Origin of the sequence: Tistrella mobilis (genome assembly GCF_041468085.1) — a bacterium.
In the GTDB taxonomy this organism is placed as follows: Bacteria; Pseudomonadota; Alphaproteobacteria; order Tistrellales; family Tistrellaceae; genus Tistrella; species Tistrella mobilis_A.
Map to the genome: position 1 here is coordinate 847501 of NZ_CP121017.1, position 56079 is coordinate 903579.

The following is a 56079-nucleotide window of genomic DNA, read 5'->3' on the forward strand; positions in this document are numbered from 1 at the left end:
GATCGAGCTCAAGCGTACCGAGAACGGCGGTCATATGGAGCTGCAGGCCATACGCTACGCAGCGATGGTCTCCACCATGACTTTCGAGCGGGCCACCGATGTGTTCGCTCGCTATCTCACCCAAATCGGCAGGGCCGGCACGGATGCACGCGCCCAGCTCCTCGACTTCCTCGGGTGGGATGAGCCTGACGAGGATCGTTTTGCGCAGGATGTCCGCATCGTTCTGGCCTCTGCCGAGTTCAGCCGTGAGTTAACGACGTCGGTTCTCTGGCTGATCGAGCGGGACATCGACATCCGATGTGTGCGCCTCCAACCTTACGACCTCAATGGCCAAGTCCTCGTGGATGTCCAGCAGATCATCCCGCTTCCGGAGGTCGCGGAATACCAGGTCCGTGTCATCGAGAAGAAGCGCAAGGAGCGCGAGGCTCACACGAGCACTCGAGACCGGACCACTTATGATCTTGTCCTCGGTGGACGCCGGCTAACGAGATTGCCAAAACGGCACGCGATATATCAAGTGTTCCGTCACCTTGTGGAAAACGGCATCGCACCGAAGGATGTCGCCCGACACTGCGGCGCATTGGCCAATCGTGCCCTCGTCTGGGTCGAGGGCGAGGTCGCGGGTGACGAATTCCGTCGCTTGGCGACGGATGCCCGAGCGCAGGAAAGGCGGACCTTCGATTCGGGGCGGTACTTCTGTGGTGATGATGAACTCATTCGATTTAATGGATGCACTTATGCCTTTCTGAATCAATGGGGCGGCGGGGATTTTGAGGACGTTATGGCGAGATTGCGTGATACGTTTCCTGACAAAGAGATTGCCTTCACGCCCTCTGAATAGCTGCCATTCGTACTTCCTATCAAGGCCGACAAGAGCCTGAAGGATCAGAAGGCTTTGTGGCAGTCCATCATGCCCGAGACCAATGATGCCATTGTCCCCGTGTTCATCGCTCGCAAGGCTGAGATCGATACGGGGTTCAGCGCTGCCACCGCGGATGCCGTCGCGTGGGGTGGAGCAGCCCGGTAGTTCATCAGGTTCATAACCTCAGGGCCGCAGATTCAAATCCTGCCAGCGCAACGAAGCTTTGAGCAAACGCCGCCCCTCCTAAAAAAAACGGGGGCCAGCGGGGGCCGGATCTCATCGGGCAGGGGCCCCCGCGATCTTCCTTCCTTCTGTTTTCCCTCTCCAACGCCCCCTATTGTCGTTCTCCGTACCAGGCGCGCAGCCCTCACGCAAAGGTCGGACAATGACACGTCAGCTTCTCGCAATCCTTACAGCGATGACCTGTCTCTTCGCAGCGCATGCCATGGATGCGCGGGCCGGGGAGACTGTGCTGACATGCCGGATCGAGGGCCGCGATCGGGAGGCCTCGGTGGCCATTGCCGGCGACAGCGCCGTCTATCGCTATGGCCCGCCCGGCGGACAACCCGAACTGACCCTGACGACGCCGCTGGCCGATCTCGACTACCGCCGCAAGAGCGGTGCCGGCGATACGATCGACGAAGTGGTGACCTTCAACAACGGTGATACCGCTTACCGTGTCGCTGCCGGGTTCCGGGACGGGCTGGCGCCGGATCCGTCTGCCCTTGTCCCTTTCGGCAGGCTGACCGTCCTCCGCAACGGCAAGAGCCTTGCCCGGCTGACATGTCGCCCCGACAGCATCAGGCGGATGAACGACCTGCTGCTCGCCCGCATGCGCGCCATCGGGCGGGAGCGGACCTCGGATGGCGAGCCCTTTCCGAACTATCCGATCGATTATCCGGCGCCTGCCGACCAGTCGCCCCCCTGCGAGGCTCAGTCCAATGTCGACAGCTGCTGGAGCAGGGGAGTGGCGGCCGCGCGCGGCGGGGATCTGCGCGCGGCGCTCAGCCATTATGAGATGTCGTGCGATGCCGGTTTCAACGATCTCGGCTGCTACGAGGCCGGCAAGATCTATCTTCACAGCCGGGCGCTGCGCGATTACGACCGGGCCACGGCGCGACTGACGCGGGTCTGCGAGGGGGATGATCCGGGACAGGGGCCCTATGCCTGCAAATATCTGGGCTGGATGTCCCTGACGGGCACCGGCACGGCGCGCGATCTGGATCGCGCCTGGGACAGGCTGGCGAAAGCGTGCTTCCTGCACAACGGCGTGATCACCATCGACCCCGAAGGCTGCCATTTCCTGGCCGAGACCATCCGTGCCGTGCAGAAGACCCCCGTGCCGGGATTGCCCGACAGCGATTTCCTGGCCTATGTCGCCCTTGCGCAAGGCTGCACCGACGATGCCGAGACCGTCTGCGACGAGGCCCGGACGCTCTATGCCACCGCAGCCGCGCGTGGTGCGACATGGATTACCGGCTGCGACGAAATCGTGCGCGCCCGCAATCTCTTCGACTCCTGCGCGCAGCTGGCGGCGGCACCGGCGGATTACGAGGAGATGATGGCTTTGCGCCGCAAGCTTGTGTCGGTCTTCCGCGAGGAACTCGACGTGGAGTGATGGGGGCACCTCCGGCCCCCGCGATCTTCCGTCTTGTCCCGTCCCGTCCTCGTCCCGAAACGGGAAAGGCGAAACGGGAAAGGCGGCACCACCGCGGTTGCGAATGCGTCTCAGCTGTGGAAGACTGTGCCCCAGCCGTCGAAGGCCTGGTTCGGGCCTCCGGCAGATCTGATGATCGAAGAAGGCCGTCCGCATGTTCGAGCCGCTGTGCTCCATGATGACCGGATCTCCGGCCATTACCGTCATGACCGCTGCACCGCTTGTGCCGACCCTTGATGGGCGCTCGGTGCCGAACGGCATGGCCGAAGCACCGTAAGATTACCGACGGCTCCGCCGGGCCGCTCGCGGCCCTGGCCGGTGCGCCGGCGCCGATTTTCCATCCGATCCCATCCGTTTCCTGTCCGGATCCGGTGTCGGCTGCTCTCTTTGCTGAGCGGCCGGCCGGTCGTCCTGTGCCTTCGCCCTGCCCGACCGGGCAAGGGCACGGGGCCGGGCAGGGGACGCAGAGAAGGCAATTCCATGCTCGCCCCCTTTCTGATCATGCTGCGCGAGGGGCTGGAGGCGGCCCTGATCGTGGGCATCATCGCCGGCTATCTGCGCCAGACCGGTCGGCGCGACCAGCTGCCTGCGGTCTGGGTGGGGATCTTCCTTGCCGCCGCCGTGGCGCTGTTCACGGGCGCCGCCCTGCAGATGGTCAGCGCCGGCTTTCCGCAAAAGGCGCAGGAGCTGTTCGAGGCCGTGGTCGGCATCGCCGCCGTGGCCGTGCTGGTGGCGATGGTGTTCTGGATGCGCCGGGCGGCGAAATCGATCCGCCGCGAGCTGCATGCCGGCATCGATCAGGCGCTGGCGGCAGAAGGCGGCCGCGCGGCCGGTTGGGCGCTGATCGGCATGGTGTTCTTCGCGGTGGCGCGGGAGGGGCTGGAATCGGTGTTCTTCCTGCTGGCGATCTTTCAGCAGAGCCGGGATGCCGCGGCACCTCTGGGCGCGCTTGCCGGGATTGCGGTGTCGGCGGGGATCGGCTGGGCGATCTATCGCGGCGGGCTGCGGCTGAACCTGGCGCGTTTCTTCCGCTGGACCGGGGTCGTCATCCTGTTCGTGGCGGCGGGGCTGCTGGCCGGCGCGCTGAAGGCCCTGCACGAGGCGGGGCTTTGGAACGGGCTGCAGGGCGTGGTTTACGATCTGGGCCGGGTGCTGCCGGAATCGGGGGCCGTGGGCACGGTGCTGTCGGGGCTGCTCGGCTATCGCGAGGCACCGACTTTGGGGGAGGTGCTGGTCTATGCGGCCTTCCTGGCGGTGACGCTGATCCTGTTCCTCAGGCCGGCCGCCCCCGTGGCTGCGGCACGCCCGGTCGCGCGGGAGGGGTGAGATGAGCGGATCCGAGACCTCTCGTGCCATGCAGCTGGCGGTGGCGGGTGCCGCCGTGCTCGCCCTCGCCGGTGGTGCTGCCTTCTGGTATGCGACCGAGCAGAGCCGGCAGGCGGGCCCTGATCGGGCCGCCGATCAGGTGGTCACCGTCACCGGCGGGCGCTGCGATCCGCAGACCATCACCCTGCCCGGTGGCCGGCGCAGTTTCGAGATCGTGAATGCCTCGGACCGCCCGATCGAATGGGAGATCCTGGACGGGGTGATGGTGGTGGCGGAGCGCGAGAACATCGTGCCGGGCTTCCACCAGATGCTGACCGTGCAGCTGTCCCCCGGCGATTACGAGATCACCTGCGGGCTGCTGTCCAGCCCGCGCGGGGTGCTGCATGTGACGGCCTCGGACGAGGCGGCGGCCGCGGCGTCGGAGGTGACGCTGCGGCAGTTCCTGGGGCCGCTCGCCGAATACCGGGTCTATCTGGTGATGCAGGGCCGGGCGGCGGTGAAGGCGGCGACGGTGCTGCGCGATGCCATCGCGGCCGGCGACCTGGAGGCGGCGCGCCGGGCCTGGACGGCCGCGCGGCTGCCCTGGCGCCGGATCGAGCCGCTCGCCTGGCGCATTGCCGATCTGCAGGCGGTGATCGACCCGCAGGCGGCCTATCTGGCCGGGCGCGAGGCCGACCCCGGCTTCATCGGCTATCACCGTATCGAATACGGGCTCTTCACCCGGGGCAGTACCGCGGGGCTGCTGCCGGTCGCCGATCGACTGGTCGCGGATCTTGAAACCCTGAACCAGCGGCTGAAGACCACCGAGGTGACGCCGGCCCTGCTGCTGAGCCTGCCGGCCGATATGACCGATCGGATCGCCGAGACCCTGCCAGGCGCGGCTGGGGCGTCCTTTGCCGACCAGGATCTGGACGAGCGTCATCTGGACGAGCTTGAGGCCAGCCTCGACGGCATCGCCAAGCTGACCGGCCTGCTGGGGCAGATCGTCTCGGGCGCCGATCCGGCGCTGGAGGCGGAGCTGACCGCAGCACTGGAGCGGGTGGTCGGTGACCTCGCGATCCTGCGTCAGGTCGATGCCGCGCCTGCCGCAGCAGAGGAGGGGCGCGCCACCCTGACGCGGGATCTGGCCGGGCTGAAGACGGCACTGGGCAAGCTGCCCCCCGTGATCGGGATGAGTTGAGATGACTGCAGATGCGAAAACCTGTCCCGGCCGACGCCATCCTCTGACCACCAGCCGGCGCAGCCTGTTGATGGGGCTTGGGGCGGGCGCTGCCGCGGGCGCGCTGATCCGCCAGGCACGGCCTGCCGCCGCGGCGGTCTCCGCGCCCCGGGTGGATGACGCCCCCCGCGCCCATCCGGGCAGCATGCAGGGGCGGGTGCCGTTCTACGGCGCCCATCAGGCGGGGGTCACAACCCCTCGTCCGGCGAACGGCATCATCGCCGCCTTCGACGTGGTCGCCATGTCGCTGGACGATCTGGAGCGGATGCTGAAAGCATTGAGCGCGCGCGCCGCTTTCCTTACCACGGGCGGCCCGGTGGCGGCGCGCGATCCGAAATTGCCGCCGGCGGATTCCGGCATTCTGGGGCCGGTGGTCACGCCGGATGATCTGACCATCACCATCGGGCTTGGCGCCTCGCTGTTCGCGCGGCCCTGGCTGGCGGGCCTGGCGCCCGCGAAGCTGACGCGGATGGTGGAATTCCCCAATGACGCGCTGGACCCGGACCTCTGCCACGGCGATCTGTCGATCCAGTTCTGCGCCAACACCCAGGACACCAATATCCACGCGCTGCGCGACATCGTGAAAAACCTGTCCGCCTTCCTGGTGCTGCGCTGGATGGTCGAAGGCTCGGTGCCGCCGGTCGCCGCCGATGACGACGGATCGACGCCCAGCGCCCGCAACTTCCTGGGCTTCCGGGACGGCTCGGCCAATCCGGCCTCGGGCGATGCCGCGCTGATGGACCGGGTGGTCTGGACCAGTGCCGCCAGCGAGCCCGGCTGGGCGCAGGGCGGCAGCTATCAGGCGGTGCGGATCATCCGCAACATGGTCGAGCGCTGGGACCGCACGCCGCTTGCCGAACAGGAACGGATCTTCGGCCGCAACAAGGTGACGGGCGCGCCGCTGGATGGCGGGCCGGGGGCGACGGAGCATGACGTGCCAGATTATGCCGCCGATCCGGACGGGGCGAAGACCCGGCTCGATTCGCATATCCGCCTTGCCAATCCGCGCACGCCCGCAAGCGCCGCCAATCTGATCCTGCGGCGGCCGTTCAACTATTCGCGTGGCGTGATGAAGAACGGCCAGCTCGATCAGGGGCTGATCTTCATCTGCTATCAGGCGGATCTGGAACAGGGCTTCATCACCGTCCAGACGCGGCTGAACGGCGAGCCGCTGGAGGAATACATCAAGCCGATCGGCGGCGGGTATTTCTTCGTGCCGCCCGGCGCCACGGATGCGGACGACTATGTCGGATCATCGCTGATCCAGGCCGCCCGGCGGGCCTGATCGCCTCGCCGCTTCAGACCCTTTACGAAAGATGCAGGAGGCAGCATGGCTGCAAAGCTCTTCACCACCGGTGCCCTGATCGTTGGTCTTGCCGCGGCGGGGGCGCCGGCCGCGCTGGCGGCGGATCCGTCGCTCGATCTGGTCGGGCCGCTGTCGGCCTATAAGATCTATGTCGCCGAGAACACCGATCAGCTGGTGAGCGATACCGAGGCACTGACGGCGGCGATCAAGGCCGGCGATCTCGACAGGGCCAAGGCGCTGTTCGCGCCCACCCGCACCAGCTATGAGAAGATCGAGCCGATCGCCGAGCTGTTCGCCGATCTCGACGGGTCGATCGACGCCCGTGCCGACGATTACGAGAAGGGCGAGAAGGACGAGACCTTCACCGGCTTCCACCGGATCGAATATGGGCTTTGGGAAACCGGCAGCACCCGGGGGCTGGAGGGTTATGCCGACCGGCTGCTGGCCGATGTGAAAGACCTGAACAGCCGGATCAACGCGCTGACCTTCCCGCCGGAAGCGGTGGTCGGCGGGGCCGCGGCGCTGATGGAAGAGGTGGCCGCGACCAAGATTTCGGGCGAGGAAGACCGCTACAGCCATACCGATCTCTGGGATTTCGACGCCAATTTCGCCGGCTCGAAAGAGATCTACGACCTGCTGCGGCCGCTGATCACCGACAGGGATTTCGTGGCGCGTGTCGACGGAAATTTCGCCGAGGCGGGCGAGGTTCTGGAGAAGTACCGCAGTGCCGGCGGCGGCTTCGTCTCGTATGAGAAGCTGACCGATGCCGACCGGCGGATCCTGGCCGCGAAGGTGAACACGCTGGCCGAGGACCTGTCGACGCTGCGTGGCAAGCTGGGCCTCGCCTGACCGGCAGTCAGGTATCTCTGGCAGACAGGTATCTCTGGGGGACGGCATCTCTGGCAGCCCGGCGCGCCCTGGTCTACACTCCGCGCCGGGCCTGCGGGCCCCCATAAAGAACCAGCCGCCGCGCCTGTGGCCGATCCGTTCCGCCCCCAGCCCGTCGCCCGGGGATTCTGGTCCGGACCTTTGTCACTGCCGGCTTATCCTGTGTGCGGGGGCGTGTCGCCTCCATTGACGTTGCATCGACCCGGCCGCCTGAGGCGGAGCAGGCGTGGATGCGCGTCCGCGACACGAAGGCATCGGAGCCCATGGATCTACCGGCCCTGTTCCGCCGGCATGCGACGGATATCGGATCATCCCTCCGCGCGCGCGGCGTCTCGGCGGATGTCGCCGCCGACATCACCCAGGACGTGTTCGTGAAGCTGCTTGCGGGCGGCGGCAGCACGGCGGTGCTGCACAATCCGCGCGCCTATCTGAAACGTATCGCGCTCAACCTGCTGGTCGACCGGCACCGGCGCGAGCCGGGGGCGGCCCTGGTCGAGCTGTCGCCCGATCTGCTGGACGAGATCGCCGACGAGGCGCCGGATGCCGAACGTGCCGCCGCAGCCCGCCAGCGGCTGGCGGTGGTCGAGGCGGCCCTTGCCGAACTGCCGCCGCGCACCCGGCAGGCCTTCGAACAGCACCGGCTGGGCGAGCGCAGCCTGGCCGAAATCGCGGCCGAGCTTGAGGTGTCGACGGCGCGGGTCTGGGCGATGGTGCGTGATGCCTATGCCCATGTGAAACGTCGGCTGGACGAGCGTGCGGCATGACGGCAGCCCCGCCGGATCGCGATGCCCTGTGGCAGGAGGCTTTCGACCTTCTGATCCGCCACCAGAACGACCCGGAGAACCCGGTGACCCGGCGGCTGATCGCAGAATGGCGGGGGCGCAGCCCGGTCCATGACGGCATCTGGCACGAGGCGCTGGAACTGCACGCACTGACCGGCCGCGCAGTCGGTGCCACCCGCCGCGCCCCGCGGCGGTCCGCCCGCCGGGTGGGGCGACGCGCCGTTCTGGCGGGCGGTGTGGCGCTTGCCGCCGGGGTTGCGGGGCTTGCCCTGCTGCCGCGGCCGGCACCCGATGCGCAAAGCGGCGTCGCCGAAATCGCTGGGGTAGACCTGCCCGATGGCGGCCGCGCCACGATCGGGCCGCTGACCATGATCCGGCTGACGGGGGCAGGGGCCGGGCTGTCCGAGGGGCTGGCCTGTTTCGATCTGGCCGGTACCGCCCCGTTCGATGTGACCACGGGCAGTCTGACCCTGCGGAGCACGGCCGGGCCGGCGCTCTTTGATCTTGCCGTCGAGGGCGGGCTGCGGGTGGTGAGTGTCGCGCGCGGTCAGGTGCAGATCGGGGGCGTCGGCGCGCCGACCCTCTGTGCCGCCGGAGAACGGCTGACGATCGATGGCAGCCGCGGCATCGTGACCCGGGGGCGGCTTGCCCCCGGCCAGTTCGCAGCCTGGCGCCAGGGACGGCTGGTGGTGGACGGGGAGCCGGTGGCGGCGGTGCTTGCCCGCATTGCACGCTGGTATGACGGCCGGATCGTGCTGCTTGACGACGACCTGGGGGCCATGCCGATCAGCGGCGTTTATACCGCGACCGATCCCGAAGCCGCGGCCCGGGCGGTGATCCGCCCCTATGGCGGCCGGCTGCGCCGGATCGGCCCCTGGGCGATGGTGATCGACCGGGCGTGAGCGGATGCCCGGGCGTGAGCGGATGCCTGGGCGTGAGCGGGTGCCCGGGCGTGATGGCGCGCTCTAATTGCGATTGAAAATAATTCGCAAATACGGGGTTCAAATCCAGCCCCGGACTCCGTCTGGGCAGACAGGAGGGTGCGGTGCAATGGCATGCAGGCCAGGCTCCGCACCCGATTTGCTGCACGAATGATCGGACGGATGTAGACGATGGCTGATCTTGGAGGACAGGGGCGGCGGCTGCGCCGGATCCTGATGATGTCGGTCGCCGTGGCGGCGGTGATGGGCGGCGTGCTCCCCGGGCAGGCGGGGGTTGCGGTCGCCCGCGCGGCGGAACGCGGCTATGCCGTGCCCGCGGGACCGCTTGCCCAGGCGCTGCAGGTCTTCGGCCAGCAATCGGGGCTTCAGCTGTCGTACATCCCGTCGCTGGCGACCGGCAAGACCAGTCCGGGCGTGACGGGAGAGATGGATGCGATCCAGGCGCTGGTGGCGCTGCTGGACGGCACCGGTCTCGATTTCCGCCTGGGGGAGGGCGGCCTGGTGACCCTGGTGCCGGCGGCGGGTATCCGGGGCCAGGCAGCCGGGGGTGAGGCACAGAAGCTTGACCCGGTGGTGGTGATCAGCACGTTGACCGATATCCGCACCATCGCGACCTCGACCGTGGATCGCGAGACCATCGAACGGCTGCAGGCCAGTTCGGTGCCGGAACTGCTCAATGATCTGCCGGGTGTGGATCTGGTGGGCTCGGCCCGGCCCGACGGGCATTCTCTCAACATCTGGGGCTTCGGCGATCAGGAGGATGTGGCGATCACCCTGGATGGCGCCGACAAGACCTTCGAGAAATACCGCCAGGGCACGGTGTTCATCGAACCGGAACTGGTGAAGGAGATCACCGTCGACAAGGGCTCGTTCTCGCCCCGCGGCTATGGCGCCTTCGGCGGCACGGTGGCGCTGACCACCAGATCCGCCTCGGACATGCTGCTGCCGGGGGAGAGTGTCGGCGGCTTCCTGAAGCTCGGCTATGGCGTCAACGGCAAGGAATGGAGCAAGACCACCGCGCTCTTCGGCCGTGACGAGGACAGCGGCGCCGAACTGCTGGTCTCGGCCACCCGGCGCGACAACGACAAGTACCGGACGGCCGACGGGCAGAAGCTCAACCTGTCGGACGGCGAATTGCTGAGCGGCCATTTCAAGGGCAGCGTCGAGCGGGAGGATCACTTCCTGGAACTGAGCGGCGCCATGTCGACCAGCGACGTGCTCGGCCCCTTCGCCGCCAAGACCGGCCAGATCATGCCGTCGGACTATCAGATCGATCGCTACGGCTTCGAACAGGCGCTGGCCCGGCTGACCGTCCGGCGCGAGACGGATGACCGCTCGCTTGCGGGTAAGTATGTCTACGATCCCGAGGATCCGCTGATCCGCACCACCGTGCAGCTGTCATGGTCCGAAACGAAGCAGCACGACAAGCGGATCGTCGATGACATCTCGGTCAGCCTGGGCCTTGGCGGCAACGAAAGCTGGCTGTCTTACGAGAATTACAGCGCCGAGATTTTCAATGAGAGCCGCTTCACGGTCGGCGGCCTTGAAACGACGCTCAATATCGGCGTGCAGGCGAAACATCAGGACCGTGGCAGCTGGGCCTATTCCTGGAGCGACCGGAACGATCCCGACCGGAACTTCGGCTATCTTCAGCCCTACAACATCCCCGGCGGCACCCAGACCATCTATGCCGGCTGGATGGAGTATGATGTCGATTTCGGCAACGGCCTGACGGTGACCCCGGGCGTGCGCTACGATCATGTTCGTACCGACGGTGTGCCCAATGCGGCGGCGGATTACAGCGACCCGGCCAAGGGGCATGACTACACGGCCGTGGTGCATCAGGGATTTTCCCCGACGCTCAATGCGCTTTATCAGGTGAACAACAACCTGGCGCTGTTCGGCGGGCTCGCCTACAAGCTGCGCGCACCGCTGGTCGACGAGATCTACGAGGTCGGCACCAACCGGTCGTCCGCGCGTCAGCTGGATGCCGAGCGGGCGTTCGAGAAGCGCATCGGTGCCGTGCTGACCTTCGCCGATGTTCTGGAGCCGAAGGACAAGGTGCTGACCCGGGTCCAGATCTATCGCAATGACGTCTCGGACAACATCATGCGGGTGTTCGGCTCGCCCAATGTCGACCGCTATCCCGACCGGGTGCCGAGCCATCACAATCTGCGTGGTTTTTACACCCAGGGCGTGGAGCTGGAGGCCTTCTACGACAGCCCGCTCTACATCGCGGGCCTCAGCCTTGCTTATACGGAAGGTGAGCATGAGGGATCGGTGCGCGACATCTATGGCGCCGATCAGCCGGTCTATGACATCGCGCCGTTCAAGCTGGTCGCCCAGTTCGGCCGCAAGATTCCGGAATACGACCTGCTGTTCGGCTGGAAGGGGCTGTTCGTGGCCGGCCAGGACGACATCCCGAATGACGCGCTGATCCCCTACAGCCCCTATCCGGCCAGCGCCGGCTATGGTGTCCACGACGTCTATGTCAGCTGGACGCCGGGCGACGGCCTGTTCGGCGGGGCGACCGCGCGGCTGACGGTGCAGAACCTGTTCGACAAGGACTACAAGGCCTATTTCAACGGCTTCTCGGCCAAGGGGCGCAGCGTGAAGGCGGCGGTGGCCTACACCTTCTGATCTGCCAGCCGGGCCGAGACCCGGCGGACGGTCAGCACCAGCACCGGGCAGATCAGGCCGCAATAGCACCCCATGCCGGCGATCAGCCAGGGCAGGGGAATGCCGGCATCGACCAGCAGGCCGGCGAGGCCCGGGCCGGCGGCGGCGGCCAGCACCATGGCCGCCACCACCACGCCGCGCACGGCGCCCAGATGGCGGGTGCCGTAGACCTCGGGCCAGAGGCTGCCGAAAAGGGTGAGAGAGATGCCGTCGGTGATGCCGTAGAGCAGCATGAAGGCGAAGGCCGACCAGGGCGTATCGACGGCGGCGAGGACAAGGCAGGCGGCGCCGAACGGCAGAAGATAGACCGGCAGCAGGCGCCGCGCGCTCGCCCGGTCGATCAGATGGCCGGACAGCAGGACATTGCCGATGGCGATCACCGCATAGACGGTGAAGGCCGAGGCGAAGACCTCCGGCGCCCAGCCGCGTGCGGCGGCAAGGCTGGTCTGGTGGAAGAAGATGGTGTTGCTGATGAAGGCGGGCGGCAGCATGCCGGCCAGCAGCAGGTAGAAACAGGGATCGCGCAGCACCTCTGCCCGCGACCAGTGGCGGACGGGCGGCCCCGCTGCGGCCGGATCTGCCGCCACCGGTTGCCGGTCGCGGGCGGCAAGCCGGGCCAGCACGGGCCAGAGCAGCAGGATGAGGCCGGCTGCGACGATCCAGCCGAGGCGCCAGCCGATGGCGCCCGCCAGCACCACCTGGCCCAGCGGCAGCAGCGCCTGGCCGGTGTTGAGGCCGAGGGCTGCGATCGATACCGCCCGACCACGCCCGGCCGAGAACCAGCGGCCGATGGTGGTGTAGGCCAGATGCACCATCATCCCCTGTCCGCAGAAGCGGAGCAGCAGCAGGCCCGCGATCACCTGGAGGGGATGGCCGGCGGTGCCGGTCAGGACGGCGCCGGCGGCAAAGGCGGGCAGGGTGATGGCCAGCACCCGCCCGACCGGCAGCCGGTCGACCAGCCCGCCGGTCAGTGCCAGCAGCAGGGCGCCGCCCAGGGTGACGGCGGTGTAGATCAGCCCGAAATCACCCGCGGACAGGCCGAAATCCGCGCGGATGTCGTTTCCCGACAGCGCCACGAAGAAGGTCTGCCCGAAGGACGAGGCGAACATCGCCAGATAGCCGGCCGCATACCAGCGGGCATCGGTGCGGAGCGGGGCGAGGATCGGCGGAAGGGGCACGCGGCTGGGTCCGGGGTGGCGGCAGGGACGGGAACCGGCAGCCTGCACCATTCATGCCGCAAAGGCGATGGGTGATCCGTCAGCTGTCAGCCGCAGGTTGGGTGCGGTTCTCCTGCGCCCAGCCGCGCGGCGACCGGCCGTGGACACGCTTGAAGGCGTTGCCGAAGGCGCTTTCAGACGCATAGCCCAGCCGCTCGGCCAGGGCGCCGATCGTGGTGCCGCCCTGGCGCAGCGCGGCTCGGGCAAGGCGCATCCGCCAGTGGAGAAGATGGTCGATCGGTGTGGCGCCGGTCGTCTCGGTGAAGCGGCGGGCAAAGCCCGAGCGCGACATGGCGGCGATCTCCGCCAGCTCTGCCACCGTCCAGCCGCGGCCGGGATCGGCATGCATGGCGGCAAGGGCCGCACCGATCTTGGGATCGGCAAGCGCCGCAAGCAGCCAGCCGGCCCCCTGGGGCGTGGCCGCGGCGTGGGCGCGCAGCATGTCGATCAGCAGCACCTCGGCCAGCCGCCGGGCCACCAGACCCGCCCCAAGATCCCCCGTCAGAAGCTCGGCTTCCAGCCTGGCCAGCGTGGCCCTGACCCCCGCCGCCCGGGGATCGGCCGTATCGACCCTCAGAAAGGCCGGCAGGATGCCGTGCAGCAGCTCGCCATCCGGGCGGTCGATGGTGAAGCTGCCGCCGATCAGCACCACCTCGTCCCCGCCGCAGGTGACCGTGCCGCGTGCGGCGGCGGCGAACAGCGCCGATCCGTCCGCAGGCGGCAGCTCCGGGTCGCTCGCGACCCTGTAACCGGGGGGAAGGGCGAGCAGGAAGGCATCACCCGCCTGCAGCGGCACCGGCTCGCCGCCATCGAGGGTCAGCCAGCAGCGGCCGCGCAGCACGGCGTTGAACTTGACCAGCGGGCGGGGCCGGAAGGCCAGCGACCAGTCGCCGCCGGCTTCCAGTCGCACGAAAGCGGCCCCCCGCACGTCGAGCAGGCCGAGGATGCCGGAGAGCGGGTCGGTGGACATTGGACGATCTCGCCGAAACTCTGGATCCCGTCTCATAGCAACACCGAAGACCGTCCGCTAGCCTCTGGCAACCTGATCGATGATGGAGGCGATGCGATGACGGGCAGGATCGACGGCAAGGTGGTTGTGGTGACCGGTGCCGGCAGCGGTATCGGCGCGGCGACGGCACGGCGGCTTGCGGCAGAGGGCGCCAGGCTGGTGCTGGCTGGGCGAGGGGCTGCGCGGCTGGAACAGGTGGCCGCGGCGATCGCCGCCGATGGCGGCACGGTTGCCTGGCAGGCGGCGGATGTCGCCACACGCGACGGGCCGGCGGCCCTGGTCGATCTGGCGCTCAAGCGGTTCGGGCGGCTGGATGTGCTGGTCTCCAATGCCGGTGTCGCGCCGATCGGCCCCTTCGACGATCTGGCGCTCGACGACTGGGACCGGATGATCGACATCAATCTGCGCGGGGTGCTGCATGGCATCGCGGCGGCGCTGCCGGTGTTCCGTCGGCAGAAATCCGGCCATTTCGTCACCGTGATCTCCACCGCCGGGCTGCGCATCGTTCCGGGCATGGGCGTCTATGCCGCGACCAAGAACGCGGTCCGCACCGTGATGGAGGGGCTGCGCCAGGAATCGCGGGGCGATTTTCGCGTCACCGGCATCTCGCCCGGCTTCGTGCGCACCGATCTTGCGGCATCGATGTCCGATCCCGGCGTCATGGCGGGCATGCAGGCCCGGATGGCGGAAATCGGGCTGGATGCCGATGCCGTCGCCCGCAGCATCGCCTTCGTGATCGGCGAGCCCGACGGGGTCGATATCGGCGATGTGGTGATCCGGCCGGCCGTCCAGGATTGAGCCCGTGACCGGACCCCGGGGACCGGGTCCTATGACCCATCCGGGTCATGGTGGCGGGATCGATGGTTTTCCACACTTGCCCTGATTGCAGGATGTCGGGAAAGGGTGGAGCCATGCGGGTGATCATCGTGGGCGGCGGCATTGCCGGGCTTGGGGCGGCATACCGGCTCAGGGCCGAGGGGCACGAGGTCGTGCTGCTTGAAAAGGATGCCGAGCCCGGCGGGCGCTGCCGGTCGGTGTACTGGCAAGGCGTGTGGGTACCGACCGGGGCCTTCGCCTTTCTGGGGGCGGAAACCAATCTGGCCGATCTGTCGCGTGAGCTGGGGTTGCATGATCCCGAAGCCCTGGCCGACCTGACGGCGGCCCATCGCTGGAACGTGCTGATCCGCCGCCGCGAGGTGGCGGATTTCGGCGCCTTCGACATGATGAGCGCCGCCCGGCATCCGGCGATCCCCTTTGCCGAGAAGGCACGGCTGCTGACGGCCCTGCCGCAGCTGGCCCGGCGGATGCTGGCGGCCGATCCGCGCGATCTGACCAGCGTGGTGGCCTTCGACGACGTGAATGCCTGCGAGCATTTCCGGCGCCTGTCACCCACCTTCGTGGACTATTTCCTGGAGCCCTGCATGGGCATGTTCTGCGGCTATGGCGCGGATGATTTCTCCCTGGCCTGGACGGCCTGGAGTTCGGCCGGCCGGCTGTCCTGGGCCGGCAACCATATGTGGAGCTATCGCGAGCGGGGCGTCGGGCGGCTGACCTGGGCGCTGGGCCGGTTCTTCGCTGCCGATCCGGGCACCGACTATCGTACCGGCTGCACCGTGCACGAGGTGCGCCATGATGCGGACGGGGTGCAGGTTGCGTGCAGCCGGGCGGATGAGGCGCCGGAGGTCATCCGCGCCGATGCCGTGATCATGGCCGTACCCGGCCATCTGGTCGCCGGGCTGATGCCGGATCTGGATGCCGGGCGGCGCGGCTTCTTCGAGGCGATCGACTATGCCGGCCACCACATCGTCTATTACCTGCTCGACCGGCCCAAGGGCGATCTGCTCGACACCTATGTCCTGCCGGCGGCCGACGGCTTTCATCGCACCGGCAATCTGCGCTTCACCGACCGCGGCGACGGTACCACCTTTGCGCATTCGCAGTGGAAGGATGCCGGTTGCCGGCAGCATGCCGACGCCACCGATGACGAATTGCTCGCCATCGCCTGGAGCGATGTGGTGGAGGCGGTGCCCCGGCTGGCCGGCACGCGGCTGATCGATGCCTTCGTCTCGCGCCAGCCGGCCGCGATCTGCAAGCGGCCCAAGGGGTTCGTGACCCGGCTCAAGGCGTTCCGCGATCTGGGGCCGCTGCCGCGGGTCGCCTTCTGCGGCGACTATCTGACCAACAGCACCGTCGGCCAGGCCCATTGGTCGGGATTGCAGGCCGCGGCCGAAATCATGGCGCGCGGCTGAGCATCCAGGCGCAGAGGGCGGTGCGGTTGGCGACCCCGGCTTTCGCGAACACCGCCCGCAGATGGTTCTTCACCGTCTCGGGGCTGAGCCCCAGCCGGCGGGCGATCGCCTTGTTGGTAGCGCCGTCGGCGACCAGCCGGGCGATTTCGGCCTCGCGCGCGGTCAAAGCCTGCTCCGGACCCGGTGCAGCCGGACGCCGATGGGCCAGCGCATAGCTCATCTCCAGCGCCGGTACCAGGGCGGCGGCAAGGCTGCGATCATCGGCCGAGAAATCGGGGGCATCCTGATTGCGCACCAGGCTGAGGGCGCCGGCAATGCGCCCGCTCTGGCGGATCGCGAGGGTCAGCACATGGCGCGCGCCCGAGGGACGGAGCATGGTCTCGAAATAGGGCGCGCGCTCCAGCTCGCGCGCCGGCACCAGATCGGACAGGCGGGTGACCGGTGCTGCACCGGGCCGGCAGCCATCCAGCCAGTCGCGGATCGGATCCTGGGCATGGATCTGGCGACGATAGGTTTCGGCGCACCAGCCGGGCCAGGCGATGAAGCGGCTCTGCCCGCCAACGCCGCCGGTCCCGCGCAGCGACAGCACGGCGCGGGGGGCGTCGAACAGGGCCGCGAGCGATCTTGTGCCGGCGGCCGCAAAGCCTTCGGGATCGCCGGCACCGCCCAGCGCGCTGAGCGCCCGGCCCAGCCGGTCGGCATCGATCTGCATCGGCGGCCTCCCCCTTGTTCCGATCCTCTGTCCCGGGCGTCGGCTGCAACATCATCCTGCATCCGCCGCACCTTCCGTCTGCGGCCCCTCGTCATTAGATTGGCGCAGATCCCGAGACTTGCGGAAGGTGGTGTGTGGCATGACCCCGGAATTCTGGCACGGCAAATGGCAGCGCAACGAGATCGGCTTCCATGAGGGCCGGCCCAACCACTTCCTGGTGAAGCATGCCGGGCGGCTGGATGCCGGGGCCGGCAGCCGCGTGTTTCTGCCGCTCTGCGGCAAGACCCGCGACATCGCCTGGCTGATGGAGCGGGGGGCGCGGGTCGCCGGTGCCGAGCTGAACCGCGGCGCGATCGAGCAGCTTTTCGCCGAGCTGGAGCTTGCCCCCGAGGTGACGGCGGCGGGCCCGCTTGAGAGGTTCTCCGCCCCCGGCATCGACGTCTTCGTGGGCGATGTCTTTGCGCTCACGCCGGCGCAGCTGGGGCCGGTGGACGCCATCTATGACCGCGCCGCCCTGGTCGCCCTGCCGGCAGAGGTCCGGCGGCGCTATGCCGGCCATCTGCGTGGCCTGACCGGCACCGCGCGGCAGCTGCTGATCAGCTATGAATATGACCAGTCGCTCGCCAAGGGGCCGCCATTCTCGGTACCGGCCGACGAGGTTCATGCGCTTTATGGCGACGGCTATCGGGTTCAGGAAGTCGAGACCGCGCCGGTGGAGCGCGGTTTCAAAGGGCTGAGCGAGGTGGTCGAACGGATCTGGCAGCTGACGCCGCGCCAGGGATGAGGTCGGGTCAGGGATGAGATCGGGTCAGGGCTTCGGCCGGAACACCCCGTTTTCGTCGCGCACCAGCGGGGCGGCCTGGCGCGGCAGCGGCGCGCCCGGCGCCTCGGCGATCGTCACGCCTTCCGGCCAGTCGGCCGGGGCGATGGCGATGTAGCGGGCAAAGCCGCCGGAGCCGCCCTGGGGCTTCGCGAAGCCGATGGTCACCAGCGCGCCCGCCTCGGGCACCTTGTCGAGATTGGCGACGCCTTCGGCCTGCACGAAATCATTGTGCAGCAGCCAGTGTTCGCCTTCGAGCGTCGGCGTGGTGTCGGTGTCGAGCGGCTCGTGGCCGTGGAACAGGATCTTCCGGTCCAGATGCAGGAATTTGAGCGCGTCGAGCCCCACCCCGGGGAAGGGCTTCTGGTTGAAGCGCGCGGTGTCGCGCCATTTCTTGTACCAGTCGGAGCGCACGAACACGACCGAGCCTTCGGGAATGCGGCCGTGCTTCGCCTCCCAGGCCTCGATATCCGCGACGCCCAGGTGATAGCCCTCGTCGGCAGCCACCTTGCCGCTGATGTCGATCACCACCAGTGGCCGCACGGCATAGGTCGGCGGCAGGTCGCTGATCGTGGCGCCGAGCGGGTTCCAGTGCGAGGGCGGGTCGAGCTGGGTGCCGTACTGATCGGTGGTCAGATCATAGGCCGAGGCGACGAAGCCGTGCTTCTCGTAGGTGAATTCCTCGCCCTTTGCGACATAGCCGGGAATATCCTGGCCGGCCACCGCCGGCTTGAAGCTTGCGGTCGAGAAGCCCGGCCAGACCGGTTGTACCGGCTCGAAAGCATGGGTCAGGTCGATGTATTTCGCCGATTTCAGGCTCTCGTCATAGACCTTCCACAGCGAACCATCCCCGGCGAGCGCGCTGCCGCCCGCGGCGAGGATGGTTGCGGCGGCCAGCGCCAGCCGTGTCACGAACCGCGTCGTCATCCTGCTCTCCTGTGCGCAAGAGGTACCGGGGGATGCGGTTATCCTCGGGCATGTCACGCTCTGGTGTCGAGAGGAAGCCGCGATCAGGCGGCGTCGACGGCCCGGCCCGTCGCGAACAGCCGGCGGCCCAGGGCATCGGCGGTATCGAGATGGGCTGCGGCAGTGCTGCCGGCATCGGTATCGACCATCAGTTCGGTGGTCGATACCGGGGCCCCGCAATAGTCGAAGATGCCGTGGTCGATCTGGGTGCGCATGGCGCCGAAATAGCCGTGGCGGGCATAGGTGCGCAGATCGGCGCCGCCCAGTGCCACCAGATGCACGGGCAACCGGCCCAGCAGCTTCCGGATCCCGCCGCCTGACCGGTCGTCATAAGCCCAGCCGTTGCTGAACACCCGGTCGATCCAGCCCTTGAGCAGGCCGGGCATCGACCACCAGTAGACGGGATAGACCAGAACCAGGGCATCGGCCCGGTCGATCCGCTGCTGTTCGGCACGAATATCGGCGGGGGTCGGCGCCTTGCCGCGATGGGCGGCGATATCGGCGGCCGAGAAGCGCGGGTCGAAGCCTTCGGCCGCGAGGTCGGCGAGGCTGGCGGTATGCCCCGCCGCAGCCACGCCTGCGGCCAGGCGGGCGGCGACGGCATGGGTCAGGGAGCCGGGATCAGGGTGCGACAGGACGATGAGCGCATGCATGGGCGTGCTCTCCGCAGCAGATGGACGGGGGAGGGGCAGAGGAATTGCAGATCAGGGGCGAGTGCTATATACTTTTAGTAAGTTACTTTTGGTATATAGAGATGTCAAGCGCTCCGACCGATCCATCCGCCACACCCCGTCGCCGTCTCAGCCGCGAGGACCGGCTGCGCCAGCTGCTCGATATCTCGTGGGCGGTCGTCCGCGACGAGGGCACGGATGCGCTCACCCTCGGCCGGCTGGCCGAGCGGGCGGGTGTCACCAAGCCGGTGGTCTATGATCATTTCGGGACCCGCGAAGGCCTGCTGACCGCGCTCTATCGCGATTTCGATGCCCGGCAGACCGCAATGATGGTCGCGGCACTGGATGCCGGCGCGCCGACCGCCGCGGACCGGGCGCGGATCATCGCTGCCTGCTATGTCGATTGCGTGGCGGCGCAGGGCCGGGAGATCCCGGGCGTGCTCGCGGCCCTTGCCGGATCCCCCGAACTGGCGGCGCTGAAGCGGGACTATCAGCGCGCCTTCCTGGAAACCTGCCGGCAGCTGCTCGGCCCCTTCGCACCGGGGGGCGACCTGCCGGCGGCCGGGCTGTGGGCGATGCTGGGCGCGGCCGACGCCCTTGCCGATGCGGCCGTGGCGGGGGATCTGACGGCAGATCAGGCGCGGGCGGAACTCCGCCGGATCCTGCTGGATCTGATCACCCGCGGGATGGGGGGCGAGGGCGGCTGATCAGTCCTCGTAACGGCTGCGTGCGGCACGGATGGCGGCGTGGTTCTCGTCGGCCCACACCACCAGCGCCCGCATCGGCACCATGAACGACCGGCCGAGATCGGTCAGCTCGTATTCCACCCGGGGCGGCACTTCGGCATAGACGGTGCGGCGCACGAAGCCGTCCTGTTCCAGGCGCCGGAGCGTGCGCGACAGCATCTGCTTCGAGATGTCGCCGATCAGGCGGCCCAGCTCGTTGAAGCGCTTCGTACCCTCCCAGAGGCCTGAGAGCACCAGCATGCTCCACTGATCGCCGATCCGGTCGAGCACGTCGCGGATCGGGCAAGGCTCGTCCGCAGGGCGGTCCCAGGGGCCCGGCGGGTCGTTGCGCGGCGTCTTTTCGGTGGTCTGCATGGCCATGTCGCATCTCCCGGAACGGCGCAAAGGTCACGCGGTGCTGACCTGATGACGCGAAGATGACTTCTTGCGCCGGATCAGGGTTTAGCATACCTCGGATCCACGGTCCATTTTCCGGACCGGGTCATCAATGAAGACCATCTCCATATCCGAGCGGAAGGACCCCTCATCATGGCGAACATCGCCCTCATCGGCGCTTCGGGCAATGCCGGTGCGCGCATCCTGAAAGAGCTGTCGGATCGCGGCCATACGGTGACCGGCATCGCGCGGAGCCCTGAGAAGATCGCCGCCCTGCCGGGCGTGACCGCGGTTGCGGGCGATGTGTTCGATGCCGAGGGGCTGGCGGCGATCCTGAAGGGCCATGACGCCGTCATCAGCTCGGTCCATTTCATGGCGAGCGACCCCGACAGGCTGATCGCGGCGGTGCGCGCCTCGGGCGTGACGCGGTATCTGGTGGTCGGCGGGGCCGGGAGCCTGGAGGTGGCGCCGGGCAAGCGCCTGATCGATCAGCCGGACTTCCCCGCCGCCTATCATGCCGAGGCGAGCAAGGGGGCGGCCTTCCTGGATCTGCTGCGCGGTATCGACGACCTCGACTGGACCTTCCTGTCGCCGGCCGCGATGTTCGTACCCGGCGAACGCACCGGTACGTTCCGCCTCGGCACCGATCAGCTGCTGGTGGGCGAGGGCGGCAGCAGCATCTCGTTCGAGGATTACGCCGTGGCGCTGGTCGACGAGATCGAGACGCCGAAGCATATCCGTCAGCGCTTCACCGTGGGGTACTGACATGACAGGCGCGGTGCCCGTCACCTGGCTGTTCGACCCGCTCTGCGGCTGGTGCTATGGCGCCGCGCCCGCCATCCGCCACCTTGCCGGCCAGGCGGGTGTGGCACTCGACCCGCTGCCCGTCGGGCTGTTCGCGGATGGTGGCGCCTTTTCGATGAATGAGGGCTTTGCGAGCCATGCCTGGGCGGCGGACCAGCGGATCGCCCGGCTTTCGGGTCAGCCCTTCACCGAAGCCTATCGCCGCAAGGTGCTGGGGGCCCTGACCGGCCGCGTCGATTCGGGGCCTGCAACCCGGGCACTGACGGCCGTGCGTCTCGCCGCAGTGCCGGAAGAGGCCGTGGCGCAGGAACTGGCGGCGCTGGAGGCGATTCAGCGTGCCCGCTATGTCGATGGTCGGGACAATGCCGATGCCGTCGTGATCGCGGGCGTGCTGGACGGGCTTGGACTGGCTGCGGCGGCTGCGCGCTTCCGGGCGCCGGATGCCTCGCTGCTGGCGGCAGACCGGGCGCGGGTCGGGGCCGGCCGCGAGGCCATGCGCCGGATGGGCGTGCGCGGCGTGCCGGCGCTGATCCTGGGCAAGGGGGCCGGCATGCGGCTGGTCGAAGCCGGTCAGCTCTTCGGCCCCGTCGATGCACTCGTGGCGGCGATCGCCGCTACCTGACCCGCCGCCAGCCCGCGCAGGGCCTCCACCGCCGCGCGCAGGCCCCGGGTCAGGCGCTTGTCGCGGCGGATCACCACCGCCAGCCGGCGGTGCAGCCGGGGGGACAGCGGCCTGACGGTGATGCCGGGCAGGCTGCCGCCCGGCACCGCCATGCCCGGCAGCACCGAACAGCCCAGCCCGGCCCCCACCATGGCCTTGATCGCCTCCACACTGCCGAGCGACATCACCGGCCGGAGCGGCACGGCGGCGCCGGCGAACCAGTCATCGACGATCCGCCGGGTGTTGCCGCCGGGTTCGAACAGCAGCAGCGGCAGACCGGCCAGGCTCGATGCGGTGACCCGCGCCGGCAGCGCCATGTCGGCCGGGGCGATGGCGACGAAGTCGTCCTCCAGCACCGGGGTGATGTCGAGCATCCGCCCGGAGGCCGGCAGGGTGACCAGGCCCAGATCGATCAGATTGTCTTCGATCGCCTTCACGATGTCGGCGGTGTTGCCGGTGGTGACCGTGATCTCGGTGCCGGGGAAACGCCGGCGCAGCTCCCCCAGCAGCGGCGGCAGCAGAAAGATGCAGGCGGTGGCGCCCGTGCCCAGCCGCACGCGCCCGGCATCGCCCGCGGCATGGTGCGACACCGCCTCGATCGCGGCGCCGATGGCGGCGTCGATCCCCGGTGCATGGGCGAGCAGTTCGGCGCCCGCCGCCGTCGGCCTGGCCTTGCGGCCGACCCGCTCGATCAGCGTGGTGCCGAGCCGGCGCTCCAGCTGCCGGATCTGCAGGCTGACCGCCGGCTGGCTCAGGCCCAGCCGTTCCGCGGCAGCGGTGAAGCTGCCGCAGTCGATCACGGTCAGGAAGGTGGTCAGATGGTCGAGGTCGAACCGGGTCATATGATAAGAATTTCTCATGCTCTGCATGATTTCCAGAAGCTTCTTTGATGTTCCGGCGCGCGCCATGATGGCGGAACGCAGCGGGCGCACCGACGGCGCCCGACCCGGAACCGGAAAGACCTCCCCTATGGATATCGGCAGAATGTCGACCACGGATACCGCAGCGGCGGCCCCCGCAAGGCTGGTCGTGCGCGACGCGGCTTCCGAGGACATGGCAGCCATTGCGGCCATCTACGCCCATCACGTCCGCCACGGCCGGGCGAGTTTCGAAGAGGAACCGCCGTCGGTGGCCGAAATCACCGACCGCTGGCGGGGCGTGTGCGCCCGCGATCTGCCCTATCTGGTCGCGATGCTGGGCGACCGGGTGGCGGGCTATGCCTATGCCACCGTGTATCGGCCGCGATCGGCCTATCGCTTCACGGTCGAGGATTCGGTCTATGTGGCGCCCGATCTGGGCGGGCGGGGGATCGGCACGGCCCTGCTGGCGGCGCTGATCGGCCGTTGCGAGGCCGGGCCCTGGCGGCAGATGCTGGCGGTGATCGGCGATTCTGCCAATGCCGGCTCGATCGCGCTTCACCGCCGCATGGGCTTCCGCCTGGTCGGCACCTTCGAATCGGTCGGGTTCAAATTCGGCGGCTGGCTGAATTCGGTGCTGATGCAGCGCCCGCTGGGCGAGGGGGATGCAACCCTGCCCGGTGAGTGCAGCCGGTAAGCGAGCGGGTGGCGTCCTGCGTCCGGTCCGTCTGATTGTTAGCTCTGCCCGAATGATGATGTCGGATCATGGCGGATTATTCCCGAGCTTGCCCGGGTGCATCTTGTGCGGCGCCCAAGGTCATTCACCGGGAGACGACAGATGAGCAGACAGGATCAGACAGGGCGGGTCGCGATCGTGACCGGCGCCTCGCGCGGTATCGGTGCGGCGATCGCCCGGCGGCTTGCCGGCGACGGGTTGGCGGTGGTGGTGAACTATGCCGGCAATGCCGCCGCGGCTGAAGCCGTCGTGGCGGAGATCATCGACACAGGCGGCCGGGCGCTGGCCTGCCGCGCCGACATCGCCCGCACCGGGGAGGTGACCGGCCTGTTCGATGCCGCCATCGCCGCCTTCGGCCGGGTCGACGTCGTGGTCAACAACGCCGGTGTCCTGGCGCTCGGCCCGATCGCCGATATGACCGACGAGGTCTTCGACCGGCTGGTCGCGATCAATCTGCGCGGCAGCTTCAACGTGATGCGTGAAGCCGCGCGACGTCTGGAAGAGGGCGGGCGGATCGTGAACCTTTCTTCCAGCGTCGTCGGCCTCCTGCAGCCGACCTACGGGCCCTATGCCGCGACCAAGGCCGCCGTGGAGGCGATGACCATGGTTCTGGCACGCGAACTGCGCGGCCGGGGCATCACGGTTAATGCGGTCGCCCCCGGACCCACCGCCACCGACCTGTTCCTGGACGGCAAGTCGCCGGAGCTGGTCGACCGGCTGGCCAGGCTGTCGCCGCTGGAGCGGCTGGGCACGCCTGCCGACATCGCCGCTGCCGTCGCCTTCCTGGCCGGCCCCGACGGCGCGTGGGTCGACGGTCAGACCCTCAGGGCCAATGGCGGGGTGATCTGAGGCCGGGAGGTCAAGTCAGATCGATTTGAGATCGGTGACCGTACGCCCGCCACCGGCCGTGCCGGTGTTGACCGTGGTCGCCGGTTCCAGCAGCACCACCTCGCAGGGCTCGTCCAGTGCAACCGGACAATGCTCCACGCCGTGGGGCACGATGATGAACTGGCCGGCCGCCACCTCTTCGTCGCGGTCGCGGAATTTCATCAGCAGCCGGCCGCGGGTTACCAGGAACAGCTCGTCCTCGACCTCGTGGCGGTGCCAGACGAAGGCGCCGGACAGCTTGACCAGCTTCAGGTGCATGTCGTTGATCCGCCCGCCGATGCGCGGGCTCCAGCAGTCGTCGAAGCCGGCGAAGGCGCGGGCGAGATCGACGGTGCCGGCGGGCGAGATCCGTCCTTCGGCTTCGGCCAGCGCTTTCAGCGCGGCGGCAAGCTGTGCCGGAAGCCGGGGCGCCGCCCCTTCGAACCTGCCCTCGATTGCGGCGGTGCCGATGGTGAAGCCGGCGGCACCGGCCGCGACCACGGCCGCAACCGCCGCCGGGCTGTCGATCGATCCGGCCACGATCACCGGCTTCGGGGCCACGGCGGCCACGACCTTCGCGATCAGGGCCGCGGCATCGCCCGGCCGGCGCCAGGCCAGCAGGTCGATCCCGGAAACGCCCGCCATGGCTGCAAGCCGGGCGGCATCGGCGACGATCTCGTCGTCGCTGCCGGCAAGCATGCTGGGGTGCCCGGAAACCGCGCCGGCGAAGGGCATATAGCGCAGGCCGCGGCCTGCGATCACCGGCAGCACCGCGTGCGGGTGCCGGCCGCCGAGCAGCAGGTCGACACCCATATCCACCGCCAGCCGCGCCGCCTCCGCCTCGGCCTCGGCATCAAGCGAGACCATCTCCAGCACGCTTTCGGCCCCGGCAGCCTTGATGCGGGCATGGAGTGCCGCCAGACCGTCCCGGTCCAGCCCGACATCCTTGAAGCCGATCCGGCGGATGCCGAGCCCGGCTGCGGTCTCGACCAGGGCTTCGGCCCCGGCCACGGTGGCATCGTTGCGGGTTGCCATGAAGATCAGGCGGTCGGACATGGGATCAGGCTCCGGTTCGGCTGCCGGCCGGATGGTGGATGGCGGATGGCGGGCACAGGCGGCGGGCGCAGGCGATGGCGGCCAGCAGCGGCGCCGGATCGGCGATGCCGCGGCCGGCGATGTCGAAGGCCGTGCCATGATCGGGGCTGGTGCGGATCAGGTCCAGCCCCAGCGTGACGTTCACCGCGGCATCCAGCCCGTCGAGCTTGGCCGGGATCATCGCCTGATCGTGATACTGGGCGACGACCACGTCGAACCGGCCGCGGCGGGCCTGGAGGAAGACGGTATCCGCCGGCCAGGGGCCCGAGGCATCGATGCCTTCGGCCCGGGCGGCCGCGATGGCCGGTGTCAGGATCCGGGCTTCGGCATCGCCGAACCGTCCGCCATCGCCCGCATGGGGGTTGAGGGCGGCGACCGCCACCCGCGGGGCCGGAATGCCGAAGGCGCGTGCCCCCTGATCGGCGGCCCGGATGGCCGCGAGTTCGGTGTCGTGATCCAGCACCGCCAACGCCTCGGCCAGGGCCATGTGCAGGGTTGCCGGCACCACCCGCAGATCCGGGCCGGCCAGCATCATCGCCGCAGGCCCCCGGCCGGCATGGGCCGCCAGCAATTCGGTATGGCCCGGCCAGGACAGCCCGGCCAGGGCCAGCGCCGCCTTGTTGATCGGTGCGGTGACGATCGCGGAACCGCGTCCCGCCTGTACCAGCCGCACCGCTGTCAGCACCGCATCCACCGCCGCCCGCGCCGCTGCGGCATCGATCCGGCCAAAGCCCGGAAGCGGATCGAGCCGGCCGCTTTCCACCAGCCTGATCACCCCTGCACCCGCCGTCTCCGCCAGAGGATCGGTGACGATATCGATCCGCATATCGGGCGCCACGAGCCCCATCGCCCGCGCCATCACCCCGGCATCGCCCACCACCACGACCGGCAGCGGCCGGGCGGCACCCGCCAGTGCCTTCACGATGATCTCGGGGCCGATGCCCGCCGGATCGCCCATGGTGACCAGGATCGGTGCCGTCTCTGCCATCTCTCTCGCCCCTTCGCGCTGCTGCGGTGTCGGCCTCAGTCTAGCGGCGGGGCGGGCGGGGAAAAGCGATGGGTTCCGACCATAACTGGTGACAAAAGCTGACGGGTTTTGCTGTGGAAATGCGCTCGTCGGGCCTAAGCTTGCATCGCAAGCAACGGTGAGAAGCCCAGGCAAAAATGAAACGATCCGAAATCCCCTCGCTCGACGATCTGCGCGCTTTCGAGGCGGTGGTGCGGCTGGGGGGTGTGCGCGCGGCGGCGGAAGAGCTGGTTCTCACCCATGGCGCGGTCAGCCGGCGGATCGGCAAGCTTGCCCGGGATCTGGGCGTGCGGCTGGTGGAGCCCCAGGGGCGCGGCATCCGGCCCACGCCCGAAGGGGCGCTGCTGGCCGCGGCGGCGCGTGCGGCGCTTGATCAGGTTGCGGAGGCGCTGGGGCGGATCCGGGGCGCGGCGGAGGGGCCGGTGGTGCTGTCCTGCGAGCGTTCGATCGCCATGCGCTGGCTGATCCCGCGACTCGGCCGGTTCGAGGCGGATCACCCCGGGCTGCGTGTGCATCTGTCGGTCGGCGGCGGCCGGCCCGATCTTGCAACCGGCGGCGCAGGGCTGGCCTTGCGGCGTCTGGATTTCCCGGTCGAGCCGGGCTGGATCGTCGAGCCGGTGGTCGAAGAGGCGATGGGGCCGGTGGCGACGGTGGCACAGGCGGCCGCCTTCAGGGGCGGCGACTATGTGGCGCTGGGCTCCACCACCCGGCCGCGGGGCTGGGCCGACTGGCTGGGCCTGCATCCGGCGGTGCCGCAGCCGCGCGAGATCCGGCTGTTCGATCATCACGTGCTGGCGGCCGAAAGCGCGCTTGCAGGCCTGGGGGTCGCGCTCTGCCCGCTGCTGGTGGTGGCGGACGATCTGGCGGCGGGACGGCTGGTGGCACCTGAAGGCTTCGCCGCCGACGGCTCCCGCTACGGATTGATCCGGCGCGGGGCGGGGGTGCCGTCGGCGGCTGTGGCCCGGCTCGGCCGCTGGCTCGTGGCCGAGCTGGACCGGACCGTCCGCGAGGCTCAGGCGGCGAGCAGCCCCGCCTCGGCGAACTCGTAATTCGCAAGATTGTCCAGGAAGTTGGTCACGTAGTCCGGGCGACGGTTACGGAAGTCCAGATAGTAGCTGTGCTCCCAGACGTCGAGGCCGAGCAGGGTGCGGCCTTCTTCGGCCGAGAGCGGATTGGCGGCATTGGGGCTCTTCGAGACGCCGAGCTTTCCGTCGGGCTTCAGCACCAGCCAGGCCCAGCCCGAGCCGAACTGGCTGATGGCTGCGGCGCGGAAGGCTTCCTTGAAGGCGTCGAGGCTGCCGAAATCCTCGGCGATCTTCGCCCCCAGCCTGTCGGGCATGCGGCCACCGGCCGGGGCCAGGCTCTGCCAGAAGATGATGTGGTTCCAGTGCTGGCCGGCATTGTTGAACACGGGCGCCATGTCTGCGCGACCTGCCGAGAGGTGGATGATCTCTTCCAGCGACTTGCCCTGCAGACCTTCATCCTTGGCGACGAAGCCGTTGAGCGCGGTGATATAGGCCTGATGATGCTTGCCGTGATGGAGTTCCAGCGTCTCCTGGCTCATGCCACGGGCGGCGAGTGCCGTGGTGCTGTAGGGCAGGGAGGGAAGCTCGAAGGCCATGGGATCCGGTCCTTTTCCGTGTCGCAATTAAGATTGCGACTCATTATCAATATCAGGACGGATTGTCCGCGGCTCTCGGGAATATGTCAAGCGAGTGCTTGTGATATCAGCGGGTCAGTCGGCCGTGCCCGGCGTGCCCTGGGGGCGGGTGTCGATCCGGCTGCGCAGCAGCTCCAGCATCTCGGTCTGGTGGCGGGCGATGTTTTCCAGATGTTCGATGCGCAGCTGATCGATCTTCTCGTGCAGCCGCATGATCTCAAGCTCGGCCTTGAGGTTGACTTCATAGTCATGGGTGGCGGCGATGCGGTCCTTCGTCGCCTGGCGGTTCTGGCTCATCATGATGATCGGCGCCTGGATCGCGGCAAGCATCGAGAGCATCAGGTTCAGGAAGATGAACGGGTAGGGATCGAACGCCAGATGCCAGAGCTGAAGCAGGCCGGCATTGAGCACCATCCACGCAATCAGCACGCCGGTGAAGCCCAGGATGAAGCCCCAGGAGCCGCCGATCGCGGCCACCCGGTCGGCCAGCCGCTCCCAGCGGCCGGATTGTTCATCGGCAAGATCAGAGACGTCGCGCGAAAGATGGGTGTGGCGCGCGATCCCGGCCAGCACCCGGCGCTCTTCGGGCTCCAGCGCATCCGGCGTGCTGCCGAAATGACGGTCGGCCAGTTCCGCGATATCGATCGACTTCAGGGGGTGAGGGGTCGTCATGGGGCAGCGTCTCCGGGGTCATGCACCGGCCGGCCTGTCTGTCGGGTCGGGGGCCGGTGCATGACGAGACTGCCGGGCGCCGCGGGCGCCGCCAAGCGGCAAAACCATGCCGCCGGCGGCAAGGCCGTGGGTCAGGCGCTGCGGCGCAGCGGCTGCGCGTCGTCCGGGGTCAGCCGGGCGGTGAAGTGACGCAGCACCCTGGGCTCGTGCACGAAGCTGAGCCCGGTCAGGTCCGACGCCCGGTCCTTGACCCGGATCAGCGCCTCGGCGACATAGTCCATATGGTCGTTGGTATAGACCCGGCGCGGGATGGTGAGCCGCAGCAGTTCAAGCTTCGACGGCTTCTGCTGACCGGTTTCCGGATCACGACCGAGCAGCAGCGAGCCGATCTCCACCCCGCGCACACCGCCCTCGACATAAAGCGCATTGGCCAGCGCCTGTGCGGGGAAGCGCGCGGCCGGAATATGCGGCAGCATGCGGGCGGCATCCACGAAGACCGCATGGCCGCCGGTCGGCGCCTGGATCGGCACGCCGCCTTCGATCAGCCGCTGGCCCAGATGGGCAACCTGGGCGATGCGATAGTCCAGGAAGGCCTCGTCCACCGCCTCGTCCAGCCCCACCGCAAGGGCGTCCATATCGCGTCCGGACATGCCGCCATAGGTGATGAAGCCTTCCATGGGCACGCACAATGCCTGGACGCCGGCGAAGAGTTCCGCATCTTCGCGAACCGCACACAGCCCGCCCATATTGACCATCGGATCCTTCTTGGCCGACATGGTCAGCACATCGCCTTCGGCATAGATCGCCGCCACGATGTCGGTCAGGGCCGCATCGCGCCAGGCCGGGTCGCGACGCTTGATGAACCAGGCGTTTTCGGCGAAGCGGGCGCTGTCGATCACCACCGGGATGCCATGGGCGCGGGCAAGGGCCGCCGCAGCGCGGATATTGTCCATCGCCACCGGCTGGCCGCCGGCGCTGTTGCAGGTGATGGTGACGATCACGCCGGCGACGTTCTCAGGGCCGGCCGCGTCGATCTCCGCCGCCAGACGGTCGAGATCGAAATTGCCCTTCCAGTCGAAAGGCCGGCCGGTGTCATAGGCGGCCGGCGTCAGCACATCGACCGCACGTCCGCCCGACAGTTCGACATGGGCGGCGGTGGTGTCGAAATGATGGTTGGACAGGAAGACCGGCCGCGCGGCGGGGTTGCCCGACCGGGCGCGGGCCCGGGCGATCAGCACCGGGAACAGGATCTGTTCGGCGCCGCGGCCCTGATGGGTCGGCACCACATGGCGATAGCCGAACAGCCGCTGCACCGCGGCTTCCAGGCGATAGAAACTGCGGCTGCCGGCATAGGCCTCGTCGCCGGTCATCATCGCGGCCCATTGGGCATCGCTCATCGCGCCGGTGCCGCTGTCGGTCAGCAGGTCGATATAGACGTCTTCGGCACGCAGCAGGAAGAGGTTGTGGCCGGCTTCTTCCAGCGCGGCGATACGGTCTTCGCGGGTGGTCTGGCGGATGCGCTCGACCATCTTGATGCGGAAGGGTTCGGGAATGCGGGTCATCTGATCGCGATGTCCTGACATGCCGCCCGCCGCGGCATCACGCCGGATGCGGCGGGCGGTGGAGCACCCGCACGGCCGTGATACCCGGTTGCGGCTGCATCCGGTTCGGCCAGTGGGGCGTAAAGCTGTCGGAGAAGGGTGCGGCCCGGCCCGAAAACGGCCGGCCGCGGGCGCGATCAGGCCCGCGGGAAATCATAGGCGAGGACGATGTCCTGATTGTACCAGGCCTTGGCGCGGTCCGCCCGGCGGGCCGCGCATGACGGCGCAGCCGCCCGCGAACCGTCACCGGTTCGACGGGAGCACCGTCTCCACGAAACCACCACCATCGGCATGGCGACCTTCCCATCTGGGGGCACTGCTGTTGTAAAGGTGGCGACAGGACGCGATCGCTGTCAAGGGGCGGGACAGCGTGTCGGACCTTTGCAGCGCGGCCGCGATCTACAGCGGCCGCGCCCTCACGACGGCGGTGCTGCTTGCGCTGGTGGTGGCGGACATGGCCGGCGGGTGGCCGTCACCCGCGCCGATGCCGCGCCGGATCGGGCGGCCGCAACCGCGTGGCGCGGGGCTGACCCGGTGCCGTGTCATCGGTGCATTGCGCTGGTCGGGGCGGCAGTCCACCATACGGGGCAACGACCGGACGGCCGGCGCATGGGGTGCCGGCGCGTGCCGGCACCGGAGGGACCGCAAGCCATGACCGCCGACGACACCGCCTTCACCTTGACCGCGCCCGACGGCCACGAGATCCGCGTCCGGGCCTGGCTGCCCGAGGGCACGCCCCGGGGCGTGGTGCAGCTTGCCCATGGCATGGGGGAGCATATCGGCCGCTATGACCGGCTTGCCCGCCGGCTGACCGCCGCCGGCCATGCGGTCTATGCCGCCAACCACCGCGGCCATGGTCCTGCGGCCGCCGAGGCCGGCACGCTCGGCGATTTCGGAGCCGGCGGCTTTGCGGCGCTGGTCGACGATCTGGCGGTGATCGCAGCCGAACTCGGCCGGCGCCATCCGGGGCTGAAGCGGGTTCTGGTCGGCCACAGCATGGGCTCGTTTGCCGCCCAGGCCTTCATGACCCGGCATCCGGGGGCCGTGGACGGTGTGGCCCTGTCGGGCACCACGGCGGTCGACATGCTGGGCCAGGCCGCCGCCTCGGGCAGCTTCCGGCTGGAAGACCTGAACCAGACCATCCCCGACGCCCGCACCCCCTTCGACTGGCTGAGCCGCGATCCGGCCGAAGTCGATGCCTATATCGCCGATCCGCTTTGCGGCTTCACCGTGGCCGAGGCGTCGTTCGGCTCGATCTTCGAGGTCTGCGGCCCGATCTGGCAGCCCGAGGCGACCGCGCGGCTGGTGCGCGACATGCCGCTGCTGCTCTTCATCGGCGATCGCGACCCCGTCGGCGGCGACATGGTCTGGTTCGACACCCTGGTCGGCCGCTACCGCGCGGCGGGCCTGGCCGATGTCTCGGTCCATGTCTTCGGCGGCGCCCGTCACGAAACCCTGAACGAGACCAATCGTGCCGAGGTGATGACGGTGCTCGGCGCCTGGATCGACCGGGTCACCGCCGCCTGAGCCGTCAACCCCTGCGGGTGCGACGGTAGTCGTTGGGGTCTATGCCGTGGCGCTGGAGCTTGTCGTAGAAGGTCTTGCGCGGCAGGCCCAGCGCCTGGATCACTGCCTTGACCTCGCCGTCATGCAGCGCCAGTGCGGCACGGATCGCCCCCGCCTCGAACCGGTCCACCCGCCGGGGCAGGGGCAGATCCGGGTCGTCGCCCGGCCCGGCCGCGCCTGCGGCAGCGGGGGCTGTTGCCGCTGCGGTATCGGCGGCAAGTCCCAGGGCCACCCGTTCGGCGAAATGGGCCAGTTCCCGGACATTGCCCGGCCAGTCATGGGCGGCGAGGTGGTGGCGGACGGCATCGTCCACATCCGGCACCGGCCGGCCGAACCGTGTCGCGGCCCGGTCCAGGAAATGGGCGAACAGCAGAGGCACGTCGCCCCGTCGCTCCCGCAGCGGCGGGATGCGGATCGTCACCACATTCAGGCGGTAATAGAGGTCGTCGCGGAACCGCCCCTCCGCCGCTTCCTGCAGCAGGTCGACCTTGGTGGCGCCGATCACCCGAAGGTCGACCGGCCGTATCTCGTTGGTGCCCAGCGGCTCGACCGTGCGGGTCTCCAGCACCCGCAGCAGCTTGACCTGCAGGCCCTTGGGCATGCTCTCGATCTCGTCGAGGAACAGTGTGCCGCCATCGGCATGCTCGATCCGCCCCACCCGGCGGCGCTGGGCGCCGGTGAAGGCGCCGGGTTCATGGCCGAACAGCTCGCTCTCGATCACCGTCTCGGGCAGGGCACCGCAATTCAGTGCCACCAGCCGGGCGGCGCGTCGCCGGCTGCCGGCATGGAGTGCGCGGGCCACGACTTCCTTGCCCGACCCGGTTTCCCCCAGCACCAGCACGTCGACATCGGCGGCCGCGACCGCCTGTACGATCTCGCGCAGCCGCTCCATCTCGGGCGTGCGGCCGATCAGCCCCAGCGCTGCCTCGGCGTCCAGGGCGGCCTTCAGCCGGCGGTTCTCCATCACCAGCCGGCGCAGCCGTGTGGCCCGCGTCACCGCCTCCACCAGCGCCTCGGCCGGATAGGGTTTGGACAGGAAATCGTGGGCGCCGCGGCGCATCGCCTCCACCGCCATCGGAATGTCGCCATGGCCGGTCACGAAGATCACCGGCAGGTCGGGATCCTGCGCCCGCAGCCGGTCGAACAGGGCGAGCCCGTCGATGCCGGGCATGCGCATGTCGGTGACGATCACCCCCGGAAAATCGCGATCCACCAGCGCCAGGGCGGCGTCGGCCGAGGCGGCGGTCAGCACCTCGAACCCGGCCAGTTCCAGGGTCTGGGCATTGGCGATCCGGACGTCGTCCTCGTCGTCGACGAAGACGACCTGTGGCAGTTCGCGGCTCATCCGGCCTCCGGCAGTTCGATGATAAACGTGGCACCCGCGCCATCCGTGTCAGGCGAGCATGCGGAAAGCGTGCCGCCCATCTCGCGCACCAGATCGGCCGAGATCACCAGACCCAGGCCCAGCCCGTCGGGTTTGGTGGTGCGGAAGGGCAGGAAAAGGGCCTCGCGGATATCGGGCGCAAGCCCGGGCCCGTTGTCCGAGACCTGAAGCCCGAGCCTCGATGCGCCGTCATCGGCCCTGGATCGCGACAGCCGGATGGTGATCCGCGGGGCCGGACGGCCGTCGACGGCATCGACGGCATTACCGATCAGATTGACCAGCACCTGTTCCAGTCGCACCCGTTCCGCCACCACCCGGGCCCCGGCGATGTCTGCCGGGATGTCGCGCACCAGATCGATGCCGCCGGCGCGGATCCGGTGGCCCAGCAGCAGCAGGGCGCCATCGATCGCCTCGGTCACCCGTACAGGCGTCGGCGCGGTGCCGGCCTTGCGGGCGAAGCCGCGCAGCTGGCCGGTGATCGTGCCGATCCGGGCGGTCAATTCGGCGATGCGGGACAGGTTGGCCAGGGCGGCATCGGCCCGGCCGCGATCCAGGAAGGCGCGGGCATTGTCGGCGAAGGCGCGGATCGCCGCCACCGGCTGATTGATCTCATGGGCGACGCTGGCGGCGATCCGTCCCAGCACCGCCAGCCGCCCGGCCTGGATCAGATCGTCCTGCAGGCGCCGCGCCGCGGCCTCGGCCTGGCGGCGTTCTTCCATTTCGGCTTCCAGGGCCGCATAGGCGCGGGCGAGATCGGCGGTGCGACCGGCGACCGCCGCTTCCAGCCTCTGCCGCTCATGGGCGGCATGGGCGGCCCGGCCTTGCAACTGCTGGCGGCGATAGAGCCCGGCTGCCGCGAGCGTTGCAAGCAGGGCAATGCCGGCGCCGGCAAGCGCGCGCGCATCCGCCACCGCCCGTCGCACGGCCTGGTCGGCCGGGGTCATCAGATGCAGGGTCCAGCCGATCTCGGGCATGGTCAGGCTTTGATGCAGCATGCCGGTCCCGTCGACGCTGACCAGCCGGCCATCATCCGTGCCGGGGCTGAAGGGCAGGGGGGTGAGCGGCGCATCACCATATTGCAGCCCGGCACGGATCGCGGCACGCGTCTCTTCGGGCAGCGGCGCCAGGCTTTGGAAGCGCCAGCCGGCGATCCCGCTGACCAGCACCACGCCACGGGCATCGGTGGCGAAGATCCGTTCAGGGGCGCCGGCCCAGATCGCCTCCAGCCGGTCGAACTCGATCTTCACCACCATCACGCCCAATCCGGATCGGGGTGCGGGGCCCCGGTCGTCGTCGATCCGCCGGGCCAGATACATGCCGGGGCGGTGGCTGACCGTGCCCATGGCGAAATGCTCTGCGGCACCTTCGGCCATGGCGACCGCGTGATAGGGCCGGAAGCCGTAGTCGTTGCCCACGAAGCTGACCGGGCTCGACCAGTTGCTGGCCGCCAGCGTCAGCCCGTGATCGTCGATCAGATAGATGACCGCAGCGCGGGTGGCGCGGGCCAGTGCTTCCAGCTTGCGGTTCAGCCGGTCGCGGGCGGCACCGTTTTCCGGTGCACGCAACACGGCCAGGGCATCGGGATCACGCGCCAGCACCACCGGCAGGGCGCGCTGCTTGTCGATCTCGGCGCCGAGCGCCTCGGCATTGAGCGACAGCGCCACGCGCCCGGCCTGGGTGAGATCGGCCAGCACCTCATCCCGGGCAATCCGCCCGGCCTGCCAGACCACAAGGCCGCCGACGGCAAGCCACAGGCAGACGAAAACCGCCCGGATCACGATCCGTTTCCGGCGGATCGGCCTGGCATCGGCAGGTGCGAAAGTGGCGGTGTCGGCAGGATCGGTCATGGTCTCAGTCTCCGACGAATCGCAGCCGGGCGCAAATCCGCACATCGTGCGGAGTTTCGCCATCACCCCGCCAATTCTGGGCGAATATCCGCACATTCCCCGGGCAGTCCGGGAGTGCATGCCGGGTATTCCATCAGGGAATTCAAGGATTTGGTTCACACCCCTCCGGCTGGCACGGCGATTGCCAACAGGCGCTTCCAGGCCCGCCCGCAGGGGATGGCGGGCCGGATTCCAAGATCGGCCGGCGCCGCACGCCGGCGAAAACCCGGAGGAGGACGCCGGCGATGGCACAGGGTCTCGCAGGGCAGGGCGCGCAGGCAGGCGCCGCCCGACCGAAGAAGTTCTACCAGCACCTCTATGTCCAGGTCCTGATCGCGGTTGCGGCGGGCATCATCCTTGGCCATTTCTACCCTCAGCTGGGCGCGGATCTGAAGCCGCTCGGCGATGCCTTCATCAAACTGGTCAAGATGATCATCGCCCCGGTCATCTTCCTGACCGTGGTCACCGGCATCGCGGGCATGAGCGATCTTGAGAAGGTCGGTCGGGTCGGCGCCAAGGCCATGATCTATTTCCTGGTCTTCTCGACGCTGGCCCTGATCGTGGGGCTGATTGTGGCGAATGTCGTCCAGCCCGGCGCCGGCATGCATATCGATCCGGCGAGCCTGGATGCCGCCGCGGTCAAGGCCTATGCCGACAAGGCGCATGACCAGACCCTGATCGGCTTCCTGATGGGCATCATTCCGGCCACCGCCTTCAGCGCCTTTGCCTCGGGCGACATTCTGCAGGTGCTGTTCTTCTCGGTGCTGTTCGGCGTCGGCCTGTCGATGATCGGTGATCGCGGGGCGCCGGTGCTCAACGTCCTGAAGATCACCACCCAGGTGGTCTTCAACATCGTCCATATCGTGATGAAGGTCGCGCCCATCGGTGCCTTCGGCGCGATGGCCTTCACCATCGGCAAATACGGCATCGGCTCGATCGCCAATCTGGCGATGCTGGTCGGCACCTTCTATATCACCGCGCTCTTCTTCGTGCTGGTCATCCTGGGGGCGGTCGCCCGGGCGAACGGCTTCTCGATCCTGCGCCTGATCCGCTTCATCAAGGCCGAACTGCTGCTGGTGCTGGGGACCAGCTCGTCGGAATCGGCGCTGCCCTCGCTGATGGAAAAGATGGAGAAGGCCGGCTGTTCGAAGCCTGTCGTCGGGCTCGTCGTACCGACCGGCTATTCCTTCAACCTGGACGGCACCAACATCTACATGACCATGGCGGCGCTGTTCATCGCCCAGGCGACCGACACGCCTCTGGGGCTGGGCGATCAGATCCTGCTGCTGCTGGTGGCGATGCTGAGTTCCAAGGGCGCTGCCGGCGTCACCGGATCGGGCTTCATCACGCTGGCGGCAACCCTGGCCGTGGTGCCGAGCGTGCCGGTTGCCGGCATGGCGCTGATCCTGGGCGTCGACCGGTTCATGTCGGAATGCCGTTCGCTGACCAATTTCATCGGCAATGCCATGGCCGCGATCGTGGTCGCCCGCTGGGAAGGGGAGCTGGATCGCGACCGCCTGGCGGCGACGCTGGAAGCCGGCCGGGTTCTGGATGATGCGCCCGCGGCGGTTCCTGCCCATATGCCGGCCCCCGGGCTGGCCCGCCCGCTTGCGGGCCCACCGATCGCGGGGACTCCGATCGCGGGGCCGGCCGAGTAAGGCCCGTCCCGCCAGACCTGCCCCGGGGGAAGGGGGCACGCGGCCCCGCCGGGGCGCCATCCGTCGGGGGACGTGGATGGTGCCGGGCGGGGCCGCAGCTTTATGTGGCGGTGGCCCTTGCCGTGAAAGCTCAGGGCAGCTTCTGCGCGGTCTTCGCCGCGTCACGATCGCGGCAGCGCTTCACCCAGTCGGCGACATGGGGCACGCCCGACAGATCCATGCGGGCGGCCGCCAGCCAGTGGACGATCGACGAGACGTTCAGATCGGCGACGGTGAAGCGGCCGCCGATCAGCCAGCCGTCGCCCTTCGCCAGCGCCTTGTCCAGCACGGCAAGCGGCCGGGCCAGACTGGTTTCCGCCGCTTCGGCGCGGGCGGCATCGCGGGCTTCGCCCCTCAGCACCAGGCGGTGCATAAGCACGGTCAGCGACAGCGATTCAAGATCGGTGACGGCCCAGAAGCTCCACTGGGCCATCAGCCCCGCCTCTGCCGCATCCCGGGCCGCGAGCGGCCCGCCATGCTTTGCGGCCAGATAGAGGTTGATCGCCATGGATTCGCTGATGACCACGCCGTCATCCTCGATCACCGGAATCCGGAGATTGGGGTTGAGGCGGGCGATGTCGGGGTCGCTCGCCGCGTCGGCGATCTTGACCGGGATGTGCTCGTAGGCGATGCCGAGTTCCTCGGCCATCCAGAGATTGCGCGAGGTGCGCGACGCGCTCATCCCGTAGATCTTCAACGTCATGACCCGTGTTTCCTCCGTCGGTCGGGTCCCCCGGCCTTGCGCGGGGGTATCGTGGACGGCAGGACGTTAGCACGAGCCGCGGGGCGCGCGCATCGCTGCAGGTGGCCGCAGGGCGCGCGCCGGTCAGTAGGGCTGGTATTCCCTGAGCCGCGCCCGGCGCAGCAGCAGCTCGACCAGGGTCGCGCGCAGGCGGGTGGTGAAGGCATCCAGATGGGTGCCGCGCAGCGGCTCTCCCTCGTCGTTCTCCACCGCGATCGCCAGACGCCGGCCGCAGAGGGCCAGCTGATCCAGGCCGAGCAGGGCGGCCTGGCCCGCGATCGTCCGCGCGTCGTCGGCCAGCACCACAGGGTCGGCGTCGTGGGTCATCCGGCGGATACGATCGGTGGCGGTGGCCATGAAGCCGTCGAGCATCTGGGCTACACGATCCTGTCCCATCTGACGCTGCAAGCGGTCGATCGCAGCCATTTCGTCGCCCACCGCTTCGACCGGCGCCTCGGGATGCGGCGCGGCGGACTGCGGCGGCGCGGGCGGGGGCATCCGGCGGATGCGGGTATAGCGCTGCAGCATCTCGGCCAGTTCGGACAGCTGCACGGGCTTGGCCATATAGTCGTTCATGCCGGCCTCGCGGCACTGTTCCATGGCCGAATCGAAGGCATTGGCTGTCAGCGCCACCATCGGCACCCCGGCCAGTCTCGGATCGGTCAGGCCGCGGATGGCACGCGCCGCCTCCAGCCCGTTCATCACCGGCATGCGCATGTCCATCAGCACCAGATCTATGCCGCCACGCGCGACGATGGCCAAGGCCTCGGCGCCGTCTTCGGCCTTTTCCACCACGCAGCCCAGGCGCTTGAGCATGGCGGTGAGGACTTCGCGGTTCATCTCCACATCGTCTGCCACCAGCACCCGCGGGCCGCGCCCTTCGGCGGCGGGCGGCGGGGTTGGTGCGGCTTCCGCGCGGTCCAGCGCCGTGACCGCCCGGCCGGTCTTGAGGGGGGTTTCCGGCAAGGGCGCCTCGAAGCGGAACAGGGCCCCGCGGGTAACGCTGTGGTCCAGCTCCAGCCGGCCACCCATGGCAGCGGCAAGCCGCGCCGAGATCGCAAGGCCGAGCCCCGTCCCGGCGGCGCTGCCCGCGCTCTCGTCCAGCTGCGAAAAATCCTTGAACAGCAGATGCCGGCGCTCGGGTGGGATGCCCGGCCCGTCATCCTGCACCTCGAAGCGCAACCACCCGTCATCCCCCCGGCGCGCCCGCAGGATGACCCGGCCCTGGGGCGTGAACTTCACCGCGTTCGACAACAGATTAAGCAGCACCTGCTGCAGGCGCATCGCATCGGCGCGGACGGCGTGGGGCAGATCTGCCGCGGCATCGGTGATCAGGACCAGCCCCTTGGCTGTGGCCTGGGGGGCGACGACATCGCTGACCACGGTCAGCAACCCGCGCAGATCCACCCCGTCGCGCGGCTGAAGTTCCAGCTTGCCGGCTTCGATCTTCGAGAAATCGAGCACGTCGTTGATGACGCCCAGCAGATGCCGGCCGGCACTTGCGATCATCTGCACCCGCTGGCGCGGCCCCGGCCCGACCCCCGGATCGCCCAGCAGCAGCTGAGCGGCGCCCAGAACGCCGTTCAGCGGCGTGCGCAGTTCGTGGCTCATGGTCGCAAGGAAGCGCGATTTCGCGAAACTGGCCCGCTCTGCGGCCTGTCGGGCGTTTTCCAGCTCGGCGGCATGGCGCTCGCCGTCTTCGACCAGCATGCTCCACAGCATCGCGAAATTGCTGCCGACATAGAACATGCCGGCAAGTGCCAGGAAGCCGGACTGGACCCAGGTGCTGGCCAGCACGCTGTCGATGTCGGGACCGGCCAGGGTGGCCAGCCCCCGCACCAGCGTCAGGCTGCCGAAGATCGCGAAGACGATGCCGGCGGCATGCAGGGACGGCCGTGCACGGCCGCGGATATCATTTCGGATCGCGACCACGGCGCACATCAGCAGCAGCAGGCCGGACCCGGTGGAATAGGAAACGATCCGTGCCTTGAGGTCCGGGCTGGCGACCGTGAAGGCCAGCACCAGCCCCATCGTCACCGCGATGACCGCGATCGCCGGCGGCATCAGGCCGCGCCGTCCGGTCAGGCGTTCGAAACTGGTGAGGTAGAGCGCGGACGAGACCAGCAGCAGGCCGTTCGCGGCCAGCGTGGTCGGCAGATCGCTGGTTGCCAGGTTGAAGGCCAGCATCAGCGAGGCGATCGCCCGCGCCGCATTGCCGGCGGTCCACCACAGGACATGGGCGGGGCCGCGCCGCGCCGCACTGACCGCAGCAAATCCGATGGTCAGGGTCACGGTGATCCAGGCGTTGTAGATCGCCAATGTGACGATGTCCATCTTCCGCCCCCTCCGGCGTGTACGTCCTCAGAGATCCTATACTGTCCCGAAAAGGGGTAAAGAAATCGCGTATATCGCGAGCCGTCAGACGGAAAATCGACCGGAGTCGAGCCGGCGCTCATCGGCAGCGAACGGATGCAGGCTGCCGCGGCGGGCGGTGACGGCGATCCGGCTGCCCGGGGCCGGGGCTGTCCGGTGATGGCGGACAACGATGTCGCAGCCGTCGTCGACCCGCAGATGCAGGATCCGGCTGTCGCCCAGTTCTTCGATCATCGCCACCCGGCCGGCTGCGACCGCATCGGGCGCATCCGGGGCCGCGATCGCCAGATCCTCGGGCCGGATGCCGATCCAGGCGGTGCCGTCGGGCAGATCGTCTGCCCTGGCCAGGGCCTGGCCGGTGGGGCTTGCCGGCGTCAGGACGTTCATCTGCGGGCTGCCCAGGAAGCGGGCGACGAAGAGTGTGCCGGGGCGGGTGTAGAGATCGTGCGGGGGCCCCGCCTGCTCGATCCGGCCGCGGTTCAGCACCACCAGCCGGTCGGCCAGCGTCATCGCTTCCACCTGATCATGGGTGACGTGGATGATGGTGGCGCCAAGCTTCGCATGCATCGCGGCAAGCTCCACCCGTGTGCCGGCGCGCAGCGCGGCATCCAGGTTGGACAATGGCTCGTCGAACAGGAAGACCTTGGGGTCGCGCACGATCGCGCGGGCGATCGCCACCCGCTGGCGCTGGCCGCCCGACAGCTGGGCCGGCTTGCGGTCCATCAGCTCGCCGATCTTCAGCATGTCTGCGGCCCTGGCGATCCGCGCGTGAATGTCGGCGTCCGACGCCCCGGCGATCTTCAGCCCGAAGCCGATATTGCGGCGGACGGTCATATGCGGGTAGAGCGCATACGACTGGAACACCATCGACACACCGCGCTTCGCCGGCGGCAGCCGGTCGACCCTGGTGCCGTCGATCAGGATCTCGCCCGCGCTCGGTGCGTCCAGCCCGGCGATCAGGCGCAGCAGGGTGGATTTGCCGCAGCCCGAGGGGCCGACCACCACGGTGAAGCTGCCGCGGGGCACGGCGAGGTCCAGCCCGCGCAGCACCTCGGCCGCGCCATAGCGGCGGCCGAGGCCGCGAAGTTCCAGCATCGGGGGCAGATCGTCGGTCATGGGAACGCGTCAGCCTTTCACGGCGCCCGCCGTCAACCCGGCCACCAGACGGCGCTGGAAGACCAGCACCAGCGCCACCAGCGGCAGGGTGACCGTGACCGAGGCGGCCATGATCATCCCCCAGGGCAGCTCGTGCTGGCTGCCGCCGGTCAGCAGTGCGATGGCGACCGGCACCGTGCGCATGTCGTCGGTGAGGGTGAAGGTGAGGGCGAAGAGGAATTCGTTCCAGGCGATGATGAAGGCGATCAGCCCGGTGGTGACGATGGCCGGCCACATCAGCGGCAGGAAGATGCGGATCAGGATGGTGAAGGGGCCGGCCCCGTCCATGATCGCGGCTTCCTCGATCTCGACCGGCAGTTCGCGGATGAAGGTGGTGAGCACCCAGACCGTGAAGGGCAGGGTGAACAGCAGATAGGCGAGGGCAAGGCCCCAGAGCGAGTTGTAGAGGCCGAGCCCGCGGATCAGCGTGAACATGCCCGAGAGCACCGCTACCTGCGGGAACATCGAAACCGCGAGCACCGCGAGCAGGATCAGCCGCCGGCCGGGAAAGCGGATCCGCCCCAGCGCATGGGCGGCGGTCAGGCCCAGTGCCGCCGAGGCGGTCACCACCAGCACCGCCACCAGCACCGAATTCAGGATGCTGCGCCCGAAGGCGCCGGTTGCGAACAGGGCCCGGTAGTTGCCCAACTCGATCGCCTCCGGCCACCAGCGGATCCGGAAGATGCCGCTGCCGCTTTCCATCGAGGTCAGCACCGCATAGTAGAGCGGGAACAGCGACCAGAGCAGCAGCAGGACCACGGCGAGTGCAAGGCCCGCGGCGGCGAGGGGAGAGCGGCGGGTCATGCGCCGGCCCCCTCTCTCTGGCCGGCGACCGCCGACCGGTCGGGGCGGAGCACTGCCAGCCACAGGATCGTGACCAGCCCGACCACCAGGAAGAGCAGGGTAGAGGCGGCCGAGCCATAGCCCATGTCCTGGAACTGGACCAGCTGCTGGCGGGCATGGACCGACAGCGTCATGGTCGCCTCGGCATTGCCGGTCATGACATAGACCAGATCGAACACCCTGAGCGCATCGAGCAGGCGGAAGACCACCGCCACCGCCAGCGCCGGGCGGATCAGCGGCAGGGTGATGAAGACGAAGACTTTCCAGGCGGGGATGCCGTCGACCCGGGCCGCCTCGTAACAGTCGCGCGGCACGGTCTGCAGGGCCGCCAGCATCAGCAGGGCGACGAAGGGCGTGGTCTTCCAGACATCGACCAGGATCACCGCCGGCAGGGCGGTCGTGGCATCGGCAAGCCAGGCCACCGGCCGGTCGATCAGGCCCAGCGCCATCAGCCCGGCATTCACGATGCCGAACTGGTCGTGGAGCATCCAGGCCCACATCTTGGCCGAGACCACGGTCGGAATCGCCCAGGGCACCAGAACGGCGGCGCGCACCCAGCCGCGGCCGCGGAACTCTGCGTTCAGCACCAGGGCCATGGCGATGCCCAGCACCGTTTCCAGGGTCACCGAGGCGGCGGCGAAGATCAGCGTGTTGGCAAGGGCCCGCCACCAGGTCGGATCGGCCAGGATGCCGTACCAGGCGCCGTCATAGGCTTCCAGATAATTGGCGAAGCCGACCAGGCCGTAATCGCCGGGGGCCGTCAGGCTGGCATCGGTGAAGCCGAACCAGATGGTGCGGGCCAGCGGCCAGACCGCGACCAGGGCCAGCACCGCCATCATCGGCGACAGGAAGACCGCCGCGGTACGGGTGGAACCGCGCCCCCCGGCCCCTGTCGTCGCGCTCACCAGCGCCCGCCGCGCGACAGGCGGCCGAGATCTCGGTCGAGACGGGCGAGGGCGGCTTCGGGCGTCACCCGCCCGGCCAGCGCATCCTGGGTGCGCTGCCAGACGGCGGCCGAGAGCCGGTTATAGCCGTCGCCCGTGGCGCGGGAAGGCCGGGCGACCGCGGTTTCGAAGGTCTGGTAGAGCTGGCCGAAGAACGGGTTGGCGGCCAGAACCTCGTCATCCTTGTAAAGCGCGGGGATGGTCGGGTTGTAGGCGGCTTCGACCGCGCGGCGCTTCTGCTCGGCGGCGCCGGTCAGGAAGCGTACCAGATCCGCCGCCTCGGCCGGGTGCTTCGAATAGCGCGAGACCGCCAGATGCCAGCCGCCCAGCGTGCCGGTGGTCTTGCCCTCGGGGCCTCCCGGCGGCAGGGCGGTGACGCCGACCTTGCCCTTGACGGGGCTGTCGGCGCTTTGCGCCAGGGCCCAGGCATAGGGCCAGTTGCGCATGAACACCGCCTTGCCCGACTGGAACACGCCGCGCGCGGCCTCTTCGTCATAGGTGAGCACGCCTTCGGGCGAGATCTTCCCCACCCAGGACGCGGCTTCGGTCAGGGCGGCCAGGGCCTTGGGGTTGTTCACCGTCACCCGGCCGTCGGCATCGACGACGGTGCCGCCGCCATAGGCGTCGATCCATTCCAGCGCATTGCAGGTGAGGCCCTCATAGGCCCGGCCCTGCCAGACATAGCCCCAGAGATCGCTCTGCCCGGCCGCGCGTTCCTTCTGCTGGATGTCGGTCGCGATGCGGGTGAGATCGGGCCAGCTTTCGGGCGGCTGGTGGCCGTATTTCTCCAGCAGATCCTTGCGGTAGTAGAGCACGCCGGCATCGGTCCACCAGGGCATGGCGACCAGCCGGCCGTCGACGGTGTCGTTCTCGATCAGGGCCGGGAAATGCTGCGCGGGGGCATCGCCCATATGCTCCGAAAGATCGACCAGATGCGGCGCCAGCATGCCCGGCCAGACCACGTCGATCTGCAGCACGTCGATATCGTCGGCGCCGGCGCCCAGGATCTGCTGATAGAGCGCGAAGCGTTCATTCGAGGAATTGGGGGTCGAGACGATGTCGACCGTGTTGCCGGTGGTCCTCTCCCAGGCGGCGACCCCGTCGCGGCAGAGCGACAGCTCGACACCGATTGCCCCGCAGGAAATGGTGAGCGAGACAGGCTCGGCCCGGGCCTCCCCGCCCGCGCCGGCACTCGCGGCGGCAGCCAGCAGCATGCCCGCCGCAACCGTGATGCGGCGCATGTCCCGCCGCGTCGTCATGACCATCGGTCCAGATCCGCTTCTGAATTCGCCGGTGTGCCCGTGCCGGCCTCGTCATCCTCCGAAACATCCATCGCGACCACGTGATGTCGCGCTCAACTCTGCGCACGACCAGCGGGGGCCGGGTCTTCACCCCCGTCTGGCGGACGGGGGCCGAGACCCGGAAAACTCACGCGGGCGATCCCTTTTGTTCTATCCCGATCGGGCGGAAAGTCCACCCATGATCTTCCTCCGACGCGACGGTTATGCTGCCCGAGCGACCCGGAGAGAGGCGGATGATCGCGCTATTCATTCCTGCGGGGATATGTCGATCGCGATGGTTTCTTGACAGGGACAATCGGCCGGCGTTCGATGAAACGTCGTCAGGTGATCATGTGGTGAAAGCTTTGGCGACGCGCCTGCCGGCGCGACGGTCGCGCCGCACTGCAATTCATCGATCTACGAATGAGCATCTGAAGGATTCAGCATCTCATCAATGTATTGATGAGGAATTTCCCCCATTGGTTGCCCAATGGGGGATGATCCTTCACAGAGAAACCTTACGGTAAGTCTGTTACCGTGGCTTCCCTACCGATTTGCCAAGCACAGTTGGCCTCGGGGGCGCGGGGAAGTCAAGCGAGATCTTGGAGGGAGCATGATCAACGAACGCCTGACGTTCGGAATCGATCTTGGCATCGGATCATGTGGCTGGGCGGTGCTGCGACATGCGGATGCCGCCGGGGAGCCGGGGGTGATCGAGGGTCTGGGAAGCTGGTGCTTCGACGTGCCCGAGACGAGCAAGGAGCGTATCCCGACCAATCAGGTCCGGCGCAGCAATCGTCTGCTCCGCCGGGTCATCCGGCGGCGACGCAATCGGATGGCAGAGATCAGGCGCCTGTTTCATGCACAGGGCCTGCTGCCGTCAGCGGATGAGGACGCCCTGAAGCGTCCACGCCTCGACCCCTGGGAATTGCGGGGCCGGGGGCTCGATCAGTGCCTGACCGCCGAAGAATTCGCGGTCGCGCTTGGTCATATTGCCAAGCATCGGGGCTTCCGTTCCTCCGCCAAACGCAAGGCCGCGAATACCAGTGGAGATGACAGCAAGATGCTGTCGGCTCTTCAGGTGACGAGGGAGCGTCTTGCCCGCTATCGCACCGTCGGAGAGATGTTCGCGCGCGATCCGGAGTTCAGTGCAAGGCGCCGGAACCGCGACGGCATTTTTGACCGGACCGTCGCGCGGGACGATCTGATCCATGAAGTCGGCAAGCTGTTCAAAGAGCAGAGGGCGCGCGGTAGCGCCTTCGCATCGCCTGATCTGGAGGCGGATTTCAACGCGATCGCCTTTCGTCAGGCGGAGATGCAGGACAGTGAACGTCTCGTCGGGAATTGCCCGTTCGAGCGTGACGAAAAGCGCGCCGCCAGGTGGGCGCCCTCGTTCGAACGTTTCCGCCTGCTGACCCGGTTGATCAATTTGCGGATCGCGACGTCGTCCGGGGAGCGCAGGCTCACCCCGGACGACCTGGCCCGCGTCTCGGCCGAACTCGGCGCGACCGCGAAACTCCCGGTCAGCCGCGTGCGCGCCTTGATCGGTCTTCTGCCGGACGAGCGTTTCACCACCATTCGCGTTGAGGACGAGGACCGCGACATCGTTGCCCGAACCGGCGAAGCCGCACCCGGCAGCTGGCGGTTGCGCAAGGCCCTGGGCGAGGCGTTGTGGGCAGAGATGCAGGCCCGACCCGATCAGCTGGACGCCATTGCACATGTCCTGAGCTTCTTCGAAGCCACGGCGAAGATCCGGTCGGAACTCGACGGGCTGGGGTTGCCCACGGCCGTGATCGAGGCCCTGGACCGGGCACTCGACGACGGGTGGTTTGCGAAGTTCAAGGGCGCCGGACACATCTCCGCCAAGGCCTGTCGCAGGCTGTTACCCCATCTGCAACAGGGGCATCGCTATGATCAGGCCTGCCGGCTTGCAGGCTATGACCATGCCGCATCGACCCTGTCGCACACGGCCCAGGTGGTCAGCAAGGCCGGGTTCAACGCATTGGTGACGGAGCTGGGCGAGAGTATTGCCAATCCCATCGCCCGCAAGGCGCTGACCGAGGGGCTGAAGCAGATCCGCGCGATGTGTGCCCGCTGGGGCCTGCCCGGCGCCATCCATATCGAACTGGCGCGAGAGGTGGGCAACAGCATCGAAAAGCGCAAAGAACTGGAGAAACAACAGGAGACGACGACAAAGCGCCGCCAGACCGAGCGGGACGAAATCCGCGAGCTGCTGGATCTGGAGGACGTCGACGATGACACCCTGCTCCGCTACCGTTTGTGGAAAGAACAGGCCGGCAAATGCCTGTATACCGGCAGGGACATTCATGTCCGGCAGCTGATCGCCACCGACAACAGCGTGCAGGTGGACCACATCCTGCCCTGGTCCCGGTTCGGCGATGACAGCTTCAACAACAAGACCTTGTGCCTTGCGAGCGCAAATCAGCGCAAGCGCGGGCAGACACCCTGGGAGTGGTTCAGCCGGACTGAAACGCCTGAAGCCTGGGATATCTTCGCAAGGCGGGTCGAGACCTCGAAGGATCTGCGTGGCTTCAAGAAGCGCAACCTGCTTTTGAAAAGCGCCGACGAGGTCGCGCAGCGCTTCCGCAGCCGCAATCTGAACGATACCCGCTATGCGGCCCGGCTGCTGGCCGAAGCCGCAAAACTGTTCTATCCGGCCGGCGACCGGCAGGAGAAGGACGGGCGCCGCCGGGTTCTGACCCGCCCCGGGCCGCTGACCGCGGCGCTGCGCCATGCCTGGGGGCTGGAGAAGCTGAAGAAGGCCGACGGCAAGCGGGTGAGCGACGACCGCCACCACGCCCTGGATGCACTTGCGGTGGCGGCGATCAGCGAAAGGGAGGTTCAGCGCCTCACCCGGTCTTTCCAGGAGTGGGAGCAGCAGGGGCTTGCCCGCCCGCTGCGCCATGTGGCGCCACCCTGGCCCGGCTTCCGCGACGATGTTCTGGCGGCCTATGCACAGGCTTTCGTTGCCCGCCCTGAGCGTCGTCGGGCGCGGGGCAAGGGGCATGATGCGACCATCCGTCAGGTCGTCGGGCAGGGCCCGGAGGCGCAGGTGTTCGAGCGCCGCGCCCTGGCGGATCTCAAGGAAGCCGATCTCGACCGGGTCAAGGATCCTGAGCGCAATCAGGCGATCATCGAGGCCGTGCGCGCCTGGATCCGCGCGGGGCGGCCGGCCGATGCACCGCCGCGGTCACCGCGCGGCGACGTCATCGTCAAGCTGCGGATGGCGCCGGCCAAAAAGATCAGGCCGGCGGTGCCGGTGCGGGGCGGAACCGCCGACCGCGGCGACATGGTGCGTATCGACGTCTTCACCAGGCCGAACCGCAAGGGCCGGGACGAATGGTATCTGGTGCCGATCTATCCCCATCAGGTGATGAATCGGAAGGCCTGGCCGCATCCGCCGATGCATTTCGTCGTTCCAGGCAAAGATGAAACTCATTGGGAAAAAATTAGCGATGCACATGTCTTCAAATTCAGTATCTATCCACGAAGTTACGTAAAATTAATTAAGACAGATGGTGATGTGTTCGAAGGATATTTTTCCGGGATGGATCGATCGAAAGCGTCGTTTCGTATCTTCTCCCACAGCAGTGCCGCCAATTTTGTAAAGGGTCTGGGCACAAAGACATTGGCTGAGATTAAGAAATTCAATGTTGATCGCTTTGGGATTCGCACTGAAGTGAAGAGTGAGGTCAGAACATGGCATGGAGAGGTGTACACATCTCCCGTCCCGCCCGATTGAGCTTTCGGGACGGGCAACTGATCGTTGCCCAGGAGGATGGCGAGGTTTTTCTGGCGATCGAGGACATTGCCTGGCTGGTTCTCGACACGCCGCAGACCAGTGTCACCGGCGCGCTGCTCTCCGCCCTGGCCGGGCGGGGGGTGGCGATGATCGTACCGGATGCGAAACATCATCCGGCCGGTGTGCTGCTCCCCTTCCATCAGCATCATGCGCAGGCCCATGTGGCGCATATGCAGGTGGGCATCGGCCTGCCGCTGAAAAAGCGGCTGTGGCAGGCCCTGGTGGTCGCCAAGATCAGCAATCAGGCGGCGCTGCTGGATCGGCTGGGCCGGCCCCGGGCCAGGGCGCTTTCGGCAATGGCGGGGCGGGTCGGGTCGGGCGATCCCGACAACATCGAAGCGCAGGCCGCCCGCGTCTACTGGCCGGATCTGTTTCAGGCCTTCACCCGCGGCAACGAGGTCGACCGTCGCAATGCCCTGCTGAATTACGGCTATGCCGTCGTCAGGGCGGCACTTGCCCGCGCCTGTACGGCATCGGGGCTGTTGCCGGCTTTCGGTGTTCATCATGCCTCGCGCACCAATGCCTTCAATCTGGTCGACGACCTGATAGAGCCGTTCCGGCCCTTCGTCGACCGGGCGGTGCACGATCTGGCGCGGGACGAGGCCCGAGGGGAGCTGACCGTCGACGACCGCCGCAGCATGGCCGGCATTCTCAATCATCCGGCGGCGATCGGGCCGGAGCGCATGACCCTGCTGGCGGCGACGGAAATCGTCGCGGCCTCGATGGTGCGCGCGATGGAGAACAACAGCGCCGCCCTGCTTCAGATGCCCGGCTGGGCCGATGAAGGGTAGGGGCGTGCGATGAAAGCCGAGGATGTCCGTTTCATGTGGTTGATGGTATTCTTCGACCTGCCGGTAAGAACCCGGGAGCAGCGCCGCAGGGCCACCCGCTTCAGGAAAGCGCTGAAGGATGACGGCTTCCTGATGCTGCAGTTCTCGGTCTATGCGCGTGTCTGCCGCGGGCAGGACGCGGTCGACAAGCATATCAGGCGCGTCCGCGTCAGCCTGCCGCGGGAAGGCAGCGTGCGAACGCTCCAGATCACGGACAAACAATATGCGCGTATGGAACTCATGCTCGGTCTCGCTTCAAAAACCGAGCGGCTGGGCTCTGATCAGATGGTCCTGCTGTGATTTCGGCGCGGAGAGTCCGGCGGAAATCACAGCAGGATCAATCTCTTATGAGCGAGGTAACCTACCACTGGCAAATCGGTAGGGAAACCACGGCGATCAGCGGGGCGACGTCGGAGCGCATCTGAACCTACCACTGGCAAATCGGTAGGGAAACCACGGCGGTACCTCGACGTCGTCGGCGTCCACCGCAAACCTACCACTGGCAAATCGGTAGGGAAACCACGGCTGACACCTTCCGTGCGCCGGCCCGGGCCGAAACCTACCACTGGCAAATCGGTAGGGAAACCACGGCCAGGCACATCGGGCACTGTATCTGCCGCGTAACCTACCACTGGCAAATCGGTAGGGAAACCACGGCTGTCGATGCGGCCGTAGCCGCTGGCGATCGAACCTACCACTGGCAAATCGGTAGGGAAACCACGGCCGAGAATGCAGTGTGGATCAGCCCGACAGCAACCTACCACTGGCAAATCGGTAGGGAAACCACGGCGATCAAGGCGCGGGTGCGGCTTTCCGCGGTAACCTACCACTGGCAAATCGGTAGGGAAACCACGGCCGTGACGTGCACGCCGGAGCGCGACGGCGTAACCTACCACTGGCAAATCGGTAGGGAAACCACGGCCCTCGGTTCATGCCGCCGTGCCGCGCTGCGAACCTACCACTGGCAAATCGGTAGGGAAACCACGGCCTCTCATGAGGACGGCTGGCTTCGCGGAGAAACCTACCACTGGCGAATCGGTAGGGAAACCACGGCTCCGGCCGGTCATCGCCGCCCCGTGGCTCCAACCTACCACTGGCAAATCGGTAGGGAAACCACGGCCCGCATTCCCGCCTCGGGACGAGGACGACAAACCTACCACTGGCAAATCGGTAGGGAAACCACGGCACCCGGGCTCGGGGGACGATACTGGGCCGGAACCTACCACTGGCAAATCGGTAGGGAAACCAAGGCCCAGCGGGCGGGGCGCTGGCCACGGAATTAAACCTACCACTGGCAAATCGGTAGGGAAACCAAGGCCCGGTCTGTCAGCCGGAGAGGGCGCCGTCCGGCGGGGCCTCTCCGGCTGTTGCGCATCAGGCGTAATGCCGCCCATAGCGGTTGGCGAGCAGGGCGTCGGCGTCGATGTGGTCGTGGCGGACCAGGCCCTTGCGGGGCAGGCGGCCTTCGGCCAGGAGGTCGATGACCGCGGCGACGCCGGCGGCGGTGGTCAGGCGGATGGCGGACATGTGCATGCCGTCGACCTCGCGGGCGCCGACTTCGCGGCTCCACGAGCGGCGGGTCAGGCGGCCGTCGGCGATGCCGTCGACCGAGACCGAGAGCACCACCACATCCTGGTCCGTGGTCGGCACGGCGGCTTCCAGAACCTGTTCCAGCAGCTCGCGCCGGTCGCGCAGCTTCAGGTCTTCGAGCAGAAGCTTCATGATTGCGCGATGACCAGGATAGCGCAGGGTCTTGTAATCGAGCGTGCGGACCTTGCCTTCGAAAGCATCGGCAAGCATGCCGAGCCCGCCCGAGGTGTTGAAGGCCTCGTAAGTGGTGCCGTGGAGGATGACGGTTTCTTCGCCTTCCAGCGGCAGGACTTCGCGGCGCTCGCCGTTCCAGATCGCTTCGCAGGGGTTGCAGTATTCATTGACCACGCCGGCGGTCGACCAGGTCATGGCATAGCCCAGCGGGCCGGTCGGATGGGCGGGCAGCGCGCCCACGCGGATGCGTGCGGCATCGACCGTCTCGAAGCCATGGGCCAGACCATGGGCCATCACGCAGACCACGCCCGGAGCCAGGCCGCACTGGGGGACGAGCGCGGTTTCCGCATCGGCGGCAAGCGCCGCCACGGCGCGGGTGGAGCGGACATCCTCGGTCAGGTCGAAATAGTGCAGGCGGTTGCGCACCGCCGCCTCGGCGATCTGCGGGCAGAGATGATAGGGGCCGGCGGCCAGCACCGCGTCATGGCCCTGCATCACGGCATCGAGGGCGGCCGGATCGGCGGCATCGGCCTCGATACGGCGGATGCGCGACGAGAGCTGACGGGCTTCGACGCCGAAGCTGCGGTCGGCGAGGGTGATCTCATGGGCGCCGCCGGCGGCCATCATATGGGCGACGGCGGTGCCGATGCGGCCGGCGCCGAGGATCAGGATGCGCATGGATCTGGTCTCCCTTGGGGGCTGTTGACTGGGTCCCTGGGGCTGATCATTGCGGCTGGGAACAGGCGGGCGCCACTTGACGAAACGGCTAATTTCGGGCCGTTAATAGCCGAATCGGCTATTACGGGTCAGAAAGGAGCGACGGCGATGGCAGGGCCGGAACTGGATGCGGTGAACCGGGCGCTGATCGCGGCCCTGAAAGTGGACGCACGTATGCCGATCGCGGCGCTCGCCCGGATCGTCGGCCTGTCGCGCACGGCCCTGCGTCACCGGCTGGCGGTTCTGGAGACGACGGGGGTGATCCGCGGCTATCGGGTGGAGCTGGGCGAGCGGCTGACCCCGAAGGTCAGGGCGCATGTGATGATCGAACTGCGCCCCAAGCTGGGGCGGCAGGTCATCCAGCAGCTGAAGGCCTGCCCGGAGGTGAATTCGCTGCACGCGGTCTCGGGCCCCTTCGACCTGCTGGCCGAAGTGGGCTGCGAGGATCTGGACCGGCTGAACGCCCTGATCGACCGGATCGCCGCGTTCCACGGGGTGGAACGCACGCGGTCGGCGATCGTGCTGGAAGACTGTTTCGAAAGATGAGACGTCGGTGCGGCCTCAGGCCGCACCGAAGGCCGGCGGATAGGTGAGGGCGCCCCGGCCGTCGCCCAGGATGTCGGGGGTGAGTTCCAGCGCCATCAGATGGGGGCCGGACCAGGGGCAGCGGAACAGGGCGGCGCGGTCGACTGAGAAGCCGAAGCGGGTGTAGAAGGCGGGGTCGCCCAGAACGAAGACCGCTTCGGCCCCGCCCGCGCGCAGCCGCGACAGGCCGAAGCGGATCAGCATGGAGGCGATGCCGAGCCGGCGGTGATCGGGCAGGACCGAGACCGGCGCCAGGAAGCGGCCGCGGATCGGATCATCCCGGTCGTCGCGGCCATCAAGGCGGATGTCGAGCGGGCCGAACAGAATCTGGCCGAGCAGCTGCCCGGCCCCGTCTTCGGCGATCAGCGACAGGGAGACGTCGCCGGCGGCGGTGAGATTGCGGACCAGATCGGCCTCGTCGGCGCCGCCGAAGGCGGTGGTGATCGCCCGAGCCAGGGGATCGGCATCGGCCGGTTCCGCGCGGCGCATCCGGAAACCGTCCGGCAGCCCTGCGGCGGTCATGCCGCGAAAGCCTGAAGATCGGGCGGCAGATGGCCGGTCTTGACGTAAAGGCGGCAGCCGCCGTCGGTGCGGCGGGTGGCGACCCGCCCCGGCGGCCGGCGCAGCCAGCTGCCGGCAGGCAGAACCCCGTGGGCACCGTCGATCAGCGTGCCGGACACCACCAGGATCTCTTCGCCCCCCGGCCGCTTGCCGCCGGGCAGTTCGGCGCCGGGGGCGAGGTCGAGCATGGTGACCTGTTCAGGTCCGAAGTCGTGCAGCAGGCGCCGGGTCACCCCGACGGCGCCGGCGAGGGCGGTGCCGGCCACCGTGTCGACCGGCAGGGTCAGCTGCAACCGGTCGCCGGGCAGGAACTGGCGGAGCTTTACGAACAGAATGCACCCCTCGGGCGCCCGCGGCGCATGCGACGTGCCGGGCGGATTGCGCAGATAGGTGCCGGCCGGATAGTCGCCATGCTCGTCGCCGAACACGCCGCTCAACACCAGGATCTCTTCGCCGCCGCCATGGACATGGGGCGAGAAACCGGCACCCGGATCATAGCGCACCAGGCTGGTCGCCCGGGCGACCTCGTTCCCCACCCTGTCGAGCATCAGGCGGTGCACGCCGGCCGCGGGAGAGGCGATCCAGTCCTGTGGGTCCGGACGGACCAGGGCAGGGGCCGCAAAGTCGGCGCGGATCAGCATCGTTCGGATTTCCTCCCGTTGTCGTTGGACCGGTAGAAACAGGTCTTCGTGAAATGGGGATGAAGACTTCGCGAATCAAACGGCTGCGACCGGTTTTCGATGCGAGGTTATCGATTCGTTAATCAACCTGATTGTTCCATGCGGGGCGATGCCGGCCGGGGCGCTCTGCCGCCTCAGGCCCCGTATTTGCAACCGCCCCCGGGAGACAGCAGCAATTATGTTCAGGCTTACCCAATCGATAGGCGCGAGGTTGATCCTCGCCTTCGCCACGCTCACCGCCGTGGTGATCGTGACCGGTATCGTCGGCCTTTTCCAGCTTGGCGCGCTCAACACGGCCGCGATGGATCTGAGCGACAACCGGGTTCCCAGCCTTCAGGTCATCTCGCGGCTGTCCGCCAGCTTTCAGGAGCACCGGGTCGCCGTGGCCGGCGCCGTGCTGGAAGGCACCGAGCAGAACCGCCGGCCGTTGCTGGCGCGCGTTGCCGCGGCGTCGCGCGCCGTGGAGGAGAGCTTCGCAGCCTATGGCGGGCTGATCTCCGACGAAGAGGACCGGCGCCTGTTCGAGCGTGCGCAGGCAGCCTGGATGCCCTACAGGCAGGGGAGCGACCGCCTGCTGGCCAGGCTGGCGGAAAACGATCTGCTGGGCGCCCAGCAGATCTATCGCGGCGAGACCCGCGATGCCCGGGTGACCCTGGGCCAGGCCCTGGACGCGCTGACCCGCCACAACACCGAGGGGGCGGATGCTTCCGGCCTGCGCGCCGACGGCGCCTATGCGACCGCCCATACCGTGCTGATCGTGGCCATGGTGGCCGGTGTGCTGATCGCCATCGCGGCGACGCTGCTGATGATCCGCAGCGTATCGACGCCGGTGAAGCGAATGACGGTCGCGATGCGCCGCCTGGCGGATCGCGACACCGGGGTGGTGATCCCCGGCGCCGATCGCGGCGACGAGATCGGCGAGATGGCCAAGGCGGTTGAAACCTTCCGCGACGGCATGATCCGCGCCGACCGGCTGGCGGCGGAACAGGAAGAAGCCCGGGCCGCCCAGGAGGCGCAGCGGCACCGGCGCGAGGCGCTGACCCAGGGCTTCGTCGACCAGGTGGCCGGCATCGTGACCACGCTGTCGAGCGCCACCGAACAGGTCCGGGGCAGCGCCGACGAGCTGTCGCGCACGGCCGAGGACCAGAGCGGCCGCAGCACCACGGTGGCGGCCGCGGCCGAACAGGCGACCGCCAATGTTCAGACGGTTGCCACCGCGGCCGAGGAACTCGCCGCCTCGATCCGCGAGGTGGGTGCGCGCACGGCCGAGACCGCCGATGTCACCCGCCGCGCGGTGACCGAGGCGGAAGCGACCGATGCGACGGTGCAGGAATTGTCGGGCAGCGCCCAGAAGATCGGTGACGTGATCGAACTGATCCAGCAGATCGCGGCCCAGACCAATCTGCTGGCGCTGAATGCGACCATCGAGGCGGCCCGCGCCGGCGAGGCCGGCAAGGGCTTTGCGGTGGTGGCATCGGAGGTGAAGAACCTGGCGACCCAGACCGCCCGGGCGACCGAAGAGATCCAGGTGCAGATCAACGCCATGACCGGGGCCACGGGGCGCACGGTGGAGGCGATCCGGTCGATTTCGGGCACGATCGGCAAGGTGGGGGCGCTGACCACCGCGGTCGCCTCGGCCGTGGAAGAACAGGTGGCGGCAACCGCCGAGATTGCGCGCAACACGCAGCAGGCATCTTCGGGGACATCCGAGGTGCTGCAGTCGATCACCGGCATCGCCGATGCCGCCGGCCATACCGGCCAGGCGGCGGAAGAGATGAATGCCGCCTCCGGCGCCCTGGCCGACCGGACCCGCGAGTTGAAGCGGGTGGTCGACAGCTATGTGGCCGAGATCGCCGCGATCTGAACCACGCCATAGCCGGATAAAAAGCGCCGTCGCGAAGTCACTCGCGGCGGCGCTTTCCATTCTGGCGAAGGTCGTGAGCAGATGGAGATTTTTAGCGGGGATATTCTTTTACCAGAAACATCATCGGATCCCATAAGACGAGCATGTCAACACACTGTTCATGCAAATTGCAGCATGTTTTAGCGAATTATTAATTTCCTCAAACGCTTATTGGCATTTCCATGTTGGATCAACAATCCGCGTCAGGAAGACAGTCAATGTCAGCTTCACAATTATCAATCGGAGCCAGACTGATCGTGGCCTTCACCCTGTTGACGATGGTGGTGATCGTCAGCGGCGTGTTCGGCCTGCTGCAGCTTTCGGCGATGAACGACCGGACGGCAGAGCTTCGCCAGGAACATGTGCCGAGCCTGATGGTGCTGGGCGAGATCAATGACGAGGTGCTGCAGCACCGGATCATGGCGGCCAACCTGATCCTGGCGAACGACCCGGCGAAGACCACCGGCTATCGCGAGCAGCTGGACCGGCTGACGGCAGCCGTCGGGACGGCCATCGGAAACTATGAGCCGCTGGTGTCGGGAGAGGCGGATCGGCGTAGCTTCGAGGGGCTGAAGGTTGCCTGGACGGGCTATCAGGGCGTCACGGCCCGGCTGATCGCCGCGGTCTCCGCCGGCGACCGGCTGACCGCATGGCGGCTGTTCGAGGAGGATGCCCGAGGCGCGCGCGAAGTGCTGACCCGGAGGATGGGGGAGCTGCGACAGACAACCATCGACGACGCCGAGGCGGCCGGGCGGGCGAGTATCGCCACCTATGCCACCGCCAGAACGCTGGTGATCGCGGCCATCATCATCGGTGCGCTGATCGCCATCGCGGCGACGCTGCTGATGATCCGCAGCGTGTCGACGCCGGTGAAGCAGATGACTGCGGCCATGCGCCGCCTGGCGGATCGCGACACCGGGGTGGTGATCCCCGGCGCCGAT

50 protein-coding genes and 1 CRISPR repeat array (2 of these 51 cut by a window edge) are annotated in these 56079 nt (G+C 68.1%); of the genes, 27 read left to right on the plus strand and 23 right to left on the minus strand.

Annotated features, from left to right (window positions below):
* The 10 genes from P7L68_RS09685 to P7L68_RS09730 all read left to right on the plus strand — a co-directional run.
* Positions 1 to 841, plus strand: partial view of a hypothetical protein gene (locus P7L68_RS09685; protein ID WP_372004573.1) — the 3' portion only. Its footprint begins 224 nt before the window's first position; 841 of the gene's 1065 nt are visible here — the last part of the coding sequence; its start codon lies beyond the left edge, outside the window; it ends in the stop codon at positions 839 to 841.
* A gap of 439 nt (positions 842 to 1280) precedes the next feature.
* Positions 1281 to 2480, plus strand: coding sequence for a sel1 repeat family protein (locus tag P7L68_RS09690; RefSeq protein ID WP_372004575.1), 1200 nt, complete (start codon positions 1281 to 1283; stop codon positions 2478 to 2480).
* A gap of 193 nt (positions 2481 to 2673) precedes the next feature.
* On the plus strand, positions 2674 to 2796 hold the full coding sequence (locus P7L68_RS09695; protein ID WP_267021083.1) for a hypothetical protein: 123 nt from the start codon (positions 2674 to 2676) through the stop codon (positions 2794 to 2796).
* A 203-nt stretch (positions 2797 to 2999) separates the two neighbouring features.
* Positions 3000 to 3845, plus strand: coding sequence for an iron uptake transporter permease EfeU (gene efeU / locus P7L68_RS09700; RefSeq protein WP_372004578.1), 846 nt, complete (start codon positions 3000 to 3002; stop codon positions 3843 to 3845).
* A 1-nt stretch (position 3846) separates the two neighbouring features.
* Positions 3847 to 5025, plus strand: coding sequence for an iron uptake system protein EfeO (gene efeO, locus P7L68_RS09705; protein WP_372004580.1), 1179 nt, complete (start codon positions 3847 to 3849; stop codon positions 5023 to 5025).
* 1 nt (position 5026) lies between these two features.
* A complete protein-coding gene (gene efeB / locus P7L68_RS09710) occupies positions 5027 to 6349 on the plus strand; it encodes an iron uptake transporter deferrochelatase/peroxidase subunit (protein ID WP_372004583.1) in 1323 nt (440 codons plus the stop codon).
* A 45-nt stretch (positions 6350 to 6394) separates the two neighbouring features.
* Positions 6395 to 7219, plus strand: a complete 825-nt coding sequence (gene efeO / locus P7L68_RS09715) for an iron uptake system protein EfeO (protein WP_372004586.1) — start codon at positions 6395 to 6397, stop codon at positions 7217 to 7219.
* A gap of 302 nt (positions 7220 to 7521) precedes the next feature.
* Positions 7522 to 8022, plus strand: coding sequence for an RNA polymerase sigma factor (locus tag P7L68_RS09720; protein WP_372004588.1), 501 nt, complete (start codon positions 7522 to 7524; stop codon positions 8020 to 8022).
* Positions 8019 to 8942, plus strand: a complete 924-nt coding sequence (locus P7L68_RS09725; protein WP_372004590.1) for a FecR family protein — start codon at positions 8019 to 8021, stop codon at positions 8940 to 8942. Before P7L68_RS09720 ends, P7L68_RS09725 begins: the two co-directional genes overlap by 4 nt.
* Positions 8943 to 9152: 210 nt before the next feature.
* The gene (locus tag P7L68_RS09730; RefSeq protein ID WP_372004592.1) at positions 9153 to 11621 is read left to right on the plus strand and encodes a TonB-dependent receptor domain-containing protein; all 2469 of its coding nucleotides are present in this window, start codon (positions 9153 to 9155) and stop codon (positions 11619 to 11621) included.
* Here the strand turns inward: P7L68_RS09730 and P7L68_RS09735 are convergent.
* Together P7L68_RS09735 and P7L68_RS09740 are read right to left on the minus strand one after the other, a co-directional pair.
* A complete protein-coding gene (locus P7L68_RS09735) occupies positions 11609 to 12838 on the minus strand; it encodes an MFS transporter (RefSeq protein ID WP_372004595.1) in 1230 nt (409 codons plus the stop codon). The two genes, P7L68_RS09730 and P7L68_RS09735, sit on opposite strands and share 13 nt — an antisense overlap.
* 79 nt (positions 12839 to 12917) lie before the next feature.
* Positions 12918 to 13847, minus strand: coding sequence for a cupin domain-containing protein (locus tag P7L68_RS09740; RefSeq protein ID WP_372004598.1), 930 nt, complete (start codon positions 13845 to 13847; stop codon positions 12918 to 12920).
* Between the two features lie 96 nt (positions 13848 to 13943).
* Here P7L68_RS09740 and P7L68_RS09745 point away from each other — a divergent pair, with 96 nt between their 5' ends.
* Both P7L68_RS09745 and P7L68_RS09750 read left to right on the plus strand, forming a co-directional pair.
* Entirely contained in the window at positions 13944 to 14684 is a 741-nt protein-coding gene (locus P7L68_RS09745; RefSeq protein WP_372004601.1) for an SDR family oxidoreductase, read from the plus strand.
* A 113-nt stretch (positions 14685 to 14797) separates the two neighbouring features.
* Complete coding sequence (locus tag P7L68_RS09750; protein WP_372004604.1) at positions 14798 to 16135, plus strand: NAD(P)/FAD-dependent oxidoreductase; 1338 nt, start codon at positions 14798 to 14800, stop codon at positions 16133 to 16135.
* Here the strand turns inward: P7L68_RS09750 and P7L68_RS09755 are convergent.
* Positions 16119 to 16847 carry a LuxR C-terminal-related transcriptional regulator gene (locus P7L68_RS09755; RefSeq protein WP_372004606.1) on the minus strand — a complete coding sequence of 243 codons (729 nt, stop codon included), beginning with the start codon at positions 16845 to 16847 and terminating at the stop codon, positions 16119 to 16121. The genes P7L68_RS09750 and P7L68_RS09755 overlap by 17 nt on opposite strands.
* Before the next feature lie 139 nt (positions 16848 to 16986).
* Here P7L68_RS09755 and tmpT point away from each other — a divergent pair, with 139 nt between their 5' ends.
* Complete coding sequence (gene tmpT, locus P7L68_RS09760) at positions 16987 to 17631, plus strand: thiopurine S-methyltransferase (protein WP_372004608.1); 645 nt, start codon at positions 16987 to 16989, stop codon at positions 17629 to 17631.
* Positions 17632 to 17655: 24 nt separating this feature from the next.
* Here tmpT and P7L68_RS09765 read toward each other — a convergent pair whose 3' ends face one another.
* Together P7L68_RS09765 and P7L68_RS09770 are read right to left on the minus strand one after the other, a co-directional pair.
* A complete protein-coding gene (locus tag P7L68_RS09765; protein ID WP_372004610.1) occupies positions 17656 to 18594 on the minus strand; it encodes a cyclase family protein in 939 nt (312 codons plus the stop codon).
* Between the two features lie 83 nt (positions 18595 to 18677).
* Complete coding sequence (locus tag P7L68_RS09770; RefSeq protein ID WP_372004612.1) at positions 18678 to 19286, minus strand: NAD(P)H-dependent oxidoreductase; 609 nt, start codon at positions 19284 to 19286, stop codon at positions 18678 to 18680.
* Positions 19287 to 19387: 101 nt separating this feature from the next.
* On the opposite strand from P7L68_RS09770, the gene P7L68_RS09775 reads away from it, so the two are divergent.
* On the plus strand, positions 19388 to 20011 hold the full coding sequence (locus P7L68_RS09775; RefSeq protein WP_372004615.1) for a TetR/AcrR family transcriptional regulator: 624 nt from the start codon (positions 19388 to 19390) through the stop codon (positions 20009 to 20011).
* Here the strand turns inward: P7L68_RS09775 and P7L68_RS09780 are convergent, their stop codons facing one another.
* Positions 20012 to 20404: a winged helix-turn-helix transcriptional regulator gene (locus P7L68_RS09780; RefSeq protein WP_372006810.1), complete on the minus strand. Its 393-nt coding sequence runs from the start codon at positions 20402 to 20404 to the stop codon at positions 20012 to 20014.
* Positions 20405 to 20578: 174 nt separating this feature from the next.
* Between P7L68_RS09780 and P7L68_RS09785 the strand changes: the two genes are divergently transcribed.
* Together P7L68_RS09785 and P7L68_RS09790 are read left to right on the plus strand one after the other, a co-directional pair.
* The gene (locus P7L68_RS09785) at positions 20579 to 21190 is read left to right on the plus strand and encodes an NAD(P)-dependent oxidoreductase (RefSeq protein WP_372004617.1); all 612 of its coding nucleotides are present in this window, start codon (positions 20579 to 20581) and stop codon (positions 21188 to 21190) included.
* Between the two features lies 1 nt (position 21191).
* Entirely contained in the window at positions 21192 to 21851 is a 660-nt protein-coding gene (locus P7L68_RS09790; protein WP_372004619.1) for a DsbA family protein, read from the plus strand.
* Here the strand turns inward: P7L68_RS09790 and P7L68_RS09795 are convergent.
* Positions 21800 to 22732 carry a LysR family transcriptional regulator gene (locus P7L68_RS09795; protein WP_372004621.1) on the minus strand — a complete coding sequence of 311 codons (933 nt, stop codon included), beginning with the start codon at positions 22730 to 22732 and terminating at the stop codon, positions 21800 to 21802. The two genes, P7L68_RS09790 and P7L68_RS09795, sit on opposite strands and share 52 nt — an antisense overlap.
* 142 nt (positions 22733 to 22874) lie before the next feature.
* Here P7L68_RS09795 and P7L68_RS09800 point away from each other — a divergent pair, with 142 nt between their 5' ends.
* Both P7L68_RS09800 and P7L68_RS09805 read left to right on the plus strand, forming a co-directional pair.
* Positions 22875 to 23444: an N-acetyltransferase family protein gene (locus P7L68_RS09800; protein WP_372004624.1), complete on the plus strand. Its 570-nt coding sequence runs from the start codon at positions 22875 to 22877 to the stop codon at positions 23442 to 23444.
* A 141-nt stretch (positions 23445 to 23585) separates the two neighbouring features.
* Entirely contained in the window at positions 23586 to 24332 is a 747-nt protein-coding gene (locus P7L68_RS09805; RefSeq protein WP_372004627.1) for an SDR family oxidoreductase, read from the plus strand.
* 15 nt (positions 24333 to 24347) lie between these two features.
* Here the strand turns inward: P7L68_RS09805 and P7L68_RS09810 are convergent, their stop codons facing one another.
* Positions 24348 to 25406, minus strand: coding sequence for a cupin domain-containing protein (locus P7L68_RS09810; RefSeq protein WP_372004629.1), 1059 nt, complete (start codon positions 25404 to 25406; stop codon positions 24348 to 24350).
* A gap of 4 nt (positions 25407 to 25410) precedes the next feature.
* On the minus strand, positions 25411 to 26433 hold the full coding sequence (gene pdxA / locus P7L68_RS09815; protein ID WP_372004631.1) for a 4-hydroxythreonine-4-phosphate dehydrogenase PdxA: 1023 nt from the start codon (positions 26431 to 26433) through the stop codon (positions 25411 to 25413).
* Positions 26434 to 26609: 176 nt separating this feature from the next.
* Between pdxA and P7L68_RS09820 the strand changes: the two genes are divergently transcribed.
* Entirely contained in the window at positions 26610 to 27521 is a 912-nt protein-coding gene (locus tag P7L68_RS09820; RefSeq protein ID WP_372004634.1) for a LysR family transcriptional regulator, read from the plus strand.
* Here P7L68_RS09820 and P7L68_RS09825 read toward each other — a convergent pair.
* The 3 genes from P7L68_RS09825 to P7L68_RS09835 form a co-directional block, all read right to left on the minus strand.
* Positions 27485 to 28093 carry a superoxide dismutase gene (locus tag P7L68_RS09825; protein ID WP_372004636.1) on the minus strand — a complete coding sequence of 203 codons (609 nt, stop codon included), beginning with the start codon at positions 28091 to 28093 and terminating at the stop codon, positions 27485 to 27487. The two genes, P7L68_RS09820 and P7L68_RS09825, sit on opposite strands and share 37 nt — an antisense overlap.
* Positions 28094 to 28207: 114 nt before the next feature.
* A complete protein-coding gene (locus P7L68_RS09830) occupies positions 28208 to 28804 on the minus strand; it encodes a DUF1003 domain-containing protein (protein WP_372004639.1) in 597 nt (198 codons plus the stop codon).
* 131 nt (positions 28805 to 28935) lie between these two features.
* Positions 28936 to 30366, minus strand: a complete 1431-nt coding sequence (locus P7L68_RS09835; protein WP_372004642.1) for a tryptophanase — start codon at positions 30364 to 30366, stop codon at positions 28936 to 28938.
* Positions 30367 to 31056: 690 nt separating this feature from the next.
* On the opposite strand from P7L68_RS09835, the gene P7L68_RS09840 reads away from it, so the two are divergent.
* Positions 31057 to 31932: an alpha/beta fold hydrolase gene (locus P7L68_RS09840; protein ID WP_372004645.1), complete on the plus strand. Its 876-nt coding sequence runs from the start codon at positions 31057 to 31059 to the stop codon at positions 31930 to 31932.
* 4 nt (positions 31933 to 31936) lie between these two features.
* On the opposite strand, the gene P7L68_RS09845 is transcribed toward P7L68_RS09840, so the two are convergent.
* On the minus strand, positions 31937 to 33316 hold the full coding sequence (locus tag P7L68_RS09845; protein ID WP_372004648.1) for a sigma-54-dependent transcriptional regulator: 1380 nt from the start codon (positions 33314 to 33316) through the stop codon (positions 31937 to 31939).
* Complete coding sequence (locus P7L68_RS09850) at positions 33313 to 35202, minus strand: sensor histidine kinase (protein ID WP_372004651.1); 1890 nt, start codon at positions 35200 to 35202, stop codon at positions 33313 to 33315. Before P7L68_RS09850 ends, P7L68_RS09845 begins: the two co-directional genes overlap by 4 nt.
* Before the next feature lie 284 nt (positions 35203 to 35486).
* Between P7L68_RS09850 and P7L68_RS09855 the strand changes: the two genes are divergently transcribed.
* Positions 35487 to 36899, plus strand: a complete 1413-nt coding sequence (locus P7L68_RS09855; RefSeq protein WP_372004654.1) for a dicarboxylate/amino acid:cation symporter — start codon at positions 35487 to 35489, stop codon at positions 36897 to 36899.
* A gap of 130 nt (positions 36900 to 37029) precedes the next feature.
* Here the strand turns inward: P7L68_RS09855 and P7L68_RS09860 are convergent, their stop codons facing one another.
* The 6 genes from P7L68_RS09860 to P7L68_RS09885 all read right to left on the minus strand — a co-directional run bounded on the left by P7L68_RS09860 (position 37030) and on the right by P7L68_RS09885 (position 44260).
* Complete coding sequence (locus P7L68_RS09860; protein ID WP_372004657.1) at positions 37030 to 37641, minus strand: glutathione S-transferase family protein; 612 nt, start codon at positions 37639 to 37641, stop codon at positions 37030 to 37032.
* A 123-nt stretch (positions 37642 to 37764) separates the two neighbouring features.
* Entirely contained in the window at positions 37765 to 40014 is a 2250-nt protein-coding gene (locus P7L68_RS09865; RefSeq protein ID WP_372004660.1) for an ATP-binding protein, read from the minus strand.
* 84 nt (positions 40015 to 40098) lie between these two features.
* Positions 40099 to 41169 (minus strand): ABC transporter ATP-binding protein, encoded by a 1071-nt coding sequence (locus tag P7L68_RS09870; RefSeq protein ID WP_372004663.1) that lies wholly within the window; start codon positions 41167 to 41169, stop codon positions 40099 to 40101.
* Positions 41170 to 41178: 9 nt separating this feature from the next.
* Complete coding sequence (locus P7L68_RS09875; protein ID WP_372004667.1) at positions 41179 to 42012, minus strand: carbohydrate ABC transporter permease; 834 nt, start codon at positions 42010 to 42012, stop codon at positions 41179 to 41181.
* Entirely contained in the window at positions 42009 to 42956 is a 948-nt protein-coding gene (locus tag P7L68_RS09880; RefSeq protein ID WP_372004669.1) for a carbohydrate ABC transporter permease, read from the minus strand. The genes P7L68_RS09875 and P7L68_RS09880 overlap by 4 nt, the downstream gene beginning before the upstream one ends.
* Positions 42953 to 44260 carry an ABC transporter substrate-binding protein gene (locus P7L68_RS09885; protein WP_372004671.1) on the minus strand — a complete coding sequence of 436 codons (1308 nt, stop codon included), beginning with the start codon at positions 44258 to 44260 and terminating at the stop codon, positions 42953 to 42955. The genes P7L68_RS09880 and P7L68_RS09885 overlap by 4 nt, the downstream gene beginning before the upstream one ends.
* Before the next feature lie 628 nt (positions 44261 to 44888).
* Here P7L68_RS09885 and cas9 point away from each other — a divergent pair.
* From cas9 to cas2, 3 genes are read left to right on the plus strand one after another with little or no spacing between them, the layout of a single operon-like run.
* Positions 44889 to 48038 (plus strand): type II CRISPR RNA-guided endonuclease Cas9, encoded by a 3150-nt coding sequence (gene cas9, locus P7L68_RS09890; RefSeq protein ID WP_372004674.1) that lies wholly within the window; start codon positions 44889 to 44891, stop codon positions 48036 to 48038.
* Positions 48035 to 48889 carry a type II CRISPR-associated endonuclease Cas1 gene (gene cas1 / locus P7L68_RS09895; protein ID WP_372004677.1) on the plus strand — a complete coding sequence of 285 codons (855 nt, stop codon included), beginning with the start codon at positions 48035 to 48037 and terminating at the stop codon, positions 48887 to 48889. Before cas9 ends, cas1 begins: the two co-directional genes overlap by 4 nt.
* Positions 48890 to 48898: 9 nt before the next feature.
* Complete coding sequence (cas2, locus tag P7L68_RS09900) at positions 48899 to 49228, plus strand: CRISPR-associated endonuclease Cas2 (RefSeq protein WP_372004680.1); 330 nt, start codon at positions 48899 to 48901, stop codon at positions 49226 to 49228.
* Positions 49229 to 49286: 58 nt separating this feature from the next.
* A CRISPR array of direct repeats spans positions 49287 to 50246; the repeat unit is 36 nt; unit sequence AACCTACCACTGGCAAATCGGTAGGGAAACCACGGC.
* 56 nt (positions 50247 to 50302) lie between these two features.
* On the opposite strand, the gene P7L68_RS09905 is transcribed toward cas2, so the two are convergent.
* Positions 50303 to 51370, minus strand: a complete 1068-nt coding sequence (locus tag P7L68_RS09905) for a saccharopine dehydrogenase C-terminal domain-containing protein (RefSeq protein WP_372004682.1) — start codon at positions 51368 to 51370, stop codon at positions 50303 to 50305.
* Between the two features lie 147 nt (positions 51371 to 51517).
* On the opposite strand from P7L68_RS09905, the gene P7L68_RS09910 reads away from it, so the two are divergent.
* Positions 51518 to 51955 carry an Lrp/AsnC family transcriptional regulator gene (locus tag P7L68_RS09910; protein ID WP_372004684.1) on the plus strand — a complete coding sequence of 146 codons (438 nt, stop codon included), beginning with the start codon at positions 51518 to 51520 and terminating at the stop codon, positions 51953 to 51955.
* Between the two features lie 15 nt (positions 51956 to 51970).
* Here P7L68_RS09910 and P7L68_RS09915 read toward each other — a convergent pair whose 3' ends face one another.
* Entirely contained in the window at positions 51971 to 52483 is a 513-nt protein-coding gene (locus P7L68_RS09915) for a GNAT family N-acetyltransferase (protein ID WP_372004686.1), read from the minus strand.
* Positions 52484 to 52512: 29 nt separating this feature from the next.
* A complete protein-coding gene (locus P7L68_RS09920; RefSeq protein ID WP_372004689.1) occupies positions 52513 to 53196 on the minus strand; it encodes a cupin domain-containing protein in 684 nt (227 codons plus the stop codon).
* 217 nt (positions 53197 to 53413) lie between these two features.
* On the opposite strand from P7L68_RS09920, the gene P7L68_RS09925 reads away from it, so the two are divergent.
* Complete coding sequence (locus P7L68_RS09925; protein ID WP_372004691.1) at positions 53414 to 55099, plus strand: methyl-accepting chemotaxis protein; 1686 nt, start codon at positions 53414 to 53416, stop codon at positions 55097 to 55099.
* A gap of 257 nt (positions 55100 to 55356) precedes the next feature.
* A protein-coding gene (locus P7L68_RS09930) for a methyl-accepting chemotaxis protein (RefSeq protein ID WP_372004693.1) crosses the window boundary here: on the plus strand, positions 55357 to 56079 show its start. It continues 963 nt past the right edge of the window; 723 of the gene's 1686 nt are visible here — the first part of the coding sequence; the start codon lies at positions 55357 to 55359; the stop codon falls past the right edge of the window.

What these genes read in the sequence shown, in the direction of transcription:
- P7L68_RS09755 (WP_372004606.1), bottom strand. Translation starts at nt 16,847, where the DNA reads ATGCAGATCGATGCCGACCGGCTGGGCCGGGCGCTCAGCGCGCTGGGC.
- P7L68_RS09845 (WP_372004648.1), bottom strand. Translation starts at nt 33,316, where the DNA reads ATGAGCCGCGAACTGCCACAGGTCGTCTTCGTCGACGACGAGGACGAC.
- P7L68_RS09820 (WP_372004634.1), top strand. Translation starts at nt 26,610, where the DNA reads ATGAAACGATCCGAAATCCCCTCGCTCGACGATCTGCGCGCTTTCGAG.
- efeU (WP_372004578.1), top strand. Translation starts at nt 3,000, where the DNA reads ATGCTCGCCCCCTTTCTGATCATGCTGCGCGAGGGGCTGGAGGCGGCC.
- cas2 (WP_372004680.1), top strand. Translation starts at nt 48,899, where the DNA reads ATGAAAGCCGAGGATGTCCGTTTCATGTGGTTGATGGTATTCTTCGAC.
- efeO (WP_372004580.1), top strand. Translation starts at nt 3,847, where the DNA reads ATGAGCGGATCCGAGACCTCTCGTGCCATGCAGCTGGCGGTGGCGGGT.
- P7L68_RS09805 (WP_372004627.1), top strand. Translation starts at nt 23,586, where the DNA reads ATGAGCAGACAGGATCAGACAGGGCGGGTCGCGATCGTGACCGGCGCC.
- P7L68_RS09910 (WP_372004684.1), top strand. Translation starts at nt 51,518, where the DNA reads ATGGCAGGGCCGGAACTGGATGCGGTGAACCGGGCGCTGATCGCGGCC.
- P7L68_RS09770 (WP_372004612.1), bottom strand. Translation starts at nt 19,286, where the DNA reads ATGCATGCGCTCATCGTCCTGTCGCACCCTGATCCCGGCTCCCTGACC.
- P7L68_RS09800 (WP_372004624.1), top strand. Translation starts at nt 22,875, where the DNA reads ATGTCGACCACGGATACCGCAGCGGCGGCCCCCGCAAGGCTGGTCGTG.
- P7L68_RS09740 (WP_372004598.1), bottom strand. Translation starts at nt 13,847, where the DNA reads ATGTCCACCGACCCGCTCTCCGGCATCCTCGGCCTGCTCGACGTGCGG.
- P7L68_RS09885 (WP_372004671.1), bottom strand. Translation starts at nt 44,260, where the DNA reads ATGGTCATGACGACGCGGCGGGACATGCGCCGCATCACGGTTGCGGCG.
- P7L68_RS09840 (WP_372004645.1), top strand. Translation starts at nt 31,057, where the DNA reads ATGACCGCCGACGACACCGCCTTCACCTTGACCGCGCCCGACGGCCAC.
- P7L68_RS09795 (WP_372004621.1), bottom strand. Translation starts at nt 22,732, where the DNA reads ATGACCCGGTTCGACCTCGACCATCTGACCACCTTCCTGACCGTGATC.
- P7L68_RS09785 (WP_372004617.1), top strand. Translation starts at nt 20,579, where the DNA reads ATGGCGAACATCGCCCTCATCGGCGCTTCGGGCAATGCCGGTGCGCGC.
- P7L68_RS09730 (WP_372004592.1), top strand. Translation starts at nt 9,153, where the DNA reads ATGGCTGATCTTGGAGGACAGGGGCGGCGGCTGCGCCGGATCCTGATG.
- P7L68_RS09750 (WP_372004604.1), top strand. Translation starts at nt 14,798, where the DNA reads ATGCGGGTGATCATCGTGGGCGGCGGCATTGCCGGGCTTGGGGCGGCA.
- P7L68_RS09860 (WP_372004657.1), bottom strand. Translation starts at nt 37,641, where the DNA reads ATGACGTTGAAGATCTACGGGATGAGCGCGTCGCGCACCTCGCGCAAT.
- P7L68_RS09870 (WP_372004663.1), bottom strand. Translation starts at nt 41,169, where the DNA reads ATGACCGACGATCTGCCCCCGATGCTGGAACTTCGCGGCCTCGGCCGC.
- P7L68_RS09835 (WP_372004642.1), bottom strand. Translation starts at nt 30,366, where the DNA reads ATGACCCGCATTCCCGAACCCTTCCGCATCAAGATGGTCGAGCGCATC.
- P7L68_RS09920 (WP_372004689.1), bottom strand. Translation starts at nt 53,196, where the DNA reads ATGCTGATCCGCGCCGACTTTGCGGCCCCTGCCCTGGTCCGTCCGGAC.
- cas9 (WP_372004674.1), top strand. Translation starts at nt 44,889, where the DNA reads ATGATCAACGAACGCCTGACGTTCGGAATCGATCTTGGCATCGGATCA.
- P7L68_RS09810 (WP_372004629.1), bottom strand. Translation starts at nt 25,406, where the DNA reads ATGTCCGACCGCCTGATCTTCATGGCAACCCGCAACGATGCCACCGTG.
- P7L68_RS09905 (WP_372004682.1), bottom strand. Translation starts at nt 51,370, where the DNA reads ATGCGCATCCTGATCCTCGGCGCCGGCCGCATCGGCACCGCCGTCGCC.
- P7L68_RS09775 (WP_372004615.1), top strand. Translation starts at nt 19,388, where the DNA reads ATGTCAAGCGCTCCGACCGATCCATCCGCCACACCCCGTCGCCGTCTC.
- efeO (WP_372004586.1), top strand. Translation starts at nt 6,395, where the DNA reads ATGGCTGCAAAGCTCTTCACCACCGGTGCCCTGATCGTTGGTCTTGCC.
- P7L68_RS09745 (WP_372004601.1), top strand. Translation starts at nt 13,944, where the DNA reads ATGACGGGCAGGATCGACGGCAAGGTGGTTGTGGTGACCGGTGCCGGC.
- P7L68_RS09850 (WP_372004651.1), bottom strand. Translation starts at nt 35,202, where the DNA reads ATGACCGATCCTGCCGACACCGCCACTTTCGCACCTGCCGATGCCAGG.
- P7L68_RS09855 (WP_372004654.1), top strand. Translation starts at nt 35,487, where the DNA reads ATGGCACAGGGTCTCGCAGGGCAGGGCGCGCAGGCAGGCGCCGCCCGA.
- P7L68_RS09720 (WP_372004588.1), top strand. Translation starts at nt 7,522, where the DNA reads ATGGATCTACCGGCCCTGTTCCGCCGGCATGCGACGGATATCGGATCA.
- P7L68_RS09865 (WP_372004660.1), bottom strand. Translation starts at nt 40,014, where the DNA reads ATGGACATCGTCACATTGGCGATCTACAACGCCTGGATCACCGTGACC.
- P7L68_RS09875 (WP_372004667.1), bottom strand. Translation starts at nt 42,012, where the DNA reads ATGACCCGCCGCTCTCCCCTCGCCGCCGCGGGCCTTGCACTCGCCGTG.
- P7L68_RS09915 (WP_372004686.1), bottom strand. Translation starts at nt 52,483, where the DNA reads ATGCGCCGCGCGGAACCGGCCGATGCCGATCCCCTGGCTCGGGCGATC.
- tmpT (WP_372004608.1), top strand. Translation starts at nt 16,987, where the DNA reads ATGACCCCGGAATTCTGGCACGGCAAATGGCAGCGCAACGAGATCGGC.
- P7L68_RS09925 (WP_372004691.1), top strand. Translation starts at nt 53,414, where the DNA reads ATGTTCAGGCTTACCCAATCGATAGGCGCGAGGTTGATCCTCGCCTTC.
- P7L68_RS09790 (WP_372004619.1), top strand. Translation starts at nt 21,192, where the DNA reads ATGACAGGCGCGGTGCCCGTCACCTGGCTGTTCGACCCGCTCTGCGGC.
- P7L68_RS09690 (WP_372004575.1), top strand. Translation starts at nt 1,281, where the DNA reads ATGACCTGTCTCTTCGCAGCGCATGCCATGGATGCGCGGGCCGGGGAG.
- pdxA (WP_372004631.1), bottom strand. Translation starts at nt 26,433, where the DNA reads ATGGCAGAGACGGCACCGATCCTGGTCACCATGGGCGATCCGGCGGGC.
- P7L68_RS09830 (WP_372004639.1), bottom strand. Translation starts at nt 28,804, where the DNA reads ATGACGACCCCTCACCCCCTGAAGTCGATCGATATCGCGGAACTGGCC.
- P7L68_RS09825 (WP_372004636.1), bottom strand. Translation starts at nt 28,093, where the DNA reads ATGGCCTTCGAGCTTCCCTCCCTGCCCTACAGCACCACGGCACTCGCC.
- efeB (WP_372004583.1), top strand. Translation starts at nt 5,027, where the DNA reads ATGACTGCAGATGCGAAAACCTGTCCCGGCCGACGCCATCCTCTGACC.
- P7L68_RS09695 (WP_267021083.1), top strand. Translation starts at nt 2,674, where the DNA reads ATGTTCGAGCCGCTGTGCTCCATGATGACCGGATCTCCGGCCATTACC.
- P7L68_RS09780 (WP_372006810.1), bottom strand. Translation starts at nt 20,404, where the DNA reads ATGCAGACCACCGAAAAGACGCCGCGCAACGACCCGCCGGGCCCCTGG.
- P7L68_RS09725 (WP_372004590.1), top strand. Translation starts at nt 8,019, where the DNA reads ATGACGGCAGCCCCGCCGGATCGCGATGCCCTGTGGCAGGAGGCTTTC.
- P7L68_RS09765 (WP_372004610.1), bottom strand. Translation starts at nt 18,594, where the DNA reads ATGACGACGCGGTTCGTGACACGGCTGGCGCTGGCCGCCGCAACCATC.